This window comes from Peribacillus sp. NPDC096540 (genome assembly GCF_050278525.1).
Taxonomy (GTDB): Bacteria; Bacillota; Bacilli; order Bacillales; family DSM-1321; genus Peribacillus.
Genome location: NZ_JBNNTG010000034.1, coordinates 1 through 47,754, shown reverse-complemented (window position 1 = coordinate 47,754; position 47,754 = coordinate 1). Strand labels below are relative to the sequence as shown.

The following is a 47,754-nucleotide window of genomic DNA, read 5'->3' as shown; positions in this document are numbered from 1 at the left end:
ACCCGTTCCCATTCCGAACACGGCAGTTAAGCTCTTCAGCGCCGATGGTAGTTGGGGGTTTCCCCCTGTGAGAGTAGGACGCCGCCAAGCCATTTAAAAAGATCAGCCAATCTGGCTGGTCTTTTTTTGTTTGATTTTACAAATAGATAGCAACTCAAAGATCAGCAAAGATGTTGGTCTTCTTTGTGTTTGATCAGTTGTTTGGATTCGGCAGGAGAATTAAAACACGTAATAGAATATTCTACTATAAATCGGTTTTGTGTTTAACTGTTTAGGGTATTTATCTAAGATATTTAAATTTTAGTGTGCATTAGGGTATGTAAGTACATATAATTTGGAGAAAATGGATAATACATTAAAACGAGTGCATTTAAGTTGCAAAATGCATTTTTCCTTGTATAATAATAGTCAAATATAGTCAAAGTCAGATTGGAGGAGGCTGAGTGAGAAACATATCTGATATTATCGAAACTTATTTGAAACAAGTACTAGAAATAAGTCAGAAAGATATCTTAGAAATTAAAAGAAGTGAAATAGCAGATAAATTTCAGTGTGTTCCTTCTCAAATCAATTACGTAATTAATACCAGGTTTACAATCGAAAGAGGTTATGTTGTAGAGAGTAAGCGTGGAGGCGGCGGTTATATACGGATCATGAAAGTGAAATCGCAGGATTACGTGCATCTTATTAACCAATTATTATCCCTTATTGGTTCTAGGGTAACTCAATCGATGGCTGAAGGTGTTATTTCTCGGCTTATGGGTGAAGAAGTTATTAATGAAAGAGAAGCCAAAATCATGATGAGCGTCATTGATAGATCGGTGATTTATATAGACTTACCCGACCGAGATGAGCTTAGGGCAAGGATTTTAACTGCGATGCTTACAACTTTAAAATATAAATGAAACTGGCAGAGGTGATGAACATGATTTGCCAAGAATGTCATCAAAGGCCTGCTACCCTGCACTTCACCAAGATCATTAATGGAAAAAAAACAGAGGTTATGTTTTGTAAGAAATGTGCCCAGGAAAAAGGTGAAATGGCTATGGATGCAGGACATGGTTTTTCAATAAATAATTTGTTAGCAGGATTGTTGAATATGGAGTCGAATATTCAACAGACGAAGGCAAATGCATTTCCTAAGACAGAAGAGAAGCGCTGCCCTCATTGTCATCGATCCTATAAAGAGTTTGTCCACCTAGGTAAATTTGGATGTGCTGAATGTTATAAAACTTTCAATGATCAATTAAATCCGATTTTAAAGAGGGTTCATAGCGGCAACACTGCACATATAGGTAAAATACCAAAAAGGATTGGTGGCACCATTTATCTTCGTAAACAAATTTCAGATTTGAAAGAGGTTTTAAAGGTTCACATCAATCAAGAAGAATTTGAGAAAGCAGCAGAAGTAAGAGATAAGGTTCGTTCCCTTGAAAAAAGGTATGAAGCACAAGAGGGAGGCGAAGAATTATGAGTTTAGAAAAGTTTGTAGAAAACGCCTTGAGTTCCTGGATGAGTGCCGAAGGACCTGAAATTGATATTGTATTAAGTTCTAGAATTCGGTTGGCCAGGAATTTCAAAGATTTTACCTTTCCTACCTCCTTTTCTAACGAAGAAGCTAAAGAAATCATTGAATTAGTAAAAAAAAGAATTGAAGAGGAAGTTACCCCGGAGATTGGCAAACTTGAACTTGTAGAGATTGACCAGATACAACCACTAGAAAAGCGTGTTCTCGTTGAAAAACATTTAATCAGTCCTCATTTAGTTGATGAATCAGCAAAAGGAGCATGTCTTCTTTCGGAAAATGAAGAAATAAGTATCATGATCAATGAAGAGGATCATCTCCGTATTCAGTGTTTAATGTCTGGTCTGCAGCTAAAAGAAACGTTAAAGCTCGCAAATGTTCTTGACGATTGGATTGAAGAATCCATAGACTATGCATATGATGAAGAAAGAGGATACTTGACTAGTTGTCCAACTAATGTGGGAACGGGATTAAGGGCTTCGGTCATGATGCATCTGCCAGGCCTAGTCCTTACACAGCAGATGAATCATATTATACCGGCTATCAATCAATTAGGTTTGGTAGTTCGAGGGATTTATGGAGAGGGCAGTCAAGCGTTAGGGAATATCTTTCAAATCTCTAATCAAATTACTCTCGGAAAGTCTGAAAGAGACATTGTGGAAGATCTAACGAGTGTAGTTCAACAAATCATTGCCCAGGAAAGGTCAGCAAGGGATGCATTAGTGAAGACCTCTCACATACAATTAGAAGATAGAGTTTACCGTTCTTATGGGATTTTGTCTAATGCTCGAGTCATTGAGACTAAAGAAGCAACTACCTGTATCTCCGATGTTAGGTTAGGTATAGATCTTGGGTATATAAAAAATATTTCTAAAAGCATTCTAAATGAGTTGATGATATTAACTCAGTCGGGATTTTTACAAAAATACGCAGGTGGCCCATTAAGATCCCATGAAAGGGATATCCGTAGAGCAGCACTCATTCGAGAACGCTTAAACTTCACGGAAACTTCCTCCTCATAGAGGTTAATTACCTCTGAGTGAGTACCTATATTTATGTAATAAATGTTGTGCAATGAAGCCTCTGCCGTTACTTAGAGTAGCTTTACTCAAAACGAAAATTCTTAAGGAGGAATTCCCTATGATGTTTGGTCGTTTTACTGAAAGAGCCCAGAAAGTATTAGCATTAGCCCAAGAAGAAGCAATCCGTTTAGGACATAATAATATTGGTACAGAGCATATTTTATTAGGCCTGGTTCGAGAAGGCGATGGTATTGCTGCTAAAGCATTATACGCCCTTGGTTTAGGAGCGGAAAAAATTCAGAAAGAAGTAGAAAACCTAATTGGCCGTGGACAGGATACTGCCCAAACAATACACTATACTCCAAGAGCTAAAAAAGTCATTGAGCTTTCTATGGATGAAGCTAGAAAATTAGGTCATTCATATGTCGGGACAGAGCATGTACTTCTTGGTCTAATACGAGAAGGCGAAGGTGTTGCAGCCCGAGTACTGAATAATCTTGGAGTAAGCTTGAATAAAGCACGCCAACAGGTATTACAGCTGTTAGGCAGTAATGAATCAGGTGGACATCAGGGATCAACAGCCTCAAATGCAAGCACACCAACTTTGGATAGTCTTGCCCGAGATTTAACGGCGATTGCTCGTGAAGGCAGCCTGGATCCTGTTATCGGAAGAAGTAAAGAAATACAGCGTGTCATTGAGGTATTAAGCCGTCGTACAAAAAATAACCCAGTATTAATCGGTGAACCTGGGGTTGGTAAAACAGCCATCGCTGAAGGTCTTGCCCAACAGATCATTAATAATGAGGTACCTGAAATCCTGCGTGATAAACGCGTTATGACACTTGATATGGGTACTGTTGTAGCTGGAACGAAATATCGTGGTGAGTTTGAGGACCGTTTAAAGAAAGTGATGGACGAAATTCGTCAGGCAGGCAATATCATCTTATTCATCGATGAGTTGCACACATTGATTGGTGCTGGCGGGGCAGAAGGTGCCATTGATGCTTCCAATATCCTTAAACCTTCATTGGCCCGTGGTGAATTACAATGTATCGGTGCAACGACTTTGGATGAGTACCGTAAATATATCGAAAAAGACGCTGCGCTCGAACGCCGTTTTCAACCAATTCAAGTCGACGAGCCAACAATAGAAGAGTCCATTCAAATATTGAAGGGTTTACGTGACCGGTATGAAGCCCATCACCGCGTTTCAATTACGGATGAAGCTATTGACGCAGCAGTTAAATTATCTGATCGTTATATTTCCGATCGCTTCTTACCGGATAAAGCGATTGACCTGATTGATGAAGCAGGTTCAAAAGTACGGTTACGCTCATATACAACACCACCAAACTTAAAAGAACTTGAAGTGAAACTAGATGATGTTCGTAAGGAAAAGGACGCTTCCGTTCAAAGTCAGGAGTTTGAAAAAGCTGCTTCACTTCGCGATACAGAACAACGTTTAAGAGAACAATTGGAAGAAACGAAGAAAACATGGAAAGAAAAACAAGGGCAAGAGAACAGTGAAGTGACAGTGGATGATATTGCCCATGTCGTATCCAGCTGGACGGGAGTTCCGGTAACTAAACTGGCACAAACTGAGTCTGATAAACTGCTTAAAATGGAATCAATTCTCCATGATCGTGTAATTGGGCAGGAAGAAGCCGTCATAGCGGTCTCTAAAGCGGTACGACGTGCAAGAGCAGGATTGAAAGATCCTAAGCGTCCAATCGGTTCATTCATCTTCTTGGGGCCTACAGGAGTTGGTAAAACCGAGCTTGCCCGTGCTCTAGCTGAATCCATCTTTGGTGATGAAGATGCTATGATAAGGATTGATATGTCTGAATATATGGAGAAACATTCAACTTCACGTCTTGTTGGATCCCCTCCAGGATATGTGGGATATGAAGAAGGCGGACAGTTAACAGAAAAAGTGCGGAGAAAACCATATTCCGTCGTTCTGCTTGATGAAATTGAAAAGGCACATCCAGATGTTTTTAATATTCTTCTTCAAGTACTAGAAGACGGAAGGCTGACAGACTCTAAAGGCCGTACTGTCGATTTTAGGAATACGATTCTGATTATGACATCAAATGTTGGGGCCTCTGCATTAAAAATTGATAAGTATGTCGGCTTTAACATCCAGGACACTGGCCAGGACTACAAAAATATGAAAGGGAAAGTGATGGAAGAACTTAAACGTGCCTTCCGCCCAGAATTCCTGAATCGTATTGATGAGACCATCGTGTTCCACTCGTTAGAGAAAGATCACTTGAAACAAATTGTTACCTTAATGTCTAATCAGCTGACTACCCGTTTGAAAGAACAGGAAATATACTTGGAGCTGACAGATGCGGCAAGAGAAAAAATTGCTACGGAGGGCTTTGATCCTGAATACGGGGCACGTCCAATCCGTAGAGCGCTTCAGAAACATGTAGAAGATTATTTGTCCGAAGAGTTGCTTAAAGGTAATGTGAAAAAAGGGCAAACGGTCGTGATGGACGTTGTGAATAATGAGTTTGCAATCCGACAAGGCGAGCCTGTTAACGTAAGTGAATAATCTGATTCTAAACTTCGAGGTACACGCAGATTTTTTGCAGTGTACCTCTGTTTTTTATTCATAGGTAGAAATGTTCATATTTAAATTTTTTTTAGCAAATAATATCTGTTGGGGAAAAAGGAAATATGGGTGTAACGTAATTTTTTAAAAAACTTATCATTAAAAAAGGTTTAAATAAAACCGAGATATAATATCCTTTATATAGGTATTTTTTCAAATAGGAAGAGGAGTAATTATGGCTGCAAAAAAGAAAACGAAGTTTATGTGTCAGTCTTGTGGGTATGAATCGGCGAAGTGGATGGGAAAATGCCCGGGCTGTGGAGAATGGAATAAGATGGTCGAGGAAACCGAAATTGTTAAACCGGCTAGAAAAGGAGCTTTTACTCATTCAGAGGTTAGAGGTTCCGGGGAACGTGAGAAGGCAGCACCTATTACTACTATTCAGTCAGACAAGGAACCTCGGATTAAGACGGATTTAATGGAATTGAATCGTGCGCTTGGTGGTGGGATTGTGCAGGGGTCACTCGTGTTGATTGGCGGTGATCCGGGTATTGGTAAATCAACACTACTTTTGCAAGTATCTTCACAGTTGGCACATAAACAGAAAAAAGTGCTGTATATTTCAGGCGAAGAATCAGTTAAACAAACCAAATTGAGAGCGGACCGGCTTGGAGTTATGTCAGAAAATCTATTCGTTTATGCAGAAACGGATATGGATTATATTCAGCAAGCAATTCAAGAGGTAAATCCAGATTTAGTTATTATTGATTCAATTCAAACGGTGTACCATTCGGAAGTTACGTCCGCCCCGGGAAGTGTTTCACAAGTGAGGGAATGTACGGCGTCACTCATGCGTATTGCGAAGACGAATGGAATTGCTATCTTTATCGTCGGGCATGTTACGAAAGAAGGGGCGATTGCAGGACCACGTTTGCTTGAGCATATGGTAGACACTGTTTTATATTTTGAAGGAGAAAGACACCATACATATCGAATTATACGCGCGGTCAAAAACCGCTTTGGTTCGACAAATGAGATGGGTATTTTTGAAATGAAGGAACATGGTCTAGAAGAAGTAGCAAATCCCTCGGAAATTTTCCTTGAGGAACGATCACAAGGAGCTTCAGGATCTACCGTTGTTGCGTCAATGGAAGGAACAAGACCGGTGCTCGTCGAAATTCAGGCATTAATTTCACCGACGAGTTTTGGTAATCCAAGGCGAATGGCTACGGGGATTGACCACAATCGGGTTTCGCTTTTAATGGCTGTCTTGGAAAAGAGAGTGGGTTTGTTGCTACAAAACCAAGATGCTTACCTAAAGGTTGCTGGAGGTGTCAAGCTGGATGAACCTGCAATTGATCTGGCTGTGGCAATTAGCATCGCCTCAAGCTTTCGTGATAAACCAACAAATCCCGCCGATTGCATCATTGGAGAAGTTGGGTTAACAGGGGAAGTAAGAAGGGTGTCCCGGATTGAACAACGAGTACAGGAAGCAGCAAAGCTAGGGTTTGAACGGGTCATTATACCAGCTAATAATATAGGTGGATGGACCGTTCCAAAGGGCATTAAGATTGTTGGGGTTTCATCGGTTTCGGAGGCTCTTCAACATTCGTTAGGAGGGTAAAGATGACAGATAAAAAAGGGTATGAGAAAACAAAATTGGAGATTTTGCAAATTGTAGCCCCAGGTACCCCGCTTCGTGAAGGCATTGAAAATGTACTGAGGGCAAATACGGGTGGATTGATAGTGGTTGGTTATAACGAAAAGGTGCGCACAATTGTAGATGGTGGCTTCGAAATTAACTGTAACTGTACCCCAAGTACATTATATGAGCTGGCAAAGATGGACGGAGCCATCATTTTAAATGAAAAAGCCGATACCATCATTTTCGCAAATGCTCAATTAGTACCTGATAATAGTACACCCTCCACCGAAACAGGAATGCGGCACCGGACAGCGGAACGTGTAGCCAGGGAGACCAAGTCTTTGGTAATTGCAATCTCACAACGTCGAAATGTAATCACTTTATATCAAGGCAATTTTCGATATGCTCTTAAAGATATAGGGGTCATACTTGCTAAGGCTAATTTGGCCATTCAAACCTTGGAAAAATATAAGGTGGTTCTGCAGCAGAGCATATCTGTGTTAGGAGCTCTGGAATTTGAAGAACTCGTTACCTATGCTGACCTTTTACAAGTATTTCACCGTTATGTTATGGTTCTTCGAATCAAAGCGGAGTTACTTACCTACCTAAATGAACTCGGTACAGAAGGACGGCTGATACGTCTGCAAATGAACGAAATTCTGGCAGATATTGAAACGGAAGGAAAATGGCTTATCAAGGATTATACCTCTAGTAATGATGAAAAACCTGAAGAAATCATTTTCCGGCTTCAAGAGTTGGCCATGCAGGAACAACTGGATGAAAGTATACTTTTAAAGGTACTGGGCTATCATGGTTACATTCATCTTGATGAGGCTATACATGCTCGTGGATACCGGATTCTTCATAAAATCCCACGCTTGCCGGGTTTGATCATTGAAAATTTAGTGAAAAAGTTCGAAAGCTTTAAAGAGGTCAATAAAGCAACGGTTGAAGATCTTGACGATGTTGAAGGTATTGGTGAAGTCCGAGCAAATAAAATTAGAGAAGGACTTCGTATTTTGAAAAATCAGCTTGTCACAAACCGAAGGATGTAAGGTGCAACCGTACAACTAAATTTTCCTAAATTAGCTTGAAATTGATTAGTGTTTATTTTTGACACTCAAAACTTAGGGTGCTAGGCTAATAATACGAAAAAGAGAAGAAATCGTATTTGTAAATCCACTAATTCCTTAGCTGGATTTCACCTATATAATGAAAACGAATTTTTGAAGGTTTCATTTTTTTTTATTGGTCAATAATGAGTAGAGGGAGGTGAAAGGGATGTTAAAACGCATTATACAAGCATGCTTCTTAATGGTCGGTGGAACACTTGGTATGTTACTTATTCCGGAATTATTAATTGTTTTACATGCAGATGATATTGCTTTAATAAACAATCCTTATGTAAGTGTACTGTTGGGTGCCATTATCTTTTATCTTATTACTTTTTGGGCAGTAGATCATGTGATCTATTTTATGAAGTGGCTGGAAGAACAGCTTGTTAAGATACCAAGTACGGATATAATCTTTGGCAGCGTCGGTCTTTTAGTGGGACTACTTGCGGCATTTTTAGTTGGATCCGCTTTTAGTGCCATTCGGGTCCCAATTTTAAATACAGTAGTTCCTATCATCCTTACGCTTTTGTTTGGTTATCTTGGGTTTCAGGTTGGCTTTAAAAAACGTGATGAACTATTGAATTTATTTACGAAAAATAATAAGAAAAAAACTTCAGACGGTGAAGAAAGTGAAGAGGACGAAGAAGGTTACAGCAAGCGATTAAAGATCCTCGATACAAGCGTTATTATTGACGGTAGAATTGCAGATATCTGTCAGACAGGCTTCCTAGAGGGGACCATAGTAATACCACAATTCGTATTAAACGAGCTTCAGCACATTGCTGATTCCTCAGATGCTTTGAAAAGGAACCGTGGTAGACGTGGATTGGATATCCTTAACCGGATTCAAAAAGACCTACCGATTAAAGTAGAGATGTACGAAGGGGATTTTGATGATATCCAAGAAGTGGACAGTAAATTAGTGAAGCTTGCAAAAATATCAGGTGGGATGGTTGTTACAAATGACTTCAATTTAAATAAAGTATGCGAGTTTCAAAATGTAGCGGTCCTTAATATTAATGACCTGGCGAATGCTGTTAAACCTGTTGTACTTCCTGGGGAAGAAATGAATGTGCAAGTCATTAAGGATGGGAAAGAGCAGAATCAAGGCATTGCTTATTTAGACGACGGTACGATGATTGTTGTCGAAGGTGGTCGTGATCATATTGGAAAACGCATTGATGTACTTGTGACAAGTGTACTGCAAACCTCAGCAGGTCGGATGATTTTTGCTAAACCGAAACTATTAGAAAAAGCATTATAAAGAAGAGTAGGAGAAACCGTTATGTTTTATGAAGTAGTGATACCTGCAGCTGGACAAGGAAAGCGAATGAAAGCAGGCAAGAATAAACTTTTTATTGAACTATCAGGTACCCCGATTATTGTTTATACACTTCGTGTTTTTGAAGAAGATCCTAACTGTCGGGGGATTATCCTTTCGATAAATCCGGCAGAAGAGGATTATTTCATACAAATGATAGCGACCTATGACCTTAAGAAGGTCAAGAAACTCGTGACAGGTGGCAAGGAACGTCAACAGAGTGTTTATAATGGGCTAAAACATGCAGGAGAAGAAATTATCCTGGTCCACGACGGCGCTCGCCCTTTTATTGACCAGGTGCAAATCAGTGAATTAACGTCTTCTGCTTCCCTTCATGGAGGGGCGGTCATTGCGGTTCCAGTAAAGGATACGATTAAAAAAGCCGCCGACAAAAAGGTTCTAGAAACGGTGGAACGATCAAGCTTGTGGGCGGTACAAACTCCACAAGCTTTTCGTGTATCTATATTAAAAAGTGCGCATGAACAGGCAGAGTCAGAGTCTTTTTTAGGTACGGACGATGCAAGTTTGCTAGAACGGATCAACGAACAGGTAGTTATTATTGAAGGCAATTATGATAATATTAAGATTACGACTCAGGAAGACCTTTATTTTGCAGAAGCGATTTTACATAAACAACAACTTTGATGATAGGGGAGAATAAGATGTTTCGAATTGGACAAGGATATGACGTTCATCAACTTGTAGAGGGAAGACCTTTGATTATTGGCGGGATTACAATTCCTTATGAGAAAGGGTTACTTGGCCATTCGGATGCGGATGTACTTCTACATACTGTTGCCGATGCTTGCTTAGGGGCAATTGGTGCAGGAGATATAGGTAAGCATTTTCCGGATACTGACCCGGAATTTAAAGACGCTGATTCGGCAAAACTACTGCAATATATTTGGGCGATTGTAAAAAAAGAAGGCTATGTACTAGGGAATGCTGATTGTACAATTATTGCACAAAGTCCGAAGATGGCTCCATATATTGAAGAAATGCGAGTCAGGATTGCAGAACTTTTAGATGCTTCAGTTGATCAAATCAATGTAAAAGCAACCACAACTGAGAAGCTTGGATTTACTGGCAGAAGTGAAGGAATTGCGGCACAGGCTGTTGTCTTATTGGTTAAATCAAACTAAATTCGTTTTTAGAGTGGATGCCTTTATCCCAATGAATTTAAATGATAAAATAAACGATAGAAAAGAAAGACTGGGAGGTCTATATATATCATGAGCAGTGATATTCGAGTTCGCTATGCACCGAGTCCGACTGGACATTTACATATAGGAAATGCACGGACGGCATTATTTAATTATTTATACGCACGAAATAAAGGCGGGAAATTCATCATCCGGATTGAAGATACCGACAAAAAGAGAAATATTGAGGGCGGCGAAGAAAGTCAGCTGAAATATTTAAAATGGCTTGGTATGGACTGGGACGAAGGTGTTGATATTGGCGGGGAATATGGGCCGTATCGTCAATCAGAGAGAAACGACCTGTACCAAGAATTGTATCAAGAGCTTCTGAACAAGGGTTTGGCTTATAAATGCTATTGTAAGGAAGAAGAACTTGAAGCAGAGCGAGAAGGACAGGTTGAACGTAATGAAACACCAAAGTATTCAGGGAAGTGCAGGCATTTAACTGATGAAGAGCAAGTGGAGCTAGAGGCAGAAGGCAGAAAGCCGAGCATTCGTTTTGCTGTTCCTGCGGGTAAGGTCCTTACGTTCAAAGATATGGTTAAGGATGACGTATCGTTTGAGACAGATGGTTTTGGAGACTTTGTTATCGTTAAAAAAGATGGTATTCCAACTTATAACTTTGCGGTAGCGGTGGATGATCACTTGATGAAGATTTCCCATGTTCTTCGCGGCGATGATCATATCTCCAATACTCCGAAGCAATTAATGATTTATGAAGCATTCGGTTGGGAACCACCTGTGTTCGGTCATATGACTCTAATTGTAAATGAAAGCCGAAAAAAACTAAGTAAACGTGATGAATCGATTATTCAATTCATTGAGCAATATGAAGAGTTGGGTTATTTGCCTGAAGCGTTATTCAACTTCATTACTTTACTAGGATGGTCACCGGGTGGCGAGGAAGAGATCTTCTCAAAAGAAGAGTTTATTAATCTTTTTGATGCTGATCGATTGTCTAAATCGCCTGCACTTTTCGATAAGCAAAAGCTTACTTGGATGAATAACCAATATGTGAAGCAATTGGATGAGGATCGCGCAGTGGAATTGTCTATGCCCCACTTAATCAAGGCTGGGAAGGTTTCTGCGTCCCTAACTGCTGAAGAAGAAGAGTGGGTACACGGTCTTGTTTCTCTTTACCAAGAGCAGATGAGCTATGGAGCGGAAATTGTTGAGCTGTCTGAACTATTTTTCAAGGATGAGGTCGAGTTTGAGACTGAAGCGAAAGAAGTCCTAGCAGAAGAACAAGTACCGGAAGTCATGAACGCTTTCCTTCAAGAAATCGAAGGGCTGGAGGAATTTAAGGCTGACGAAATCAAGAAGTCAATTAAAGCAGTACAAAAAAGCACAGGGCATAAAGGGAAAAAATTATTCATGCCAATTCGTGCAGCTGTGACTGGTCAAACACATGGACCTGACTTGCCTAAAGCTATTTCATTACTAGGCAAAGAAAAAATTAAACAACGTATTCAAAGTATTTTATATTAACAATTTGTCAAAAATGTAATATAGTATTTAATAATCTTACAAAAGAACGCGTAGATAGGGAGAAGTAAGTAAACGAAGCTTATTAGAGAGAACCATAACCTGCTGAAAGTGGTTCAAGCCTCTCGTTTTCTGAAATGCACCCTTGAGTCCTTTGCTGAACTAACCTCTAGTAGGCACAGGCGGAATATCCTCCGTTATAGGGATAAAAGTTGGGAATGGAAAAACAGGGAAGCTTTTTACCTGCTAAAAACCATTCCAAACAGAGTGGAACCGCGCTTAGAGCGTCTCTGTCTATTTGGACAGAGACGCTTTTTTATATGCTTTAAAAGGTTTATGAGGGGATGTTGGAAAAGGACAGAACATAGGGGGAATCATTTTGTTAAAGATGTTTAAAGAGGATATCGAAGTGGTTTTTGATCAAGATCCTGCTGCGCGCAGTTATTTGGAAGTTATTTTAACGTATGCTGGTTTACATGCAATTTGGAGTCATAGAATGGCTCACGCACTTTTCAAGAAGAAGTTTTTTTTCCTAGCGAGAAGCATTTCTCAGATCAGTCGGTTTTTTACCGGGATTGAAATCCACCCAGGGGCTACCATAGGGCGTCGATTTTTCATTGACCATGGAATGGGGATCGTCATTGGTGAAACATGTGAAATCGGCGACAATGTGTCTGTCTTTCAAGGGGTAACACTTGGAGGAACAGGTAAAGAAAAGGGAAAACGCCATCCTACTATAAAAGATAATGTATTGATTGCAACAGGAGCAAAAGTGCTGGGTTCCATCACAGTCGGTGAAAACTCAAAAATCGGTGCAGGTTCTGTTGTTTTAAAGGAAGTACCTCCTAATTCAACGGTGGTAGGCATTCCAGGTAAAGTAGTCATTCGAGATGGTATCAAAATCAAAAAAGACTTAAATCATTCAGATCTTCCTGATCCGATTGCTGACCGTTTCAAAGAAATGGATAAAGAAATCCTTGCCTTAAAAGCGAAGTTGGCTGAGCAGAGACAGGAAGAAAGGAGTTTATAATATGGCAATTAAAATATATAACACAGTTACAAGACAGAAAGAAGCCTTCGTCCCGATTGAAGAAGGAAAGGTGAGAATGTATGTGTGCGGACCCACTGTCTACAACTACATTCATATTGGGAATGCTAGACCAGCAATAGTATTTGATACCGTTCGAAGGTATTTAGATTACCGTGGGTATGAAGTTCAATTTGTATCGAATTTCACAGATGTTGATGATAAACTGATTCGCGCTGCAAAAGAATTGGGGGAAGATGTTCCTACCATTTCAGAGCGTTTTATTAAGGCGTATTTTGAAGACGTATCTGCGCTTGGTTGCAAAAAGGCGGATGCGCATCCGACTGTGATGGAGAACATGGATACAATTATTGAATTTATTTCGGCATTGATTGAAAAAGGATTCGCTTATGAATCTGAAGGTGATGTGTACTACCGAACTCGTAAATTTGAGGGGTATGGAAAATTGTCTCACCAATCCATCGATGAGCTGCGAGTTGGGGCGCGCATTGAAATTGGTGAGAAAAAACAAGATGCCCTTGATTTTGCCCTTTGGAAAGCGGCTAAGGAAGGTGAAATATCTTGGGAGAGTCCATGGGGTAAGGGGCGTCCCGGTTGGCATATCGAATGCTCCGCCATGGTCAGAAAGTATTTGGGCGATACAATTGATATACACGCAGGCGGCCAAGATCTAGCTTTTCCCCATCATGAAAATGAAATTGCACAATCTGAGGCATTAACAGGCAAGACCTTTGCGAATTATTGGATGCATAACGGGTATATAAATATTGATAATGAAAAAATGTCTAAGTCCTTAGGTAATTTTGTTCTTGTGCATGACATCATTCAGAAGCATGATCCACAAGTGTTACGCTTCTTCATGTTATCCGTACATTACCGCCATCCTATCAATTACAGCGAAGAAGTACTTGAGAATGTAAAAGCGGCACTTGATCGATTAAGAACATCTTACCAAAACTTAAAGCATCGTCTTCAAGTAAGCGATGGGTTGACTGAGAATAATAATGTTTGGGTGGAGAAAGTAAATGCATTACATGAACAATTCATTCAAGAAATGGACGATGATTTTAACACAGCTAACGCGATATCCATTCTCTTTGAACTGTCCAAGCAAGCAAATTATTACTTGATGGAGAAAAATACCGACAAGGAAGTCATTGAGGCTTTCCTTGAAGAATTCCAAACGCTGTTTTCTGTTCTAGGTTTGTCTCTAGAGGAAGAAGGGTTGTTGGATGAAGAAATTGAAGGCTTGATTCAGCAGAGAATTCAAGCGCGGAAAGATCGCAACTTTGGGTTATCTGATGAAATTCGTGACCGCTTGAAAAACATGAATATTATATTAGAGGATACCCCTCAAGGTACAAGATGGAAAAGAGGGTAATTGATGCTTCATTACGATAATAAAGTAGATGAAAAAATGTTAAACAGTCTTGCTCTAGCCTATATAGGTGATGCCGTATATGAAACGTATATCCGGCATCATCTCATTCAAAAAGGAGCGGTCAAGCCTAATCTTCTTCACAAAAAAGCAACATCTTTTGTATCGGCTAAAGCTCAAAATAGGATTATTCATTTTTTCCTGGAGTCAGGTTGGTTATCAGAAGAAGAATCCGCTGTCGTCCGTCGCGGCCGTAATGCGAAATCCGGTTCAGTTCCGAAGAATACAGATGTGCAAACGTATCGTTACAGTACGGCCTTTGAGGCACTTATGGGCTTTCTGTATTTATCCGGTCGAATAGAAAGAATGGAAGAGCTTATTAGAAAATCTATTGAATTCATTGAAGAAGAAAAGGGGAGTAACCCATGAGTGAAGAATACATCATTGGAAGAAACCCCGTATTGGAAGCACTTCGCTCCGAACGGGATATAAATAAAATTTGGATAGCAGAAGGCTCACAAAAAGGATCAATGCAACCACTTATTGGCCTTGCTAAAGAAAAGAAGGTATTCGTGCAAATTGTTCCAAAGAAAAAAATTGATCAAATGGCAGAAGGTATTCATCAAGGTGTTGTCGCACAAGTGGCGGCTTATGAATATGTAGAATTGGATGACTTATTCGCGAAAGCTGCAGAACGGGATGAAGCGCCTTTTTTCATGATTCTTGATGAAGTTGAAGATCCACATAATTTAGGGTCAATTATGAGAACAGCAGATGCTGTCGGAGCCCATGGAATCATTATTCCAAAACGGCGAGCAGTGGGATTAACGGCAACAGTAGCGAAAGCTTCGACAGGTGCAATTGAGTATATTCCAGTTGCGCGTGTTACGAATTTGGCACGAGCAGTTGAGGAATTAAAAGAGCGTGGTGTCTGGATTGTCGGTACAGATGCGAAAGGTAGCGATGATTACCGTAATATGGACGGCAAGATGCCTATTGGACTTGTAATTGGTAGTGAAGGTAAAGGAATGGCCCGGTTAATGAAGGAAAAATGCGATTTCCTCATCCGTCTCCCTATGGCAGGACAAGTAACTTCGTTAAATGCATCGGTAGCAGCTGGTTTATTGATGTATGAGGTCTATAGAAAAAGAAATCCTTTAGGTCAATAATGGGATGAATATTCTGTTAGTGGACGGTTACAACATTATTGGGGCCTGGCCGGAACTGAGAGAATTTAAAGAACGGGATCTTGCTGCTGCGAGGGACCGGTTGATTGAAATGATGGCGGAATATCAAGCTTTTACCGGGTATCGCGTAATTGTCGTATTTGACGCTCAATATGTTCAGGGAATTGCCCGGATATTCAAAAATCATAAGGTAGATGTAATTTTTACAAAAGAAAATGAAACTGCTGATGAGAGAATAGAAAAGATGGCCATTGAATTGAATAATATCAAAACACAGATCCAAGTGGCGACTTCTGATTTCACGGAGCAGTGGGTGATATTTGGCCAAGGGGCTCTAAGGAAATCTGCCCGTGAACTGCTTATTGAGATGGAAGAAATTCAAGGGGAAATTAAGAAAGATGTAAAAAAAACAACCACAATAAAACCTGCTGCTAAAATCCCTTTAAGTGAAGAAGTGGCAGAAATTTTCGAAAAATGGCGTCGAGGGAAGGTTTGAACCATTGACGGCTAATTTTTACCTGCTGTATAATATTTCTATCTGAGTCAGGTCAGGGGGATATAATGTGGGTCTCAAATTCGGAATGAAACTGAACGAAAAGTATCTGCAGTTTGATGATGATGAATTGATAGAGTTGGTACACACTGGAGACAGTGAAGCGCTGGATTACTTGATCCAAAAGTATCGTAATTTTGTTAGAGCAAAGGCAAGGACTTATTTCTTAATTGGTGCAGATAAGGAAGACATCGTGCAAGAAGGTATGATTGGTTTATATAAAGCCGTCCGTGATTTTAAAGGTGATAAGTTATCCTCCTTTAAAGCATTTGCCGAACTATGTATTACGAGGCAGATCATTACTGCAATTAAAACAGCAACACGTCAAAAGCATATTCCGCTCAATTCCTATGTTTCCCTGGACAAGCCTATCTATGATGAGGACTCCGACCGAACTCTTATGGATATTATATCGGGTACAAAAGTTTTAGACCCGGAAGAGCTGATTATTAACCAAGAAGAGTTTGACGATATCGAATTAAAGATGGCCGAGCTTTTGAGTGATCTGGAGAGAAAAGTGTTAGCTCTTTACCTAGATGGACAAACCTACCAAGAGATTTCGGAAGAGTTGAACCGTCATGTGAAGTCAATCGACAACGCCCTTCAGCGGGTGAAAAGAAAGCTCGAGCGCTATTTGGAAGTAAGGGAAATCAGTTTATAATCCCTCCGCTTTTTCCGCTTAATCTCATCTGTCCCATCTCCACTTGGATGTTTTATTCACTAAGGTTTGAAATTGAATGATAAGAAACCAATGTTTTCGATACACGATATCCATACTGTCGGGGCCTGCTTTGTTATTGACAATAAAAGACAGTCGTGATAAGGTTTTATGGATATAGTAGATAGGATAGGTGTATCAAATGAGAAAAAAAATTGTTCTAGCCTGTACTGATTGTGGTTCAAGAAATTATAGTTATGAAAGTAATCAATCAACAAGCAGCGAACGCCTTGAAATAAAGAAATTTTGCAGTACATGCAATTCACACGCGATTCATAAAGAAACGAAATAACCGTTTTATTAATAGATTAACAAAGAAGCTTTCTAATGCTTGGAGGATACATTCATGAAACGCTTAACCGAATTTTTCAGCGGAGTAGCTCGCGAAATGCGAAAAGTAAGCTGGCCGAAACGCAAAGAGCTTACGAAATATACAATCGTGGTAGTAACAACTGTATTGTTTATGGCTTTATTCTTTACGGTGGTAGATTTGGGCATTTCCGAATTAATTCGCTTAGTTATTGAATAAGAGATTCGAAAATAAGGTATAATAGTGATAGAATAATATGTGTCAGCAGAAAAGCCCGGAAACGGGTTTTTTAATTTGTCTTCTTTAAGAAGTGAAAAAGTGCAAAATTCAGCACTGCTGTAAAATTAATTATCACAATATATTCTAGTTAAGTCGGGGATTGATTTTAGGCTAAAACGTTCAAAGATAAAGTTTAATAAAGAAAATGATTGTTGCAGGGAGGGAAGGACGTTAAAGTCCTAACACATGGAAAAGAATTGGTATGTAGTTCACACCTATTCAGGTTATGAGAACAAGGTTAAGGCTAACTTGGAAAAACGTGTTGAAACAATGGGGATGGAAGACAAGATCTTTCGAGTTGTAGTTCCTGAAGAAGAAGAAACAGAAATTAAAGATGGCAAAAAGAAAGTAACGAAAAAGAAAGTATTCCCAGGGTATGTACTAGTGGAAATCATTATGACGGACGATTCCTGGTATGTAGTTCGGAATACACCTGGCGTAACAGGTTTTGTGGGTTCGTCAGGAGCTGGATCTAAACCGACAGCGCTTCTTCCTGAAGAAATTGAAGTCGTTCTTAAGCGGATGGGCGTTGATGAAAGCAAAATCGAAGTTGATTTTGAAATCGGCGATACCGTTCAGGTTAAAGAAGGACCATTTGCAACCTTTGCAGGTCCTATTGAAGAACTTGATAAAGATAAAGGTAAAGTAAGAGTTCTAGTTAATATGTTTGGCCGTGATACGCCAGTTGAACTTGACTTTAATCAAGTGGAAAAATTATAAACGGAAAAAAACTTGAAATTGCCATTTGAAAGTGGTAAAATTTCAAAGGTCAGTATGTTTCAATTTTTAGGCCTCAACGATACAAGCATTCTTTATTAATATATAAAGAATTCAAGATGAGTGGGAGGGTATATCCCTATTACCACATCACGGACTTATAAGGAGGTGTGTCTCGTGGCTAAAAAAGTAATTAAAATGGTTAAATTGCAAATTCCTGCTGGTAAAGCGAATCCGGCTCCCCCAGTTGGTCCTGCATTAGGTCAAGCTGGTGTAAACATCATGGGATTCTGTAAGGAGTTCAACGCTCGTACAGCAGATCAAGCTGGTCTAATTATTCCTGTTGAAATCACGGTATTTGAAGACCGTTCATTTACATTCATTACAAAAACTCCGCCCGCTGCTGTATTGCTTAAGAAAGTAGCAGGTATTGAGTCTGGTTCTGGTGAACCTAACCGTAAAAAAGTTGCTACAGTCAAGCGTGATCAAGTGCGCGAGATTGCTGAAACTAAAATGCCTGACCTAAACGCTGCAAACGTTGAAGCTGCAATGCGTATGGTTGAAGGTACTGCTCGCAGCATGGGTATTGTCATCGAAGACTAATCCATGTAATTGCTATTTGTTTCTACGGGGTTGCGATTGATACTCGCAACCTTTATTCGTGGGAGGTTATACCGTTAAAACCACAATTTAGGAGGATTTATATCATGGCGAAAAAAGGTAAAAAGTATCTTGAAGCAGCTAAGCTTGTAGAAGTTTCTAAGGCTTATTCTGTAACTGAAGCAATCGAAGTTGCTAAAAAAGCTAACTTCGCAAAATTCGATGCAACTGTTGAAGTGGCTTTCCGTTTAGGTGTAGACCCTAAGAAAGCAGACCAACAAATTCGTGGAGCAGTTGTTCTACCGAATGGTACTGGTAAAACTCAACGCGTATTAGTATTCGCTAAAGGCGAAAAAGCAAAAGAAGCTGAAGCTGCTGGTGCTGACTACGTTGGCGAATCTGACTACATCAACAAAATCCAACAAGGTTGGTTCGAATTCGATGTAATCGTTGCGACTCCAGACATGATGGGTGAAGTTGGTAAACTTGGTCGCGTATTAGGACCTAAAGGTTTAATGCCTAACCCTAAAACAGGCACAGTTACATTTGATGTAACAAAAGCTGTTAACGAAATCAAAGCTGGTAAAGTTGAATACCGCGTAGATAAAGCTGGTAACATCCATGCTCCAATCGGTAAAGTATCTTTCGAGGATGCTAAACTAGTGGAAAACTTCACTACTATCTATGATACGTTAATGAAAGTGAAACCTGCGGCTGCTAAAGGAACTTACATGAAAAACGTTTCTGTAACAACTACAATGGGCCCTGGTGTGAAAGTTGATTCTTCTTCTTTCAATAAATAATTGACATTCCAAAACTATTATTGTTATAATATGTTTTGTTGTGAATAAATGAATATCATTTGTACCGTAGACAGTAGGTGCTCAACTAGAGCTTAATTCCCTGCCGAGGTAATTCGATAATAATAGTCGTTGACTATGACCTTTGAAATTACTGCCTTCATGTCTGCAATAGAGATGAAGGCTTTTTCTTTGAAACGGTATAAATGTTTTCAAGCAAATCTACAGGAGGTGTAAGGATGAACGCAATTATTGAACAAAAGCAAAAAATCGTTGCTGAGATTTCTGAAAAATTAACTGCAAGCCAATCAACAGTAGTTGTTGACTACCGTGGATTGACTGTTGCTGAATTAACAGAACTTCGTAAGCAACTTCGTGATGCTGGCGTTGAGTTTAAAGTTTACAAAAACTCTTTAACTCGTCGTGCTGCTGAAAGTGCTGAACTTAGCACTTTGAACGAATCATTAACAGGACCAAACGCAATTGCATTCTCAACTGAAGATGTTATTGCGCCAGCAAAAATCCTTAACGATTTTGCGAAAAAACATGAAGCGTTAGAAATCAAAGCTGGAGTTATCGAAGGAAATGTTGCAACTGCAGAAGAAATTAAAGCTCTTGCAGAACTACCTTCACGCGAAGGCCTACTTTCAATGCTACTCAGCGTGCTACAAGCACCTATGCGCGGACTTGCTATTGCTACAAAAGCAGTTGCAGATCAAAAAGAAGAACAAGGCGCGTAAGCTAACCGCTTATTTAGCCTATTGATTCAAAAAAAAAACCAACCATTTCGAGGAGGAAATAACAATGACTAAAGATCAAATCTTAGAAGCAGTTAAAAACATGACTGTTTTAGAATTAAACGACCTTGTAAAAGCAATCGAAGAAGAATTTGGCGTAACTGCTGCTGCACCTGTAGCTGTAGCTGCTGCTGGTGGCGCTGCTGCTGAAGAAAAAACTGAGTTTGATGTAATCCTTACATCTGCTGGAGATCAAAAAATCAAAGTTATCAAAGCTGTACGTGAAGTTACAGGTCTTGGACTTAAAGAAGCAAAAGAACTTGTTGACAACACTCCAAAAGCAATCAAAGAAGGCGCTTCTAAAGAAGAAGCTGAAGAAGTTAAAGCTAAACTTGAAGAAGTTGGAGCTGGCGTTGAAGTTAAGTAATCTTGCATAAACAAAAAGCTCGCTATCACTGGCGGGCTTTTTTCTCTTCATTTTAAAGAAAATGACGGAAAATCGCTGTTAATAGTTTGGTTAAGAGATTCTACAAACTTAACGGCATGCAAGCATCCATTCTTCAAATCTCTTCTCTCATTAAATCTTCAATATTCCTTTCTGATAGGGGGAGATGACTCTGACAGAGCATTACTACTCACATAAACCGGATGTCGTAAGCAATCCGAAATTTTGGGATTTTACATTAAAGGGACGTACTTTCCGCTTCAAAAGCGATAATGGCGTTTTTTCAAAAAAAGAAGTTGATTTTGGTTCTCGTCTTTTGGTTGAAACCTTTAACCTTAATGAAGCTGTGGAAGGAGATATTCTTGATGTAGGTTGCGGTTATGGACCAATTGGAATATCAATTGCAGCAGCTTATCCCGATAGAACAATAGAAATGATTGATATAAATAGCCGGGCAGTTGAATTGTCAAAAGAGAATGCCGCTTCTAACGGGATCGCCAATGTAAAAATATTCGAAAGTGATCGTTTTGACAAAGTTGGCTCAAATCAATTCGCTGCAATTCTTACGAACCCTCCCATTCGCGCAGGTAAAAGTGTTGTCCACGAAATTTTAGAAGAAAGCTATCGAAGTTTGGTAGCTGGTGGAGAATTATGGGTTGTCATTCAAAAAAAACAAGGTGCACCATCAGCCATGGATAAAATGGAGCAATTATTTGGAAATATTGAGGTGCCAGTTAAGAAAAAGGGTTACTATATACTATTATCCAAAAAGGTTTGACTCTAAATTTTCGCTATGTTAGTATTATAAAATGCATATATATAATTCCGTAACTATGCAATTTTTATACCATTGGTGTATAACCAATGGATAATATGGGAAAAATATATAAATAATAGTTCGTTTTATGAGAAATAGTGGTTTTTAAAATAAAAACCATTTTCTTTTTGTCTATGGAAATGATTCCTTTTCCGAGGCAAATTGATCCTTATAACGCTTGATTTAAGGGGTGAATCAGTTGACAGGTCAACTTGTTCAGTATGGACGACACCGCCAACGTAGAAGTTATGCAAGAATCAGTGAGGTTTTGGATCTTCCGAATCTGATTGAAATTCAAACAGCTTCTTATCAATGGTTTCTAGATGTAGGTTTAAAAGAAATGTTCCAGGATATTTCTCCTATTGAGGATTTTACAGGTAATTTATCATTAGAATTCATCGATTACAGCCTAGCTGAACCGAAGTACTCTGTGGAAGAAACAAAAGAACGCGATGTTACTTACTCTGCTCCACTTCGTGTGAAAGTGCGCCTTGTTAACAAAGAAACAGGGGAAGTAAAAGACCAAGATGTATTTATGGGCGACTTCCCTCTGATGACTGAAACAGGTACATTTGTCATCAATGGTGCAGAACGGGTAATTGTATCCCAATTAGTGCGTTCACCAAGTGTTTACTACAATGGTAAAATGGATAAAAACGGTAAGCTTGGGTTCTCTGCGACCGTTATTCCTAACCGTGGCGCATGGCTCGAATACGAAACAGACGCCAAGGATGTTGTGTATGTTCGAATCGATCGCACTAGGAAATTGCCTATTACGGTATTGATGCGTGCACTTGGATTCGGAACCGATCAAGAAATTATTGATTTAATCGGTGACAATGAATACCTTCGCAACACTCTTGAAAAGGACAACACTGAGAGTGTGGAAAAAGCATTACTAGAAATTTATGAGCGTCTACGCCCGGGTGAGCCACCTACAGTCGATAACGCGAAAAGTCTTTTAGTATCCCGCTTTTTTGATCCAAAACGTTATGATTTAGCTAACGTAGGTCGTTATAAAATAAACAAAAAACTGCATATTAAGAACCGTTTGTTTGGGCAACGTATTGCGGAGACTTTGATAGATCCAGAAACTGGAGAAATTATAGTTGAAAAAGGTACAATGCTTGACCGTAGGACTCTTGATAGAATTCTGCCTCATATTGAAGCGGGAATCGGTTTTAAAACATTCCACCCATCTGGTGGTGTGGTAGAAGAAGAAACTCTTCTTCAACCTATTAAAGTATTTGCACCAAACGATGCTGAAGGCGAAAAAGTGATTAATATCATCGGTAATGCTTACGTGACCGACCAGGTTAAAAACATTACACCGGCTGATATCATTTCTTCTATTAGCTATTTCTTTAACTTATTGCATGGTGTAGGAATCACAGATGATATTGACCATTTAGGAAACCGTCGTCTGCGTTCTGTTGGTGAATTGCTGCAAAACCAGTTTAGAATTGGTTTATCTCGTATGGAACGTGTTGTACGTGAAAGAATGTCTATTCAGGATACGAATACAATCACTCCACAGCAACTAATTAACATTCGCCCAGTTATTGCATCTATTAAAGAATTCTTTGGAAGCTCTCAGCTTTCTCAATTTATGGATCAAACTAACCCGCTGGCTGAATTGACGCATAAACGTCGTCTATCTGCATTAGGACCTGGTGGTTTAACACGTGAACGTGCGGGCTTTGAAGTACGTGACGTTCATTATTCCCACTATGGCCGTATGTGTCCGATTGAAACGCCTGAGGGACCGAATATTGGTTTGATCAACTCATTATCTAGTTTCGCAAAGGTAAACCCGTATGGTTTCATCGAAACACCATATCGTCGTGTGGATCCTGAGACAGGTAGAATTACAAGCCAAATTGATTACTTAACAGCTGATGAAGAAGATAACTATGTAGTTGCACAAGCGAATGTTCGTCTATCAGATGACGGATCATTCCTTGATGATGATGTCGTTGCTCGTTTCCGCGGTGAAAATACCGTTGTGCCGCGTGACCGCGTAGATTACATGGATGTATCTCCTAAACAGGTTGTGTCTGCCGCGACAGCATGTATTCCTTTCTTGGAAAATGATGACTCCAACCGTGCCCTTATGGGAGCGAACATGCAACGTCAAGCAGTACCTTTACTGCAACCGGAAGCCCCTCGAGTTGGAACAGGTATGGAATATGTTTCAGCGAAAGACTCTGGTGCTGCTGTCATCTGTAAACATCCTGGTATCGTAGAACACGTTGAATCACGTGAAGTATGGGTACGTAGGGTAAGTGAGGTTGACGGACAGCAAGTAAAAGGAAACATTGATAAATATCGTTTATTAAAATTCATCCGTTCCAACCAAGGAACGTGCTATAACCAACGCCCAATCGTTAGTGTTGGTGACAACGTTGTAAAAGGTGAGATTCTTGCTGATGGTCCTTCAATGGAAAAAGGTGAGTTAGCGCTTGGACGTAACGTATTAGTTGCCTTCATGACATGGGATGGATATAACTATGAAGATGCCATCATCATGAGTGAACGTTTAGTTAAAGATGATGTGTACACTTCTATTCATATTGAAGAATATGAGTCCGAGTCCCGTGATACGAAATTGGGACCGGAAGAGATTACACGTGATATCCCGAATGTTGGGGAAGATGCGCTTCGTAATCTTGATGAGCGCGGAATTATCCGTGTCGGCGCTGAAGTAAAAGACGGAGACCTTCTAGTTGGTAAAGTTACGCCTAAAGGTGTAACAGAATTGACTGCTGAAGAACGTTTATTACATGCAATTTTCGGTGAAAAAGCACGTGAAGTAAGGGATACGTCACTTCGTGTACCTCACGGCGGCGGTGGAATCGTACTTGATGTTAAAGTATTTAACAGAGAAGATGGCGATGAACTACCTCCTGGTGTAAACCAACTTGCGCGTGTATATATCGTTCAAAAACGTAAGATCCATGAAGGCGATAAGATGGCTGGACGTCATGGTAACAAAGGGGTAATCTCTAGGATTCTTCCTGAAGAAGATATGCCTTATTTACCAGATGGCACACCGGTCGACATCATGTTAAACCCATTGGGTGTACCTTCACGTATGAACATCGGTCAGGTGCTGGAGCTTCACTTAGGTATGGCAGCACGAGCGCTTGGCATTCATGTAGCATCGCCGGTATTCGATGGTGCCACTGAGGAAGACGTTTGGGGTACGATTGCAGAAGCTGGGATGTCCCGTGATGCAAAAACAGTCCTTTATGACGGGCGTTCAGGTGAAGCATTCGATAACCGTGTGTCTGTTGGTGTCATGTATATGATTAAACTTGCACATATGGTTGATGATAAACTTCACGCTCGTTCAACTGGACCATACTCCCTTGTTACGCAACAGCCACTTGGTGGTAAAGCGCAATTTGGTGGACAGCGTTTCGGTGAGATGGAGGTATGGGCACTTGAAGCTTATGGTGCTGCTTATACATTACAAGAAATCCTTACCGTTAAATCAGATGATGTCGTCGGTCGTGTGAAGACTTACGAAGCGATTGTCAAAGGTGAAAATGTCCCTGAGCCTGGCGTCCCTGAATCCTTCAAAGTATTGATTAAGGAACTTCAAAGCTTAGGATTGGATGTTAAAATTCTTAATGCCGAAGACCGTGAAATTGAAATGCGTGACTTGGAAGATGAAGAAGAAGCCAACCAAGCAGACAAATTGAGCCTTGATTCAGAAACAAAAGATATGGTTGCTTCCGAAGTAGGGGCACCAGCTAAAGAATAAGAAATTAAATATAAACACATCACTTTATATATTATCCGCTCTGACTGGCAGCAAGATGTTTCTTTAAAGATCCTGCTGCCTTGTTAGAGTCTTAATGATTCAATCAACCATCATCCGGTGTAGATTGCCTGATAATAAGACGGCAATCAAGGGTTAAACCTGGAGATTAAAAGGGAGGTAGGCCCCTTGTTAGACGTTAATAATTTTGAGTATATGAAAATTGGTCTTGCTTCGCCAGACAAGATTCGTTCTTGGTCCCATGGAGAAGTTAAAAAACCAGAAACAATCAACTATCGTACGTTAAAGCCAGAAAAAGACGGTTTATTCTGTGAGAGAATTTTTGGACCTCAAAAGGACTGGGAATGTCATTGTGGAAAATATAAACGTGTTCGTTATAAAGGCGTAGTTTGTGACCGTTGTGGCGTTGAAGTCACTCGTGCTAAGGTTCGTCGTGAACGTATGGGTCATATTGAGCTGGCAGCTCCAGTTTCACACATATGGTATTTTAAAGGAATTCCGAGTCGTATGGGACTTGTTCTTGATATGTCTCCGCGTGCATTGGAAGAAGTTATTTACTTTGCATCTTACGTGGTAACTGAAACAGGCGATACAACTTTAGAGAAGAAACAACTTCTTTCTGAAAAAGAATATCGTACATACCGTGAAAAATACGGTAAGAAGTTCCAAGCAGCAATGGGTGCTGAAGCTATTAAAAAACTTTTACAAGACATTGATACGGAAAAAGAAGTAGAGTCGTTGAAAGAAGAGCTTAAAACAGCTCAAGGACAACGTAGAACCCGTGCAATTAAACGCTTGGAAGTGCTAGAAGCATTCCGTAACTCAGGTAATGAGCCTTCATGGATGATACTAGACGTACTACCGGTTATTCCACCGGAACTTCGTCCAATGGTACAACTTGATGGCGGTCGTTTTGCTACATCTGATTTAAATGATTTATATCGTCGTGTTATCAACCGTAATAATCGGTTGAAAAGATTATTGGACCTTGGGGCACCAAGCATTATCGTTCAAAACGAAAAGCGTATGCTTCAAGAAGCTGTCGATGCTCTAATCGATAATGGCCGTCGTGGTCGTCCGGTAACTGGACCTGGTAACCGTCCATTAAAATCTTTATCTCATATGTTAAAAGGTAAACAAGGCCGTTTCCGTCAAAATCTTCTTGGTAAACGTGTTGATTACTCTGGTCGTTCTGTTATCGTAGTTGGACCTAACTTAAAGATGTACCAATGTGGTCTGCCGAAAGAAATGGCGATTGAATTATTCAAACCATTCGTTATGAAGGAACTAGTTCAAAGAGGTTTAGCGCATAACATCAAATCTGCTAAACGTAAGATTGAAAGACTATCTCCTGAAATTTGGGATGTACTTGAAGAAGTTATTAGAGAACACCCAGTTCTACTGAACCGTGCACCAACTCTTCATAGACTTGGTATCCAAGCATTTGAGCCAACTTTAGTTGAAGGTCGCGCAATTCGTTTGCATCCGCTTGTATGTACAGCTTACAATGCTGACTTTGACGGTGACCAAATGGCGGTCCATGTTCCTTTATCTTCTGAAGCACAGGCAGAGGCTCGTATGCTAATGCTTGCTGCGCAAAATATTTTGAATCCTAAAGATGGTAAACCTGTCGTTACACCTTCTCAAGATATGGTATTAGGTAACTATTACTTAACATTGGAAAGAGAAGGCGCTATCGGTGAGGGTATGATCTTTAAAGATACAAGTGAAGCGTTGCTTGCATACCAAAACGGTTATGTACACTTACATTCCCGTTGTGCGGTGCATGCATCATCACTAAATAATGAAACATTCACGGAAGAGCAAAATAGCCAACTCTTAATAACAACTGTTGGTAAATTGATCTTCAATGAAATTTTACCAAAATCATTCCCGTATATTAACGAACCAACACGTTATAATTTGGAAACAAAAACTCCAGAGAAATATTTCGTGGAAAAAGGTGCTAATATTACTGAATTGATTAAGGCTCAACCAGCTATTGATCCATTCAAGAAAAAAATTCTTGGAAATATCATTGCGGAAGTCTTTAAACGTTTCAAAATTACCGAAACTTCTAAAATGCTTGACAGGATGAAAGATCTTGGTTTCAAATATTCGACAAAAGCAGGTATTACCGTTGGTGTGGCTGATATTGTTGTTTTAAAAGAAAAACAAGAAATCATTACTGAAGCTCAAACGAAAGTAGATAACGTCCTAAAACAATTTAGACGTGGTCTAATTACGGAAGATGAGCGTTATGATCGCGTTATCTCAATTTGGAGTGCCGCTAAGGATACCATTCAGTCGAAACTTATGGACTCTCTGGACCGACGCAACCCAATCTTCATGATGAGTGACTCCGGTGCCCGTGGTAATGCATCCAACTTTACGCAGCTTGCGGGTATGCGTGGATTGATGGCCAACCCGGCTGGACGTATCATTGAATTACCGATTAAATCAAGTTTCCGTGAAGGTTTAACAGTGTTAGAGTACTTCATTTCTACACATGGTGCTCGTAAAGGTCTTGCTGATACAGCACTTAAAACAGCCGATTCCGGTTACCTTACACGCCGACTAGTTGACGTAGCCCAAGACGTTATCATTCGTGATGATGATTGTGGTACAGACCGCGGCTTGAAAATTTCTGCCTTGAGAGAGGGTACGGAAATAATCGAGCATCTAGAAGAACGTCTAGTAGGCCGATATGCAAGAAAAGCGATTAAACATCCAGAAACAAATGAAGTGATTGTACCTGAAAACGGTCTTATCACTGAGGATCTGGCTAATTATATTGAATCTCTTGGTATTGAAACAGCATGGATTCGTTCTGCCTTTACATGTAACACTAGTCATGGTGTATGTAAAAAATGTTATGGACGTAACTTGGCAACTGGTCAAGAAGTTGAAGTGGGCGAAGCAGTTGGTATTATTGCTGCTCAATCAATCGGAGAACCAGGTACACAGTTAACGATGCGTACATTCCATACTGGTGGGGTTGCCGGAGATGATATTACTCAAGGTTTACCTCGTATCCAAGAAATATTTGAAGCGAGAAACCCTAAAGGTCAAGCCATCATTTCTGAAATCGAAGGAACAGTTGTTTCGATTAATGAAATTCGTGATAAACAACAGGAAATCGTTGTTCAAGGTGCTGTTGAATCACGCACTTATACTGCGCCGTACACAGCGCGTTTAAGAGTAGCTGTTGATACATTCGTACGTCGAGGCGAAGAGTTAACAGAGGGTTCAATCGATCCGAAAGAATTGCTGAAAGTTACTGATGTACTTACTGTTCAGGAATATCTGCTTCATGAAGTACAAAAAGTATACCGGATGCAAGGGGTAGAAATCGGTGATAAACACATCGAGGTTATGGTTAGACAAATGATGCGTAAGGTCCGTGTGCTTGACGCTGGTGAAACTGAAGTTCTTCCAGGAACATTATTGGATGTTAACCAGTTTACAACTGCGAACACAGATGCATTACTGACTAGCAAATTACCTGCTACTGGACGTCCTGTATTACTAGGTATTACAAAAGCATCTCTAGAAACGGATTCCTTCTTGTCCGCAGCGTCATTCCAAGAAACAACTAGAGTCTTGACTGATGCAGCAATAAAAGGAAAACGTGATGAATTGCTTGGACTTAAAGAAAATGTTATCATCGGTAAACTTGTCCCTGCAGGAACAGGTATGCTTCGTTACAGAAAAGCTAACCCTGTCGTTGTTGGTGACGAAAGCACAGATACAGTAACAGTAGATTAAATGAAATAGGGCCAGCTCATCTATTAAAACTGAAGACCGCACTCCTTTTCTATGGAGGAGTTGAAGGATCAGAATTTATTGAGCTGGTCTCTCTTAATAAGAATGACTTACTAAATAGACGAGTAAGAACTCTCTTTATTTCCATTTTAGGCAAATTGAAAATCTTAATAGTATTATGTAAGGAAAACCTTTTGCTTAAATTAATTTTTTGAAAGAAGTTGACAGTATCCGACTAAAAATGATACTATAGCAAAGGTGCTCCTATGTTACCCTGTAACTTTGGAGGATATGGACCATGTCTTATGAAAAAGTAATACAGGCAAAGTCAGTGATTATAGGGACGAAACAAGCAGTTAGAGCTCTAAAAAACAATTTAATTCAAGAAGTTATCATCGCTGATGATGCAGATATATACTTGACTGGGCGTGTCGTTGAGACCGCTAAAGAATTGGATGTTCCTATCACATATGTTGATTCGATGAGAATGCTAGGCAAAGCATGTGGTATTGATGTCGGAGCAGCAACTGTTGCCATTAAAAAGTAAAAATGTTTTTGCAATACTATTTGCAAAGACTTTGTTTTTACCCATTTATGAACCACCTGGATGTGTGGTACTAGAAATGAAAACGTGAAGGGAGGAAAAATGTAATGCCTACTATTAATCAATTAGTGCGTAAAGGACGCGAGTCTAAAGAGGTTAATTCAAAATCTCCAGCACTTAACAAAGGCTACAACAGCTTTAAAAAAGCACAAACTAACGTATCATCTCCGCAAAAACGTGGTGTTTGCACTCGTGTGGGTACTATGACACCGAAGAAACCAAACTCCGCGTTACGTAAATATGCGCGTGTACGTTTAACAAACGGTATCGAGGTAACAGCTTATATCCCAGGTATTGGTCACAACCTACAAGAACACAGCGTGGTTCTTATCCGTGGCGGTCGTGTAAAAGATTTACCAGGTGTACGTTATCATATCGTACGTGGTGCTCTTGATACTGCAGGAGTAAATAATCGTATGCAAAGCCGTTCTAAATACGGTACTAAGCGTCCGAAAGCAGCAAAAAAATAATTTGAAACAAAAAATTAACTTTCTTGAAAGGAGGAAATATAATGCCTCGTAAAGGACCTGTAACGAAAAGAGACGTATTACCAGATCCAATTTATAATTCAAAACTTGTGACTCGCTTAATCAACAAATTAATGGTTGATGGACAAAGAGGTAAATCACAAAAAATTCTTTACTCTGCATTTGATTTAATCAAAGAACGTACTGGCAATGAACCAATCGAAGTTTTTGATCAAGCACTTAAAAACATCATGCCTGTATTAGAAGTAAAAGCACGCCGTGTGGGTGGAGCTAACTACCAAGTACCAGTTGAGGTGCGTCCAGATCGTAAATCAACTCTAGGACTTCGTTGGTTAGTAAACTACTCTCGCCTTCGTGGAGAAAAAACGATGGAAGAGCGTTTAGCTTATGAAATCATGGATGCTGCTAACAATACTGGAGCAGCTGTTAAGAAACGTGAAGATACACACAAAATGGCTGAAGCTAATAAAGCATTCGCTCATTATCGCTGGTAAGATTAATTACTATAAAATCCTTATAGAAGGAAGGAGAAAGACAAATGGCAAGAGAGTTCTCCTTAGCAAACACTCGTAATATCGGTATCATGGCTCACATCGATGCTGGTAAAACGACAACAACAGAGCGTGTTCTATACTATACTGGTAAAATCCATAAAATTGGTGAAACACACGAAGGTGCTTCACAAATGGACTGGATGGAACAGGAACAAGAACGCGGAATCACGATCACATCCGCTGCAACAACTGCACAGTGGAAAGGTCACCGTGTAAACATCATCGATACACCAGGACACGTAGACTTCACAGTTGAAGTTGAACGTTCATTGCGTGTACTTGATGGAGCTGTAGCTGTACTTGATGCCCAATCAGGTGTTGAGCCTCAAACTGAAACAGTTTGGCGCCAAGCTACAACTTATGGTGTACCGCGTGTCGTATTCGTAAATAAAATGGACAAAATCGGTGCGGATTTCCTATATTCAGTTGGAACAATCCACGATCGTCTACAAGCTAATGCTCATCCAATTCAGTTACCAATCGGTGCTGAAGATCAATTCTCTGCAATCATTGACCTTATAGAAATGAAAGCTCATTTCTATGCCAATGACCTAGGAACTGATATCACTGTTGGTGAAATTCCTGAAGAACATCGGGAATTAGCTGAAGAATACCGTGAAAAGTTAATTGAAGCAGTAGCAGAAGTTAATGAAGACTTAATGGAAAAATACCTTGGCGGCGAAGAAATCAGCATTGCTGAATTAAAAGCAGCTATTCGTACAGCAACTGTTAACGTTGAATTCTTCCCAGTTATCTGTGGATCAGCTTTCAAAAACAAAGGTGTTCAACTAATGCTTGATAACGTTATTGACTTCCTTCCATCTCCGTTAGATGTACCATCAATTAAAGGTACTCTTCCTGATACAGAAGAAGAAGTAGAACGCCACTCAGATGATTCTGAACCGTTCTCAGCATTAGCGTTTAAAGTAATGACAGATCCTTACGTTGGTAAACTTACATTCTTCCGTGTGTACTCAGGTACATTAGAATCAGGTTCTTATGTAATCAACTCAACTAAAGGTAAACGTGAACGTATTGGACGTATCCTTCAAATGCACGCAAACAGCCGTGAAGAAATATCAACTGTATACGCAGGTGATATTGCTGCAGCTGTAGGATTGAAAGATACTACAACTGGTGATACTCTATGTGACGACAAGAACCAAGTTATTCTTGAGTCCATGGTATTCCCAGAACCAGTAATTTCTCTTTCAGTTGAACCAAAATCAAAAGCAGACCAAGACAAAATGTCTCAAGCTTTACAAAAGCTACAAGATGAAGATCCAACATTCCGTGCGCATACTGACCAAGAAACTGGTCAAACGATTATCGCTGGTATGGGCGAACTTCACTTGGACATCCTTGTTGACCGTATGCGCCGTGAATTTAGAGTGGAAGCTAACGTTGGTGCTCCTCAAGTAGCATACCGTGAAACTTTCCGTGGTTCAGCTAAAGTCGAAGGTAAATTCGTTCGCCAATCAGGTGGTCGTGGACAATTCGGACACGTATGGATTGAATTTGGTCCAAACGAAGAAGGTAAAGGATTCGAATTTGAAAATGCTATTGTCGGTGGTGTAGTACCACGTGAATACATCCCTGCTGTACAAGCTGGATTAGTTGATTCACTTGACCGTGGTGTACTTGCTGGTTACCCGCTAGTTGACATCAAAGCAAAATTATTTGACGGTTCTTACCATGACGTTGACTCCAATGAAATGGCATTTAAAATTGCAGCATCTATGGCACTTAAAAATGCTGCTTCTAAATGTAAACCTGTTATCCTTGAACCAATTATGAAAGTAGAAGTTGTAATTCCTGAAGATTACCTAGGCGACATCATGGGAGATATCACATCTCGTCGTGGTCGTGTAGAAGGTATGGAAGCTCGCGGTAACACACAAATGGTTAAAGCGATGGTTCCACTATCTGAAATGTTCGGATATGCTACATCTCTACGTTCTAACACACAAGGACGCGGAACATTCTCTATGCACTTCGATCATTATGAAGAAGTACCTAAGAGCATTTCTGAAGAAATCATCAAAAAAAATAAAGGTGAATAATTGATTTTCATCTCTTATTAAAGTATAACTATCTTATGTAAGTTGTGATGGAAGAATTAGTCTTCCTTCACAACCCTATATACTTAATCTATTATTTATAATTTTAAGGAGGAATTCCTAATGGGAAAAGCTAAATTTGATCGTTCAAAACCGCACGTTAACGTTGGAACAATTGGTCACGTCGACCATGGTAAAACAACTCTAACTGCTGCAATCACAACTGTACTTGCTAAATCAGGTGGAGCAGAAGCTCGCGCTTATGACCAAATTGATGGTGCTCCAGAAGAAAGAGAACGTGGTATCACAATCTCTACTGCACACGTTGAGTACGAAACAGCTACTCGTCACTATGCACACGTTGACTGCCCAGGACATGCTGACTATGTTAAAAACATGATCACAGGTGCTGCACAAATGGACGGCGGGATCCTAGTAGTATCTGCTGCTGATGGCCCAATGCCACAAACTCGTGAGCACATCCTTCTTTCTCGTCAAGTAGGTGTACCATACCTAGTAGTATTCATGAACAAATGCGACATGGTTGATGACGAAGAACTTCTTGAATTAGTAGAAATGGAAATTCGTGACCTTCTTTCTGAATATGAATTCCCTGGCGATGACATTCCAGTTATCAAAGGATCTGCTCTAAAAGCTCTTCAAGGAGACGCTGAATGGGAAGAAAAAATTCATGAATTAATGACAGCTGTTGACGAGTATATCCCAGAACCTACTCGTGACACTGAAAAACCATTCATGATGCCAGTTGAGGATGTATTCTCAATCACTGGTCGTGGAACAGTTGCTACTGGCCGTGTTGAGCGTGGACAAGTTAAAGTCGGTGACGTTGTTGACATCATCGGTTTCAACGAAGAGTCTAAACCAACAACAGTAACTGGTGTTGAAATGTTCCGTAAACTTCTTGACTATGCTGAAGCTGGTGACAACATCGGTGCACTACTTCGTGGTGTATCCCGTGAAGATATCCAACGTGGACAAGTACTTGCTAAACCAGGTACAATTACTCCACACACAAAGTTCAAAGCTGAAGTTTATGTTCTTTCTAAAGAAGAAGGTGGACGTCATACTCCATTCTTTACAAACTACCGTCCTCAGTTCTACTTCCGTACAACTGACGTAACTGGTATTTGTAACCTTCCTGAAGGCGTAGAAATGGTTATGCCTGGAGACAACATCGAAATGACTGTAGAACTTATCGCTCCAATCGCTATCGAAGAAGGTACTAAATTCTCTATCCGTGAGGGTGGACGTACTGTAGGCGCTGGCGTAGTTGCTACAATCCAAGAATAATTGATTCATAAAACAATATTGGAAGGGACGCCTTCCGGGAGAAGCAGATGGGACGCCATCTGCTTTTTTTTATTTAGTATAGAATTTTTATATGTTTTCTTCTATAGATTGGTTAAAAGGTAGTTGAATTTTAATAAGAATTATAATGATTTCTCAAAAGAAGAAAATGGATATGAAAGACGATGTAGAATGTACTTGTAAATACTTGTGATAGTATGTATAATAATAAAAGTGTGTTGCACAAGAAAAGTCTAAGTTTAACTTGCATTCTACTTGTGCTTTATGTATAATAGACAATGTTGGTCTTTGACTGCGATGATATGGAAGGTTGCTGACACACCCGGCCGCTTTGCCATGGCGAGTGTGTGGGAAATTTCCATTGAGAAGGTCTATTTCAAAATAGGCGAAAAGGAGGGAAAATTATGGCAAAACAAAAAATTCGTATCCGTTTAAAAGCATATGATCACAGAATTCTTGATCAATCTGCTGAGAAAATTGTTGAAACTGCAAAACGTTCTGGTGCGGCTGTATCTGGTCCAATTCCATTACCTACTGAAAGATCGGTATACACGATCTTACGTGCGGTTCATAAATACAAAGATTCTCGTGAACAATTCGAAATGCGTACGCATAAACGTCTAATCGACATCGTTAATCCAACTCCACAAACAGTTGATTCATTGATGCGTTTAGATTTACCATCAGGCGTTGACATTGAAATCAAATTATAATTCATATAAATATGAACAATTACTCTAGGAGGTGTGACTTATGACCAAAGGAATCTTAGGAAGAAAAATCGGTATGACTCAAGTTTTTGCTGAAAACGGTGAACTTATCCCGGTAACAGTTATCGAAGCTGCTAATAACGTGGTTCTTCAAAAGAAAACTGTTGAAACTGATGGCTATGAAGCAGTTCAAGTTGGTTTTGAAAACAAACGTGAAAAGCTTTCTAACAAACCTGAAAAGGGACATGTTGAAAAAGCAAATACTACTCCTAAGCGCTTCATTCGCGAATTCCGCGGAACGGATCTTACTGAATATGAGATCGGTCAAGAAGTCAATGTTAGTATTTTCGCTGAAGGCGATTTAGTAGATGTATCAGGAATTTCAAAAGGTAAAGGTTTCCAAGGCTCTATCAAACGTCATGGACAATCTCGCGGACCAATGTCTCACGGTTCTCGTTACCACCGCCGCCCAGGTTCAATGGGTCCTGTAGCTCCAAACCGCGTATTCAAAGGTAAATTATTACCAGGACGTATGGGTGGAGAACAAATTACTGTTCAAAACTTAGCTATCGTTAAAGTTGATGTTGAACGTAACCTACTATTGATCAAGGGTAATGTACCTGGTGCTAGAAAAGCGTTGATCAAAGTTAAATCCGCTGTTAAAGCAAAGTAATTTCTGAGAAAGGAGGAGCAATAGAATGCCAAAAGTTACATTGTTCAACCAAACAGGTTCACAAGTTGGCGACATCGAACTAAATGAATCCATCTTTGGTATCGAACCTAATAATCATGTATTATTTGAAGCAATCATTATGCAACGAGCTTCCTTACGTCAAGGAACTCATAAAGTTAAAAACCGTTCTGAAGTTGCAGGCGGTGGACGTAAACCTTGGAAACAAAAAGGAACTGGACGTGCGCGTCAAGGTTCTATCCGTTCTCCACAATGGCGTGGCGGTGGCGTTGTTTTTGGACCAACTCCAAGATCTTACGCTTACAAGCTACCTAAAAAGGTACGTCGTTTAGCTATTAAATCTGCATTGTCTGCAAAGGCATTGGAAGAGAACATTTTGGTACTTGAAAGCTTGTCTTTCGAAGCTCCAAAAACAAAAGAATTTGTAGCAGTACTTAAAAACCTTTCTGTTGATACTAAAACGTTAGTCGTTACTGACGGTTTAGATGAGAAAGTTGCTCTTTCTGCACGTAACATCCCTGGTGTTACTGTAGTGGAAGCTGTTGGTCTTAATGTTCTTGATGTTGTTTCACACAACAAATTGATCTTGACTAAATCAGCTGTCGAAAAAGTAGAGGAGGTGCTTGCATAATGGATGCACGCGATATCATTAAGCGCCCCGTAATCACTGAACGCTCTTCAGACATAATGGCTGAGAAAAAATATACTTTTGAAGTTGATGTTAGAGCTAACAAAACTCAAGTTAAAGATGCTGTTCAAGAAATTTTCGGCGTTAAAGTTGAGAAAGTAAACATCATGAACTACAAAGGTAAATTTAAACGTATGGGCAAACATGCAGGCTATACTAACAAGCGCCGTAAAGCTATTGTTAAATTAACTGCTGACAGCAAAGAAATCGAGCTATTCGAGGCTTAATTCATTAGAGAAGGAGGGAAATACAAATGGCGATTAAGAAGTATAAACCTACCTCTAACGGTCGACGTAATATGACAACTTCCGATTTTGCTGAGATTACTACAGACAAACCGGAAAAATCATTACTTGCTCCTTTACACAGCAAAGGCGGCCGTAATAACCAAGGTAAGTTAACAGTTCGTCATCAAGGTGGCGGCCACAAGCGTCAATACCGTATCATCGATTTCAAACGGAATAAAGATGGTATACCTGGACGCGTTGCTACTATTGAGTACGATCCAAATCGTTCTGCAAACATTGCATTAATTAATTACGTTGATGGAGAAAAACGTTATATCCTAGCTCCGAAAAACCTAGAAGTAGGTTTGGAAATCATGTCAGGTCCAGAAGCTGACATTAAAGTGGGTAACGCTCTTCCTCTTATTAACATCCCAGTTGGTACAGTAATTCATAACATCGAACTTAAACCAGGAAAAGGTGGACAATTAGTCCGTTCAGCAGGAACATCTGCTCAAGTACTTGGTAAAGAAGGTCGTTATGTACTTGTACGTTTAAACTCAGGTGAGGTTCGTATGATTCTTGCTACTTGCCGTGCTACAATCGGTCAAGTTGGTAACGAACAACATGAACTTATCAACATTGGTAAAGCTGGTCGTAATCGTTGGTTAGGTAAACGCCCAACTGTTCGTGGATCAGTAATGAACCCGAATGATCACCCACACGGTGGTGGTGAAGGTAAATCTCCAATCGGACGTAAATCACCAATGTCTCCATGGGGTAAACCAACTCTTGGATTCAAAACTCGTAAGAAGAAAAATAAATCCGATAAATTTATCGTACGTCGTCGTAAAAAATAACGGGATTGACCTACGGTTCATATATAGAACCGTAGAACAGTCACGAAGGGAGGTACTCGCATGGGTCGTAGCTTAAAAAAAGGGCCTTTTGTTGATGATCATTTATTGGTAAAAGTTGAAAAATTAAATGAAGCTGACAAGAAACAGGTAGTAAAAACTTGGTCTCGTCGCTCAACAATCTTCCCGCAATTCATCGGACATACAATCGCTGTTTATGATGGTCGTAAACATGTGCCGGTTTATGTAACAGAAGATATGGTAGGTCACAAACTAGGCGAATTCGCGCCTACACGCACTTATAAAGGTCACGCAAGTGATGACAAGAAAACAAGACGTTAATGAGAGGAGGGCATCTCATGCAAGCAAAAGCTGTCGCTAGAACAGTTCGTATTGCTCCTCGTAAAGTGCGTTTAGTCGCAGATTTAATTCGAGGAAAACAAGTAGGTGAAGCAGTAGCGATTCTTCGCTTAACACCAAAATCTGCTTCTCCAGTCGTAGAAAAAATTCTGAAATCTGCTATCGCAAATGCAGAACATAACTACGAAATGGATATTAATAACCTAGTCGTTTCAGAGGCATACGTTAACGAAGGACCAACATTAAAACGTTTCCGTCCTCGCGCTCAAGGTCGTGCGAGTGCAATAAACAAACGTACTAGTCATATTACAATCGTTGTATCAGAAAAGAAGGAGGGGTAATCTGTGGGTCAAAAGGTAAATCCTATCGGTATGCGTATCGGGATCATCCGTGATTGGGAATCCAAATGGTACGCTGATAAAGACTACGCTACTCTTTTGCATGAAGACATTAAAGTTCGTGAATATATTGCGAAACGCTTAAATGATGCTTCTGTATCCAAGGTTGAAATCGAACGTGCTGCTAACCGCATCAATGTATCAGTTCACACTGCTAAACCAGGAATGGTTATCGGTAAGGGCGGTACTGAAGTTGAAGCACTACGTAAAGCTTTGAACCAGCTAACTGGCAAAAGAGTTCATATTAATATCATTGAAATTAAAAGAGCAGATCTTGACGCAAAATTGGTTGCTGAAAACATCGCTCGTCAATTAGAAAACCGTGTTTCATTCCGTCGTGCTCAAAAACAAGCTATTCAACGCACTATGCGTTCTGGCGCAAAAGGAATCAAAACACAAGTTTCTGGTCGTCTTGGCGGTGCTGATATTGCTCGTGCTGAACATTACAGCGAAGGAACAGTTCCACTTCACACACTTCGTGCTGACATAGACTATGCTCATGCTGAAGCAGATACTACTTACGGTAAGCTAGGCGTGAAAGTTTGGATCTACCGTGGAGAAGTTCTTCCTACTAAGAAGAAATCTGAGGAAGGAGGAAAATAATATGTTATTGCCAAAACGCGTAAAATACCGTCGTGAACATCGCGGTAAGATGAGAGGGATGGCTAAGGGCGGCACTGAAGTTCATTTTGGAGAATTTGGACTTCAAGCTCAAGAAGCTTCTTGGATCACTAACCGTCAAATCGAGGCAGCTCGTATTGCGATGACTCGTTACATGAAACGTGGAGGAAAAGTTTGGATCAAAATTTTCCCAAGCAAACCTTACACTGCAAAACCGCTTGAAGTACGGATGGGTTCCGGTAAAGGTGCTCCTGAAGGTTGGGTAGCAGTAGTTAAACCGGGCAAAGTATTGTTTGAAATCTCTGGTGTATCTGAAGAGGTGGCAAGAGAAGCATTGCGCCTTGCAGCACACAAACTTCCAATCAAATGTAAGTTTGTAAAAAGAGAGGAAATTGGTGGTGAAACAAATGAAAGCTAATGAAATCAAAGATCTAACCACTGCTGAAATTGAACAAAAACTAAAATCTCTTAAAGAAGAACTATTTAATCTTCGTTTCCAGTTAGCTACTGGACAACTTGAAAATACAGCTCGCATCCGTGAAGTTCGCAAATCGATTGCTCGTATGAAAACAGTTGTTCGTCAAAGAGAAATCGGTGTCACTAATCGATAATGAATGGAGGTTTGCAGAATGAGCGAACGCAACCAACGCAAAGTCTACACTGGCCGCGTAGTATCCGATAAAATGGATAAAACAGTAACAGTTGTTGTAGAAACCTATAAAAAGCATTCTTTATACGGTAAACGCGTGAAATACTCTAAAAAGTTAAAAGCTCATGACGAGCTAAATGAAGCGAAAGCTGGCGACGTAGTACGTATTATGGAAACTCGTCCACTTTCAGCTACAAAACGCTTCCGTCTTGTAGAAGTAGTAGAAAAAGCAGTAATTATTTAATATAGTTCGGATTAAGCTAATTCCGAAGGGAGGTACCGTACATGATTCAACAAGAATCTCGTTTAAAAGTCGCTGACAATTCAGGTGCTCGTGAAGTACTAACAATTAAAGTCCTTGGTGGTTCTGGCCGTAAATATGCTAACATCGGTGATGTTATCGTTTGTACAGTTAAACAGGCAACACCAGGAGGCGTTGTTAAAAAAGGTGAAGTCGTTAAGGCTGTTGTTGTCCGTACAAAACGTGGTATGCGTCGTCCTGACGGTTCTTACATTCGTTTTGATGAAAACGCATGTGTAATTATCCGTGACGATAAGAGCCCACGTGGAACTCGTATTTTTGGACCTGTTGCTCGTGAATTACGTAACAATAGTTTCATGAAGATCGTTTCTCTAGCTCCAGAAGTTCTATAATATGTAAAATTTGTATAAAGCCTTTCAAGGAGGTGCCAAGCTAATGCATGTTAAAAAAGGTGACAAAGTCGTAGTCATCTCTGGTAAGGACAAAGGCAAACAAGGAACAATTCTTGAAGCATATCCGAAACAAAATCGTGTGCTTGTTGAAGGAATTAACATCGTGAAAAAGCATTCCAAGCCATCTCAAATTAATCCACAAGGTGGAATTATTAGCAGAGAAGCTGCTATTCACGTATCCAATGTAATGCCACTTGATCCAAAATCAGGTAAACCGACTCGTGTTGGATATAAGATTGAAAATGGTAAAAAAGTACGCGTAGCTAAAATATCAGGTGAAACTTTAGATAAATAAGTCATAAATGAAGGGAGGTACACTAAGCAATGAGCCGCCTTAAAGAAAAATTCAAAAGTGAAATTACACCATCATTGATGGGTAAATTCAACTATCAATCAGTAATGCAAGTACCAAACATTGAAAAAATCGTTATTAATATGGGTGTTGGTGACGCGGTATCTAACTCAAAAGCTTTAGATACAGCTGTTGAAGAACTTACACTAATCACTGGTCAAAAACCAGTTGTAACAAAAGCTAAAAAATCAATCGCAGGCTTCCGTTTGCGTGAAGGTATGCCTATCGGAGCGAAAGTTACATTACGTGGAGAACGTATGTATCAATTCCTTGATAAGCTAGTATCAGTATCTTTACCACGTGTACGTGATTTCCGCGGCGTTTCAAAGAAATCTTTTGACGGACGTGGGAACTATACATTAGGTGTTAAAGAACAACTTATCTTCCCTGAGATTGATTACGATAAAGTGAGCAAAGTTCGTGGTATGGATATCGTTATCGTAACGACTGCCAACACTGACGAAGAAGCTCGTGAACTACTTACTCAAGTTGGAATGCCGTTCCAAAAGTAATCTCTAAATAAAGGGAGGCGAAATCGTGGCTAAAAAGTCTATGATCGTAAAGCAAAAACGCGAACAAAAGTTTAAAGTACAAGAATATACACGTTGCGAACGTTGCGGACGTCCACATTCTGTATTACGTAAATTTAAACTTTGTCGTATTTGTTTCCGCGAACTTGCATATAAAGGACAAATTCCTGGCGTTAAAAAAGCTAGCTGGTAAAACCCGAGTTTGGGAAGGAGGTAAAATATAATGGTCATGACAGATCCTATTGCAGATATGCTTACTCGCATCCGTAATGCGAATATGGTTCGTCACGAAAAACTAGAAGTTCCTGCTTCAAAGATCAAGAAAGAAATTGCTGAGATCTTAAAGCGTGAAGGCTTCGTACGTGACTTTGAATTAATCGAAGACAACAAACAAGGTATCATCCGTATCTTCTTAAAATACGGTGCAAACAACGAACGTGTTATCACTGGTCTAAAACGTATCAGCAAACCTGGTTTGCGTGTATATGCAAAAACTGGAGAAGTACCACGCGTTTTAAACGGTTTAGGTATCGCAGTTGTTTCTACTTCTCACGGAGTTTTAACTGACAAGGAAGCTCGCTCTAAACAAGTTGGCGGAGAAGTTTTAGCATACGTTTGGTAATACATTTTCACAAGAATGGAGGTGCACAATATGTCTCGTATAGGTAAAAAACCTATTGAAATCCCTGCAGGTGTAACAGTTACTGTTAACGGAAGTGAAGTAACTGTTAAAGGACCTAAAGGTGAATTATCTAGATCATTTAGTCCTGATCTTACAATCGTTGTTGAAGAGAGCGTGGTAACTGTTACACGCCCGTCTGACGAGAAGACTCACCGTTCTTTACACGGTACTACTCGCGCACTTATCTCTAACATGGTTGAAGGTGTATCAAAAGGATTTGTAAAATCACTTGAACTTATTGGGGTTGGGTACCGTGCGCAAAAGCAAGGTACTAAGCTTATCCTTAACGTAGGATATTCTCACCCTGTAGAAATAGAACCAGAAGCTGGTGTTGAAGTCGAAGTTCCTTCTAATACAAAAGTAATTATTAAAGGTGCTAGCAAAGAACGTGTAGGAGCTCTTGCAGCTAATATCCGTGATGTTCGCCCACCTGAACCGTATAAAGGTAAAGGTATTCGTTACGAAGGCGAATTCGTTCGTCGTAAAGAAGGTAAAACTGGTAAGTAATGCCGCATAAGTAAACGAAAGGAGTGACGTAAATGATTACGAAGCTTGATAAAAATGCTACTCGTCAGAAAAGACATGCACGTGTTCGTGCAAAACTTTCTGGAACAGAAGCTCGTCCTCGTTTAAATGTGTTTCGTTCAAACAAACACATTTACGCACAATTAATTGACGATGCAAAAGGCGTAACATTAGCAAGTGCTTCAACTCTTGATAAAGAGATCGGTATCGAAGCTAGTAGCAATGCTGAAGCAGCTCAAAAAGTTGGCGAACTTATTGCGAAACGTGCTGTTGAAAAAGGTTTCAAAGCTGTGGTGTTTGACCGCGGTGGTTACCTCTTCCATGGTCGTGTTAAAGCATTAGCTGACGCTGCTCGTGAAAACGGCTTAGAATTTTAATGGATAAGGAGGGACATATACAGATGCGTAGCATTGATCCTAATAAATTAGAACTTGAAGAACGCGTAGTTACAGTAAATCGTGTAGCTAAAGTTGTTAAAGGCGGACGTCGTTTCCGTTTCACTGCACTAGTAGTTGTAGGTGATAAAAACGGTCATGTTGGATTTGGTACTGGTAAAGCTCAAGAAGTTCCGGATGCAATCCGTAAAGCTATTGAGGACGCTAAGAAAAATCTAATTACTGTACCAATGGTTGGAACTACAATTCCTCACCTTGTGAACGGACGCTATGGCGCAGGTCACATTCTATTGAAACCAGCTTCTGAAGGTACAGGAGTAATTGCTGGTGGTCCTGTTCGTGCGGTACTTGAATTAGGCGGAGTTAGTGATATCTTGTCTAAATCATTAGGTACTAACACACCTATTAATATGGTTCGCGCAACAATCGAAGGATTGAAGCAATTGAAACGTGCTGAAGACGTAGCTAAGTTACGTGGAAAATCAGTACAAGAACTGTTAGGATAAGGAGGGAAATCAAATTATGGCTAATAAATTAGAAATTACCCTCACTCGCAGCTTGATTGGTCGTCCTGAAGATCAACGTGTTACAGTTAACACTTTGGGTTTACGTAAAATGCATCAAACGGTTGTTCATGATGATAACCCTGCGATTCGCGGTATGATTACCAAAGTTGCTCATCTTGTTACTGTAAAAGAACAATAAAATAATTTTTAACTTAACAAGGAGGTGCCAACATGAAACTTCATGAGTTAAAAGCTGCAGAAGGTTCTCGTAAAGAACGTAAACGTAAAGGTCGCGGTATTGGATCTGGTAACGGTAAAACAGCAGGTAAAGGACACAAAGGACAAAACGCTCGTTCCGGCGGCGGTGTACGCCTTGGATTTGAAGGGGGACAAACTCCTCTATTCAGACGTTTACCTAAACGTGGATTTACCAACATTAACCGTAAAGACTATGCTATCGTGAATCTTGATACGTTAAATCTTTTCGAAGACGGTACTGAAGTAACACCAGCTCTATTACTTGAGACTGGTATTGTAAGTAAAGAAAAAGCAGGAATTAAAATTCTTGCAAAAGGAAGCATTGAGAAAAAGCTTACTGTTAAAGCTCACAAATTCTCTTCTACTGCTAAAGAAGCTATCGAAGCTGCTGGCGGTAATACAGAGGTGATCTAATGTTTCGCACGATCTCCAATTTTATGCGCGTGGGTGAAATAAGGAATAAGATTATTTTTACCCTTCTAATGTTAATCGTCTATCGCATCGGTACATTTATTCCTGTGCCGAATGTGAATGCCGATTTTCTCGCTGCACAGGACCAGCTAAGCGTCATAGGTCTTTTAAATACCTTTGGCGGCGGAGCACTTAAAAACTTCTCTATTCTAGCGATGGGTATTATGCCGTATATCACGGCATCTATCATCGTTCAACTATTACAGATGGATGTTGTACCAAAGTTCACTGAATGGTCTAAACAAGGAGAAGCAGGGCGCCGTAAATTAGCTCAATTCACGCGTTACTTCACTATTATACTCGGGTTTATCCAAGCTTTGGGTATGTCTTATGGGTTCAATAATATGTCAGGTGGCCAGTTGATTGAAAATCCTGGAATTACAACATACTTGCTTATTGCGACTGTCTTAACGGCAGGAACAGCTTTTCTTTTGTGGTTAGGAGAGCTGATCACTGCTAAAGGTGTGGGTAATGGAATTTCTATCATAATCTTTGCTGGTATCGTGTCTAGTTTGCCAACTACGGCAAACCAGATCTACGCACAACAGTTTGAAAATGCTGGAGATCAGTTATTTTTACGAATTATAACTATTATCCTTATTGTTTTAGCAGTATTAGCAATCGTGGTTGCTGTAATTTTTATTCAGCAGGCATTACGTAAAATTCCTATTCAGTATGCCAAACGTGCTGCGGTAGGTCGTACACAAATGGGTGGCGAGTCCACACATTTACCATTGAAAGTAAATGCTGCAGGGGTTATTCCGGTAATCTTTGCAATGGCATTTCTGATCACTCCAACTACAATCGCTTCTTTCTTTGGAAAGAACAGCGTGACTAGCTGGATTACAGAAAACCTAACATATACCCATCCTATTGGAATGGTTATATATGTCGCTCTTATCATTGCTTTTGCGTATTTTTATGCATTCATTCAGGTTAATCCTGAACAAATGGCTGAGAATTTGAAAAAGCAAGGTGGCTATGTGCCGGGGATTCGTCCAGGTAAGAGTACACAAGAATATTTAACACGTGTTTTATACCGTTTGACGTTTGTAGGCTCTATATTCTTAGCCATCATCGCCGTTTTACCGGTATTTTTCATTAAGATTGCTGAATTACCTCAATCTGCACAGATTGGTGGTACTAGTTTGCTAATCGTTGTAGGGGTTGCCCTTGATACGATGAAGCAGCTAGAGTCACAACTTGTGAAGAGACACTATAAAGGTTTTATAAAGTAATGAGTTTTGGGAACAACATGTTCCCTTTACCCATTATAGAGTTTGAGGGGGAAGAAAATTGAATCTAGTGTTAATGGGTCTGCCTGGTGCTGGTAAGGGCACTCAAGCTGAACAAATCGTAGAAAAATATAATATCCCTCATATTTCTACTGGAGATATGTTCCGAACAGCTATCAAAGATGGAACAGAATTAGGTCTAAAGGCAAAATCATTCATGGATAAAGGCGAATTGGTACCTGATGAAGTTACCATTGGCATTGTACGTGAACGTTTAAGCAAGGAAGACTGCCTTAAAGGATTTTTGCTTGATGGATTTCCACGTACTGTGGCACAAGCAGAGGCACTTGAAAGCATTCTTACTGATTTAGATCGAAAAATGAATTTTGTCATTAATATCGATGTTGATAAAAGCATCTTAATGGAAAGATTGACAGGACGTCGTATTTGCAAATCATGTGGTGCGACATATCATCTTGTTTTCAATCCTCCTGCTAAAGATGATGTATGCGACCGCTGTGGCGGAGAATTATATCAACGTGCTGATGATAATGAAGAAACGGTTCAAAATCGCTTAGATGTGAATTTGAAACAAACCAAACCACTTCTTGATTTCTACGGAGAAAAAGGATACTTGGTCAACATTAACGGACAGCAAGATATTAATAAGGTATTTGAAGATATTGATGTGTTACTTGGTGCTTTGCAAAATTAATCATTCGTATTGATTTATGAAATTCAAACCATTTTTACAACTTACTAGTTAAACTTGGTGCATTCCTTTAATACAAAGGGTATAATGGATTTCGCGAGAGCATTCGCACATTTATTAATCAGGTTCTTGTACTTGGTATTCCCTGAATTGGGCGATTACTTTCTAAGTGATCTTCATGGACATATCCGGTCGGCAAAATTGATGAAGAAATGCAGTGACTCTATTGGGATTCCTAAAGAGTCGTGATATAGAGGGTTGAAAGAAGCTATGTCAGGCGTGCGCCTTTCAAACATCTCCCATGCTATTCAAACCTATGTCGAGACTAATTGCTTCTCTATTTCGAGAGTATGTCGGTCACGGAATCGGTCAAGACTTACATGAGGACCCATAAAATCCTCATTTCGGTCCAACTGATAAAGGTCCTCAGTTAAAGCCTGGTTCTACAAAATGGTGAATACTTGATGCAGAATTGTAAGACTTATGAGGATAATTGGACTGTAGTAATGTTGACGGAAAGATGTGTACCTTTAATAGGTTCACGCATAGAGAAGGGAGAATCACTTTAATGGCGAAAGATGATGTAATTGAAGTAGAAGGCACAGTACAAGAGACTTTGCCAAATGCAATGTTTAAGGTAGAATTAGAAAATGGTCATACTGTTTTAGCTCATGTATCCGGTAAAATTCGTATGCACTTTATTCGCATTTTGCCTGGAGATAAAGTTACGGTTGAGCTTTCCCCGTATGATCTAACTCGCGGCAGAATCACATACCGGTTTAAATAATCCGGTTACGCTCCGATCTGTATAAGGAGGTTAGATAGCAATGAAAGTCAGACCATCAGTCAAACCAATCTGCGAAAAGTGTAAAGTTATCCGCAGAAAAGGTAAAGTTATGGTTATTTGCGAAAACCCTAAACATAAACAAAAACAAGGCTAAATAGAAGGAGGTGCACTCAAGCATGGCACGTATTGCTGGAGTAGATATTCCCCGTGACAAACGTATTGTTATCTCATTAACATATATATATGGTATTGGAAAACAAACAGCGATTAAAGTTCTTGCAGAAGCAGGTGTTTCTGAAGAAACTCGCGTTCGTGACTTAACGGAAGACGAATTGAATAAAATTCGTGATATCATTGACAAGTTAAAAGTAGAAGGCGACCTTCGTCGTGAAATTTCCCTTAACATTAAACGTCTAATGGAAATCGGTTCTTACCGTGGTTTACGTCACCGTCGTGGACTTCCTGTTCGTGGACAAAATACAAAAAATAATGCTCGTACGCGTAAAGGACCTCGTCGTACTGTAGCTAACAAGAAAAAATAATTAGTAAAGGAGGTTACTTTTCATGGCACGTAAAACTAATACACGTAAACGTCGTGTGAAAAAGAATATAGAAACTGGTATTGCACATATTCGTTCAACATTCAATAACACAATCGTTACGATCACTGACTCTCATGGTAATGCTATTTCATGGTCAAGTGCTGGAGCTTTAGGATTCCGTGGATCTCGTAAATCTACGCCATTCGCTGCACAAATGGCTGCTGAAACAGCTGCTAAAACATCAATTGAACATGGTATGAAAACTCTTGAAGTTACAGTTAAAGGACCAGGTGCTGGACGTGAAGCTGCTATTCGTGCACTTCAAGCTGCTGGCCTAGAAGTAACTGCAATTAAAGATGTAACTCCAGTTCCACATAACGGATGCCGTCCACCAAAACGTCGCCGTGTTTAATTTTTCTGTATAGATTTTGTATTCCTGTCAATAATGGGATATAATACTGAGTTTGCGTTCTTACAGAGGATTAATTTTCAGTTGTTGCGCACAGCGGGAACGTATACATGGGGAATTTCGGTTTAAGTGACATGTTTACTTACCGGGGTTTTGACGTTTTGAAGGAGGGTTTATTGATGATCGAAATAGAAAAACCAAAAATCGAAACGGTTGAAATCAACGACGATGCCAAATTCGGTAAATTCGTCGTAGAGCCACTAGAGCGTGGGTATGGTACTACATTGGGTATCGTATGTGGGTTTCTTGTGTTCGCAAACAGCTCAGAAACTAAATGGACACATTGAAATTCACCCGTCGATAAGGTTTGTGTTTTTCTTTCTAGCG

Annotated in this window: 58 protein-coding genes, 1 rRNA gene, 2 pseudogenes and 2 other annotated features; all 61 genes and pseudogenes read left to right on the top strand. The window is 39.9% G+C overall.

Annotated features, from left to right (window positions below; translation table 11 throughout):
• Window positions 1-90 (top strand): 5S ribosomal RNA (gene rrf, locus ACQKMR_RS23030); the annotation flags it as partial.
• Window positions 91-443: 353 nt separating this feature from the next.
• Window positions 444-905, top strand: coding sequence for a CtsR family transcriptional regulator (locus ACQKMR_RS23025; RefSeq protein WP_427699366.1), 462 nt, complete (start codon window positions 444-446; stop codon window positions 903-905).
• Window positions 906-925: 20 nt separating this feature from the next.
• The gene (locus tag ACQKMR_RS23020) at window positions 926-1,474 is read left to right on the top strand and encodes a UvrB/UvrC motif-containing protein (RefSeq protein ID WP_427699365.1); all 549 of its coding nucleotides are present in this window, start codon (window positions 926-928) and stop codon (window positions 1,472-1,474) included.
• Window positions 1,471-2,547: a protein arginine kinase gene (locus ACQKMR_RS23015; protein WP_427699364.1), complete on the top strand. Its 1,077-nt coding sequence runs from the start codon at window positions 1,471-1,473 to the stop codon at window positions 2,545-2,547. Before ACQKMR_RS23020 ends, ACQKMR_RS23015 begins: the two co-directional genes overlap by 4 nt.
• A gap of 118 nt (window positions 2,548-2,665) precedes the next feature.
• Window positions 2,666-5,107, top strand: a complete 2,442-nt coding sequence (clpC, locus tag ACQKMR_RS23010) for an ATP-dependent protease ATP-binding subunit ClpC (RefSeq protein WP_427699363.1) — start codon at window positions 2,666-2,668, stop codon at window positions 5,105-5,107.
• A 235-nt stretch (window positions 5,108-5,342) separates the two neighbouring features.
• Complete coding sequence (gene radA / locus ACQKMR_RS23005; protein ID WP_427699362.1) at window positions 5,343-6,731, top strand: DNA repair protein RadA; 1,389 nt, start codon at window positions 5,343-5,345, stop codon at window positions 6,729-6,731.
• A gap of 2 nt (window positions 6,732-6,733) precedes the next feature.
• Complete coding sequence (disA, locus tag ACQKMR_RS23000; RefSeq protein WP_427699361.1) at window positions 6,734-7,807, top strand: DNA integrity scanning diadenylate cyclase DisA; 1,074 nt, start codon at window positions 6,734-6,736, stop codon at window positions 7,805-7,807.
• A gap of 226 nt (window positions 7,808-8,033) precedes the next feature.
• Complete coding sequence (locus ACQKMR_RS22995; RefSeq protein WP_427699360.1) at window positions 8,034-9,131, top strand: PIN/TRAM domain-containing protein; 1,098 nt, start codon at window positions 8,034-8,036, stop codon at window positions 9,129-9,131.
• Window positions 9,132-9,152: 21 nt separating this feature from the next.
• Window positions 9,153-9,833, top strand: coding sequence for a 2-C-methyl-D-erythritol 4-phosphate cytidylyltransferase (gene ispD / locus ACQKMR_RS22990; RefSeq protein ID WP_427699359.1), 681 nt, complete (start codon window positions 9,153-9,155; stop codon window positions 9,831-9,833).
• A gap of 17 nt (window positions 9,834-9,850) precedes the next feature.
• Window positions 9,851-10,330, top strand: coding sequence for a 2-C-methyl-D-erythritol 2,4-cyclodiphosphate synthase (ispF, locus tag ACQKMR_RS22985; RefSeq protein ID WP_056521805.1), 480 nt, complete (start codon window positions 9,851-9,853; stop codon window positions 10,328-10,330).
• 90 nt (window positions 10,331-10,420) lie between these two features.
• The gene (gltX, locus tag ACQKMR_RS22980; protein WP_427699358.1) at window positions 10,421-11,878 is read left to right on the top strand and encodes a glutamate--tRNA ligase; all 1,458 of its coding nucleotides are present in this window, start codon (window positions 10,421-10,423) and stop codon (window positions 11,876-11,878) included.
• A gap of 42 nt (window positions 11,879-11,920) precedes the next feature.
• Window positions 11,921-12,170: a binding site (T-box leader), on the top strand.
• 84 nt (window positions 12,171-12,254) lie between these two features.
• Window positions 12,255-12,905, top strand: a complete 651-nt coding sequence (gene cysE, locus ACQKMR_RS22975; RefSeq protein WP_427699357.1) for a serine O-acetyltransferase — start codon at window positions 12,255-12,257, stop codon at window positions 12,903-12,905.
• A gap of 1 nt (window position 12,906) precedes the next feature.
• On the top strand, window positions 12,907-14,304 hold the full coding sequence (cysS, locus tag ACQKMR_RS22970; RefSeq protein WP_427699356.1) for a cysteine--tRNA ligase: 1,398 nt from the start codon (window positions 12,907-12,909) through the stop codon (window positions 14,302-14,304).
• 3 nt (window positions 14,305-14,307) lie between these two features.
• Window positions 14,308-14,730, top strand: a complete 423-nt coding sequence (locus ACQKMR_RS22965; protein ID WP_053349080.1) for a Mini-ribonuclease 3 — start codon at window positions 14,308-14,310, stop codon at window positions 14,728-14,730.
• On the top strand, window positions 14,727-15,470 hold the full coding sequence (gene rlmB, locus ACQKMR_RS22960; protein WP_427699355.1) for a 23S rRNA (guanosine(2251)-2'-O)-methyltransferase RlmB: 744 nt from the start codon (window positions 14,727-14,729) through the stop codon (window positions 15,468-15,470). The genes ACQKMR_RS22965 and rlmB overlap by 4 nt, the downstream gene beginning before the upstream one ends.
• A gap of 4 nt (window positions 15,471-15,474) precedes the next feature.
• Complete coding sequence (locus ACQKMR_RS22955) at window positions 15,475-15,984, top strand: NYN domain-containing protein (protein ID WP_427699354.1); 510 nt, start codon at window positions 15,475-15,477, stop codon at window positions 15,982-15,984.
• Window positions 15,985-16,069: 85 nt separating this feature from the next.
• Window positions 16,070-16,702: an RNA polymerase sporulation sigma factor SigH gene (gene sigH / locus ACQKMR_RS22950; protein WP_427699367.1), complete on the top strand. Its 633-nt coding sequence runs from the start codon at window positions 16,070-16,072 to the stop codon at window positions 16,700-16,702.
• Window positions 16,703-16,901: 199 nt separating this feature from the next.
• Complete coding sequence (gene rpmG / locus ACQKMR_RS22945; RefSeq protein ID WP_427699353.1) at window positions 16,902-17,051, top strand: 50S ribosomal protein L33; 150 nt, start codon at window positions 16,902-16,904, stop codon at window positions 17,049-17,051.
• 54 nt (window positions 17,052-17,105) lie between these two features.
• A complete protein-coding gene (secE, locus tag ACQKMR_RS22940; RefSeq protein ID WP_427699352.1) occupies window positions 17,106-17,288 on the top strand; it encodes a preprotein translocase subunit SecE in 183 nt (60 codons plus the stop codon).
• Between the two features lie 246 nt (window positions 17,289-17,534).
• Complete coding sequence (gene nusG / locus ACQKMR_RS22935; protein ID WP_053349075.1) at window positions 17,535-18,068, top strand: transcription termination/antitermination protein NusG; 534 nt, start codon at window positions 17,535-17,537, stop codon at window positions 18,066-18,068.
• A gap of 174 nt (window positions 18,069-18,242) precedes the next feature.
• Entirely contained in the window at window positions 18,243-18,668 is a 426-nt protein-coding gene (rplK, locus tag ACQKMR_RS22930) for a 50S ribosomal protein L11 (RefSeq protein WP_053349074.1), read from the top strand.
• A gap of 104 nt (window positions 18,669-18,772) precedes the next feature.
• Window positions 18,773-19,468 carry a 50S ribosomal protein L1 gene (rplA, locus tag ACQKMR_RS22925; protein WP_427699351.1) on the top strand — a complete coding sequence of 232 codons (696 nt, stop codon included), beginning with the start codon at window positions 18,773-18,775 and terminating at the stop codon, window positions 19,466-19,468.
• A gap of 46 nt (window positions 19,469-19,514) precedes the next feature.
• Window positions 19,515-19,665: a sequence feature (ribosomal protein L10 leader region), on the top strand.
• 39 nt (window positions 19,666-19,704) lie between these two features.
• Window positions 19,705-20,205, top strand: a complete 501-nt coding sequence (rplJ, locus tag ACQKMR_RS22920) for a 50S ribosomal protein L10 (RefSeq protein WP_056521822.1) — start codon at window positions 19,705-19,707, stop codon at window positions 20,203-20,205.
• Between the two features lie 64 nt (window positions 20,206-20,269).
• Window positions 20,270-20,629 carry a 50S ribosomal protein L7/L12 gene (gene rplL / locus ACQKMR_RS22915; RefSeq protein ID WP_427699350.1) on the top strand — a complete coding sequence of 120 codons (360 nt, stop codon included), beginning with the start codon at window positions 20,270-20,272 and terminating at the stop codon, window positions 20,627-20,629.
• Window positions 20,630-20,819: 190 nt separating this feature from the next.
• Window positions 20,820-21,425 (top strand): class I SAM-dependent methyltransferase, encoded by a 606-nt coding sequence (locus ACQKMR_RS22910; protein ID WP_340892434.1) that lies wholly within the window; start codon window positions 20,820-20,822, stop codon window positions 21,423-21,425.
• Between the two features lie 238 nt (window positions 21,426-21,663).
• The gene (gene rpoB / locus ACQKMR_RS22905) at window positions 21,664-25,233 is read left to right on the top strand and encodes a DNA-directed RNA polymerase subunit beta (protein WP_201188198.1); all 3,570 of its coding nucleotides are present in this window, start codon (window positions 21,664-21,666) and stop codon (window positions 25,231-25,233) included.
• 186 nt (window positions 25,234-25,419) lie between these two features.
• Window positions 25,420-29,019 (top strand): DNA-directed RNA polymerase subunit beta', encoded by a 3,600-nt coding sequence (rpoC, locus tag ACQKMR_RS22900; RefSeq protein ID WP_427699349.1) that lies wholly within the window; start codon window positions 25,420-25,422, stop codon window positions 29,017-29,019.
• Window positions 29,020-29,314: 295 nt separating this feature from the next.
• Window positions 29,315-29,563 carry a 50S ribosomal protein L7ae-like protein gene (locus tag ACQKMR_RS22895; RefSeq protein ID WP_034305040.1) on the top strand — a complete coding sequence of 83 codons (249 nt, stop codon included), beginning with the start codon at window positions 29,315-29,317 and terminating at the stop codon, window positions 29,561-29,563.
• 104 nt (window positions 29,564-29,667) lie between these two features.
• Complete coding sequence (rpsL, locus tag ACQKMR_RS22890) at window positions 29,668-30,090, top strand: 30S ribosomal protein S12 (protein ID WP_053349068.1); 423 nt, start codon at window positions 29,668-29,670, stop codon at window positions 30,088-30,090.
• A 41-nt stretch (window positions 30,091-30,131) separates the two neighbouring features.
• Window positions 30,132-30,602 carry a 30S ribosomal protein S7 gene (gene rpsG / locus ACQKMR_RS22885; protein ID WP_048677878.1) on the top strand — a complete coding sequence of 157 codons (471 nt, stop codon included), beginning with the start codon at window positions 30,132-30,134 and terminating at the stop codon, window positions 30,600-30,602.
• 44 nt (window positions 30,603-30,646) lie between these two features.
• Entirely contained in the window at window positions 30,647-32,725 is a 2,079-nt protein-coding gene (gene fusA / locus ACQKMR_RS22880) for an elongation factor G (protein WP_427699348.1), read from the top strand.
• 120 nt (window positions 32,726-32,845) lie between these two features.
• Window positions 32,846-34,033 (top strand): elongation factor Tu, encoded by a 1,188-nt coding sequence (gene tuf / locus ACQKMR_RS22875; protein WP_144529705.1) that lies wholly within the window; start codon window positions 32,846-32,848, stop codon window positions 34,031-34,033.
• Between the two features lie 422 nt (window positions 34,034-34,455).
• Window positions 34,456-34,764 carry a 30S ribosomal protein S10 gene (rpsJ, locus tag ACQKMR_RS22870; protein ID WP_019244375.1) on the top strand — a complete coding sequence of 103 codons (309 nt, stop codon included), beginning with the start codon at window positions 34,456-34,458 and terminating at the stop codon, window positions 34,762-34,764.
• 40 nt (window positions 34,765-34,804) lie between these two features.
• Window positions 34,805-35,434, top strand: coding sequence for a 50S ribosomal protein L3 (gene rplC, locus ACQKMR_RS22865; protein WP_076372869.1), 630 nt, complete (start codon window positions 34,805-34,807; stop codon window positions 35,432-35,434).
• Window positions 35,435-35,459: 25 nt separating this feature from the next.
• Entirely contained in the window at window positions 35,460-36,083 is a 624-nt protein-coding gene (gene rplD, locus ACQKMR_RS22860; RefSeq protein ID WP_053349064.1) for a 50S ribosomal protein L4, read from the top strand.
• Window positions 36,083-36,367 (top strand): 50S ribosomal protein L23, encoded by a 285-nt coding sequence (rplW, locus tag ACQKMR_RS22855; protein WP_034305023.1) that lies wholly within the window; start codon window positions 36,083-36,085, stop codon window positions 36,365-36,367. Before rplD ends, rplW begins: the two co-directional genes overlap by 1 nt.
• A gap of 26 nt (window positions 36,368-36,393) precedes the next feature.
• On the top strand, window positions 36,394-37,224 hold the full coding sequence (rplB, locus tag ACQKMR_RS22850; RefSeq protein ID WP_053349063.1) for a 50S ribosomal protein L2: 831 nt from the start codon (window positions 36,394-36,396) through the stop codon (window positions 37,222-37,224).
• A gap of 60 nt (window positions 37,225-37,284) precedes the next feature.
• On the top strand, window positions 37,285-37,563 hold the full coding sequence (rpsS, locus tag ACQKMR_RS22845) for a 30S ribosomal protein S19 (RefSeq protein WP_034305018.1): 279 nt from the start codon (window positions 37,285-37,287) through the stop codon (window positions 37,561-37,563).
• A 17-nt stretch (window positions 37,564-37,580) separates the two neighbouring features.
• Window positions 37,581-37,922 carry a 50S ribosomal protein L22 gene (gene rplV / locus ACQKMR_RS22840; RefSeq protein ID WP_061440384.1) on the top strand — a complete coding sequence of 114 codons (342 nt, stop codon included), beginning with the start codon at window positions 37,581-37,583 and terminating at the stop codon, window positions 37,920-37,922.
• A 3-nt stretch (window positions 37,923-37,925) separates the two neighbouring features.
• Window positions 37,926-38,582: a 30S ribosomal protein S3 gene (rpsC, locus tag ACQKMR_RS22835; protein WP_063235795.1), complete on the top strand. Its 657-nt coding sequence runs from the start codon at window positions 37,926-37,928 to the stop codon at window positions 38,580-38,582.
• 1 nt (window position 38,583) lies between these two features.
• Entirely contained in the window at window positions 38,584-39,018 is a 435-nt protein-coding gene (gene rplP / locus ACQKMR_RS22830; protein ID WP_053349061.1) for a 50S ribosomal protein L16, read from the top strand.
• Window positions 39,008-39,211, top strand: coding sequence for a 50S ribosomal protein L29 (gene rpmC, locus ACQKMR_RS22825; protein ID WP_034305010.1), 204 nt, complete (start codon window positions 39,008-39,010; stop codon window positions 39,209-39,211). The genes rplP and rpmC overlap by 11 nt, the downstream gene beginning before the upstream one ends.
• Window positions 39,212-39,229: 18 nt before the next feature.
• Window positions 39,230-39,493, top strand: a complete 264-nt coding sequence (rpsQ, locus tag ACQKMR_RS22820; RefSeq protein WP_427699347.1) for a 30S ribosomal protein S17 — start codon at window positions 39,230-39,232, stop codon at window positions 39,491-39,493.
• Window positions 39,494-39,534: 41 nt separating this feature from the next.
• Window positions 39,535-39,903, top strand: coding sequence for a 50S ribosomal protein L14 (gene rplN / locus ACQKMR_RS22815; protein WP_053349060.1), 369 nt, complete (start codon window positions 39,535-39,537; stop codon window positions 39,901-39,903).
• 43 nt (window positions 39,904-39,946) lie between these two features.
• On the top strand, window positions 39,947-40,258 hold the full coding sequence (rplX, locus tag ACQKMR_RS22810; RefSeq protein WP_053349059.1) for a 50S ribosomal protein L24: 312 nt from the start codon (window positions 39,947-39,949) through the stop codon (window positions 40,256-40,258).
• A 29-nt stretch (window positions 40,259-40,287) separates the two neighbouring features.
• Window positions 40,288-40,827 carry a 50S ribosomal protein L5 gene (rplE, locus tag ACQKMR_RS22805; protein ID WP_053349058.1) on the top strand — a complete coding sequence of 180 codons (540 nt, stop codon included), beginning with the start codon at window positions 40,288-40,290 and terminating at the stop codon, window positions 40,825-40,827.
• A gap of 25 nt (window positions 40,828-40,852) precedes the next feature.
• Window positions 40,853-41,038, top strand: coding sequence for a type Z 30S ribosomal protein S14 (locus tag ACQKMR_RS22800; protein WP_034304998.1), 186 nt, complete (start codon window positions 40,853-40,855; stop codon window positions 41,036-41,038).
• A gap of 30 nt (window positions 41,039-41,068) precedes the next feature.
• Window positions 41,069-41,467, top strand: coding sequence for a 30S ribosomal protein S8 (gene rpsH / locus ACQKMR_RS22795; protein ID WP_053349057.1), 399 nt, complete (start codon window positions 41,069-41,071; stop codon window positions 41,465-41,467).
• A 30-nt stretch (window positions 41,468-41,497) separates the two neighbouring features.
• Window positions 41,498-42,034 carry a 50S ribosomal protein L6 gene (rplF, locus tag ACQKMR_RS22790; RefSeq protein WP_427699346.1) on the top strand — a complete coding sequence of 179 codons (537 nt, stop codon included), beginning with the start codon at window positions 41,498-41,500 and terminating at the stop codon, window positions 42,032-42,034.
• A 32-nt stretch (window positions 42,035-42,066) separates the two neighbouring features.
• Window positions 42,067-42,429 carry a 50S ribosomal protein L18 gene (rplR, locus tag ACQKMR_RS22785; RefSeq protein ID WP_053349055.1) on the top strand — a complete coding sequence of 121 codons (363 nt, stop codon included), beginning with the start codon at window positions 42,067-42,069 and terminating at the stop codon, window positions 42,427-42,429.
• 23 nt (window positions 42,430-42,452) lie between these two features.
• On the top strand, window positions 42,453-42,953 hold the full coding sequence (rpsE, locus tag ACQKMR_RS22780) for a 30S ribosomal protein S5 (protein ID WP_034304987.1): 501 nt from the start codon (window positions 42,453-42,455) through the stop codon (window positions 42,951-42,953).
• Window positions 42,954-42,969: 16 nt separating this feature from the next.
• Window positions 42,970-43,152 (top strand): 50S ribosomal protein L30, encoded by a 183-nt coding sequence (gene rpmD, locus ACQKMR_RS22775; RefSeq protein WP_053349054.1) that lies wholly within the window; start codon window positions 42,970-42,972, stop codon window positions 43,150-43,152.
• Window positions 43,153-43,184: 32 nt separating this feature from the next.
• Complete coding sequence (rplO, locus tag ACQKMR_RS22770) at window positions 43,185-43,625, top strand: 50S ribosomal protein L15 (protein WP_053349053.1); 441 nt, start codon at window positions 43,185-43,187, stop codon at window positions 43,623-43,625.
• Window positions 43,625-44,920, top strand: a complete 1,296-nt coding sequence (gene secY / locus ACQKMR_RS22765; protein ID WP_427699345.1) for a preprotein translocase subunit SecY — start codon at window positions 43,625-43,627, stop codon at window positions 44,918-44,920. Before rplO ends, secY begins: the two co-directional genes overlap by 1 nt.
• A gap of 58 nt (window positions 44,921-44,978) precedes the next feature.
• Complete coding sequence (locus ACQKMR_RS22760) at window positions 44,979-45,632, top strand: adenylate kinase (RefSeq protein WP_061440392.1); 654 nt, start codon at window positions 44,979-44,981, stop codon at window positions 45,630-45,632.
• A 71-nt stretch (window positions 45,633-45,703) separates the two neighbouring features.
• Window positions 45,704-46,155, top strand: a pseudogene (locus ACQKMR_RS22755) (M24 family metallopeptidase); the annotation flags it as partial.
• Between the two features lie 42 nt (window positions 46,156-46,197).
• On the top strand, window positions 46,198-46,416 hold the full coding sequence (gene infA / locus ACQKMR_RS22750; protein ID WP_028390440.1) for a translation initiation factor IF-1: 219 nt from the start codon (window positions 46,198-46,200) through the stop codon (window positions 46,414-46,416).
• Between the two features lie 40 nt (window positions 46,417-46,456).
• The gene (gene rpmJ, locus ACQKMR_RS22745) at window positions 46,457-46,570 is read left to right on the top strand and encodes a 50S ribosomal protein L36 (RefSeq protein ID WP_003156543.1); all 114 of its coding nucleotides are present in this window, start codon (window positions 46,457-46,459) and stop codon (window positions 46,568-46,570) included.
• Between the two features lie 22 nt (window positions 46,571-46,592).
• The gene (rpsM, locus tag ACQKMR_RS22740) at window positions 46,593-46,958 is read left to right on the top strand and encodes a 30S ribosomal protein S13 (protein WP_053349050.1); all 366 of its coding nucleotides are present in this window, start codon (window positions 46,593-46,595) and stop codon (window positions 46,956-46,958) included.
• A gap of 22 nt (window positions 46,959-46,980) precedes the next feature.
• The gene (gene rpsK, locus ACQKMR_RS22735; protein WP_028390438.1) at window positions 46,981-47,370 is read left to right on the top strand and encodes a 30S ribosomal protein S11; all 390 of its coding nucleotides are present in this window, start codon (window positions 46,981-46,983) and stop codon (window positions 47,368-47,370) included.
• Between the two features lie 176 nt (window positions 47,371-47,546).
• Window positions 47,547-47,657: pseudogene (locus tag ACQKMR_RS22730) on the top strand (DNA-directed RNA polymerase subunit alpha); the annotation flags it as partial.
• Window positions 47,658-47,754 lie beyond the last annotated feature (97 nt).

Coding starts and splice junctions, on each gene's coding strand:
- ACQKMR_RS23020 (WP_427699365.1), top strand. CDS start 926: ATGATTTGCCAAGAATGTCATCAAAGGCCTGCTACCCTGCACTTCACC.
- ACQKMR_RS23015 (WP_427699364.1), top strand. CDS start 1,471: ATGAGTTTAGAAAAGTTTGTAGAAAACGCCTTGAGTTCCTGGATGAGT.
- clpC (WP_427699363.1), top strand. CDS start 2,666: ATGATGTTTGGTCGTTTTACTGAAAGAGCCCAGAAAGTATTAGCATTA.
- radA (WP_427699362.1), top strand. CDS start 5,343: ATGGCTGCAAAAAAGAAAACGAAGTTTATGTGTCAGTCTTGTGGGTAT.
- disA (WP_427699361.1), top strand. CDS start 6,734: ATGACAGATAAAAAAGGGTATGAGAAAACAAAATTGGAGATTTTGCAA.
- ACQKMR_RS22995 (WP_427699360.1), top strand. CDS start 8,034: ATGTTAAAACGCATTATACAAGCATGCTTCTTAATGGTCGGTGGAACA.
- ispD (WP_427699359.1), top strand. CDS start 9,153: ATGTTTTATGAAGTAGTGATACCTGCAGCTGGACAAGGAAAGCGAATG.
- ispF (WP_056521805.1), top strand. CDS start 9,851: ATGTTTCGAATTGGACAAGGATATGACGTTCATCAACTTGTAGAGGGA.
- gltX (WP_427699358.1), top strand. CDS start 10,421: ATGAGCAGTGATATTCGAGTTCGCTATGCACCGAGTCCGACTGGACAT.
- cysS (WP_427699356.1), top strand. CDS start 12,907: ATGGCAATTAAAATATATAACACAGTTACAAGACAGAAAGAAGCCTTC.
- ACQKMR_RS22965 (WP_053349080.1), top strand. CDS start 14,308: ATGCTTCATTACGATAATAAAGTAGATGAAAAAATGTTAAACAGTCTT.
- rlmB (WP_427699355.1), top strand. CDS start 14,727: ATGAGTGAAGAATACATCATTGGAAGAAACCCCGTATTGGAAGCACTT.
- ACQKMR_RS22955 (WP_427699354.1), top strand. CDS start 15,475: ATGAATATTCTGTTAGTGGACGGTTACAACATTATTGGGGCCTGGCCG.
- sigH (WP_427699367.1), top strand. CDS start 16,070: ATGAAACTGAACGAAAAGTATCTGCAGTTTGATGATGATGAATTGATA.
- rpmG (WP_427699353.1), top strand. CDS start 16,902: ATGAGAAAAAAAATTGTTCTAGCCTGTACTGATTGTGGTTCAAGAAAT.
- secE (WP_427699352.1), top strand. CDS start 17,106: ATGAAACGCTTAACCGAATTTTTCAGCGGAGTAGCTCGCGAAATGCGA.
- nusG (WP_053349075.1), top strand. CDS start 17,535: ATGGAAAAGAATTGGTATGTAGTTCACACCTATTCAGGTTATGAGAAC.
- rplA (WP_427699351.1), top strand. CDS start 18,773: ATGGCGAAAAAAGGTAAAAAGTATCTTGAAGCAGCTAAGCTTGTAGAA.
- rplJ (WP_056521822.1), top strand. CDS start 19,705: ATGAACGCAATTATTGAACAAAAGCAAAAAATCGTTGCTGAGATTTCT.
- rplL (WP_427699350.1), top strand. CDS start 20,270: ATGACTAAAGATCAAATCTTAGAAGCAGTTAAAAACATGACTGTTTTA.
- ACQKMR_RS22895 (WP_034305040.1), top strand. CDS start 29,315: ATGTCTTATGAAAAAGTAATACAGGCAAAGTCAGTGATTATAGGGACG.
- rpsL (WP_053349068.1), top strand. CDS start 29,668: ATGCCTACTATTAATCAATTAGTGCGTAAAGGACGCGAGTCTAAAGAG.
- rpsG (WP_048677878.1), top strand. CDS start 30,132: ATGCCTCGTAAAGGACCTGTAACGAAAAGAGACGTATTACCAGATCCA.
- fusA (WP_427699348.1), top strand. CDS start 30,647: ATGGCAAGAGAGTTCTCCTTAGCAAACACTCGTAATATCGGTATCATG.
- tuf (WP_144529705.1), top strand. CDS start 32,846: ATGGGAAAAGCTAAATTTGATCGTTCAAAACCGCACGTTAACGTTGGA.
- rpsJ (WP_019244375.1), top strand. CDS start 34,456: ATGGCAAAACAAAAAATTCGTATCCGTTTAAAAGCATATGATCACAGA.
- rplC (WP_076372869.1), top strand. CDS start 34,805: ATGACCAAAGGAATCTTAGGAAGAAAAATCGGTATGACTCAAGTTTTT.
- rplD (WP_053349064.1), top strand. CDS start 35,460: ATGCCAAAAGTTACATTGTTCAACCAAACAGGTTCACAAGTTGGCGAC.
- rplW (WP_034305023.1), top strand. CDS start 36,083: ATGGATGCACGCGATATCATTAAGCGCCCCGTAATCACTGAACGCTCT.
- rplB (WP_053349063.1), top strand. CDS start 36,394: ATGGCGATTAAGAAGTATAAACCTACCTCTAACGGTCGACGTAATATG.
- rpsS (WP_034305018.1), top strand. CDS start 37,285: ATGGGTCGTAGCTTAAAAAAAGGGCCTTTTGTTGATGATCATTTATTG.
- rplV (WP_061440384.1), top strand. CDS start 37,581: ATGCAAGCAAAAGCTGTCGCTAGAACAGTTCGTATTGCTCCTCGTAAA.
- rplP (WP_053349061.1), top strand. CDS start 38,584: ATGTTATTGCCAAAACGCGTAAAATACCGTCGTGAACATCGCGGTAAG.
- rpmC (WP_034305010.1), top strand. CDS start 39,008: ATGAAAGCTAATGAAATCAAAGATCTAACCACTGCTGAAATTGAACAA.
- rpsQ (WP_427699347.1), top strand. CDS start 39,230: ATGAGCGAACGCAACCAACGCAAAGTCTACACTGGCCGCGTAGTATCC.
- rplN (WP_053349060.1), top strand. CDS start 39,535: ATGATTCAACAAGAATCTCGTTTAAAAGTCGCTGACAATTCAGGTGCT.
- rplX (WP_053349059.1), top strand. CDS start 39,947: ATGCATGTTAAAAAAGGTGACAAAGTCGTAGTCATCTCTGGTAAGGAC.
- rplE (WP_053349058.1), top strand. CDS start 40,288: ATGAGCCGCCTTAAAGAAAAATTCAAAAGTGAAATTACACCATCATTG.
- rpsH (WP_053349057.1), top strand. CDS start 41,069: ATGGTCATGACAGATCCTATTGCAGATATGCTTACTCGCATCCGTAAT.
- rplF (WP_427699346.1), top strand. CDS start 41,498: ATGTCTCGTATAGGTAAAAAACCTATTGAAATCCCTGCAGGTGTAACA.
- rplR (WP_053349055.1), top strand. CDS start 42,067: ATGATTACGAAGCTTGATAAAAATGCTACTCGTCAGAAAAGACATGCA.
- rpsE (WP_034304987.1), top strand. CDS start 42,453: ATGCGTAGCATTGATCCTAATAAATTAGAACTTGAAGAACGCGTAGTT.
- rpmD (WP_053349054.1), top strand. CDS start 42,970: ATGGCTAATAAATTAGAAATTACCCTCACTCGCAGCTTGATTGGTCGT.
- rplO (WP_053349053.1), top strand. CDS start 43,185: ATGAAACTTCATGAGTTAAAAGCTGCAGAAGGTTCTCGTAAAGAACGT.
- secY (WP_427699345.1), top strand. CDS start 43,625: ATGTTTCGCACGATCTCCAATTTTATGCGCGTGGGTGAAATAAGGAAT.
- infA (WP_028390440.1), top strand. CDS start 46,198: ATGGCGAAAGATGATGTAATTGAAGTAGAAGGCACAGTACAAGAGACT.
- rpmJ (WP_003156543.1), top strand. CDS start 46,457: ATGAAAGTCAGACCATCAGTCAAACCAATCTGCGAAAAGTGTAAAGTT.
- rpsM (WP_053349050.1), top strand. CDS start 46,593: ATGGCACGTATTGCTGGAGTAGATATTCCCCGTGACAAACGTATTGTT.
- rpsK (WP_028390438.1), top strand. CDS start 46,981: ATGGCACGTAAAACTAATACACGTAAACGTCGTGTGAAAAAGAATATA.